Consider the following 42,013-nt stretch of genomic DNA (forward strand, 5'->3'; position numbering starts at 1 on the left):
AACGTGTTCTTCTTTGCAAAGTTAGTTGAGGCCGTGCCCGCGGAAAGCGAAGTAATTAGTCGGAGCATTGCCAATATTCATCAAACATTTCAAAATAACTACTTCGCTTAACGCAGTCATTGCACCGATTTTATACTTTCTTAACTTAGAACAAAAGCGCAAGCGCCCAAATAGAAAAGTAGGAGCGAGTCAATGGAAGTAAAAGAATCACAATGAGCCTGTGAGCCGATGATGACTTAGAGTAGGGTGATTTGAGAAGTCGCCTCATTTCTGGGCGTTGGAGCTGGACGCAGCTCAACACGCGCCTATTTATCCACATGGTCTAATTTAATCATTTCCTATAATTTCACAGACTACTAGGAAAGGTTGATATAACCAGCCTTTTATACTGACTACTGGTTTTTTAATGTATAAAGTGAAACCTCAATCAGCGGGGTTTTGTTTATCCTCGCTGATTGTTCGTACCACAAGGGGATGATCTAAAGGTCTTTGAAGCAATCGGACATTTACTGGCAGTTGATCCCACATTATCCATATTGATTTCACTTTATTCCTTGAAATGGGGGCTTACTGCCAGTTATATCAATTATATGGGGAATAAATTGTCTAATTTAAGAGCGTATATATCACACACTGAAAGCAAGCTAATACCCTAGCTTTATGTTATTTTATTATTCCTTCTTCTTTTAACTGTTGGATTCGTTTCTTCCCCCAATCATACATCGATTCTACAATTGGTAATAAGGTATAGCCTAGTTCTGTCATAGAGTATTCCACTTTTGGTGGAGTTTCTGGATAGACTTTACGACTAACGATACCATCCTCTATGAGTTCTTTCAGCTGATTGGATAACGTTTTATGAGATATATTTTCAAACAATCGCTGCAAATCACTAAATCGATGTGGACCTTCCACACCTAAATGCCATAGAATCACTACCTTCCATTTCCCACTTAAAATGGAAAGTGTCAGTTCCTTTTCACAATGATATTCGCCATTTTGTAATTTTAATTGTATTTCTTCACGCAATGAATTACACATCTAACAGCGTCTCCTTCTATTTCAACGACGTATTGATAATAAGATAAGGGGAAACCAATGGAATTTCAACTTTTATGATTAAAATGAAAACCATAAATCTACGTGAAAACATGCTCAGGCTTTGGTAATGTTATACGTAATAGGATAAAGTAAAACTTCAAACAGTGGGAGCTTTGTTTATTCCACCACTGATTGTTAGCACCAAAAGGGGATACCTAAAGGTGTTTGAATCAATCGGACATTTACTGGCAGTCAATCACCACATATCCATATTGGCTTCACTTTATTGCTTGAAATGGGGGAGTTTACTGCCAATAGGGAGAAAAATACTTCACATTAATTATTTCATAACCGAGAAACTATTACACGATGATAAACGTATTTTTATAAGAAGGGAGAATACAAGTCAGATAGTAATAATCTTTACTTTAAGAAGGGGAAATGTATGATGTATGAAGGCAAAATTATTAAGTTCTACCGCGAAAGGGCTGGATTAACACAGGAGGAACTGGGAAGAGATATCTGCTCTGCTACCCATATCAGTAAAATTGAGCTTGGACAAACGCATTTCTCAAAAGATATAACGGAATTATTAGCGAAACGACTTAACATATCTATGCATGAGGAAATTCGCACATTTAAAGCCATCCAACAAAAATTAGAGAAATGGCATGAGTCTATTATCATGCAGCAAGAGGAAGAGGCAGATAGCTTAGCAGCAGAGCTAGAAGAAAGTGAATTAATTTATATCTCCGATTACAATAATTTATATAAACTTCTGAAAGCTCGTTTCTTACTTAGCAAAGAAAATGATCCAGGTACATTGAAAATAATCAAAAAATTACAAAATCAGAAACTTTCACCATATGAATCAGGACTGCTTTACCACATTTGGGGCATTTATTATATCCGAAAACAAGAATACCTGAAAGCAATTAATGCATTAAAATCTATTAACAGTCATACATATCAAAACACAGATTATTATTATCATTTAGCAATCTCTTATTACTTTAATAATACAGACCTATTGGCCTATTCCTATGCCGAGAAAGCATTACATTATTTCAAGAGCTCCAATAATTTTCTACGAGTTATAGATACAGAGACATTGCTACTTGTTATCCAAAATAAACATGTACAATCAAATTTCACAGCTCGCTTAAAAAAATACGAGTCGCTTATTAAGAGTTGTGAACTTTGTCATACCGTAACAAGAAAAGCAATTGTCTTACACAATTTGGCTAATGATTATTTTAGAATGGAGGATTATCAGTTAGCTGCCACCTTGTTTAAGGATGCAATGAAAATAAAAAAAGTAAAATCAAAAAAATATTTAAACTCGCTAGAGGGATATATTCAAGCATGTATAAAGGGAAATCTATTAACGAAAGATGAACTGGTGAAATTATCGAAAGAAGGTTTAGCTGTATCTGAGGAACTTAAAGAATTACTCTATAGCTATCTTTTTACTCTTTTACTATACAAATTACAAGAAAAGCAAGAGCAATATTATTCCTATCTTGAAGAACAAGCCTTACCATTTTTCAGAAATTATGGACACGTCTATTCTGTAAACGTCTATGAAAAAGAGCTATTTTTTTATTACGATAAAACAAATCAATTAGATAAAGCAGTCCAATTAGCACATCATATGTTAAGTAATCAGCATTAAAAATCTGCAACAAAAGCGCAAGCGCCCGACTAGAAACGTAGCGACTAGAGCGAGTCAACAGAGAAAAAGGAATCACGGTCAGCCTGCGAGCCGATAATGACTTAGATTAGGACAATTCGTGAAGTCGCCTCGTTTCTGGGCGCTGGAGCTGGACGCGGCTCAACACGCCTATTTATCAAATGGGCAAATTTTATAATTTCCTAGACTGTAAAAAAGCACTACACTCTCATTTTAGAGATGCAGTGCTTTCTAGTGTATTTATTCTTTTATTCTACTCCAACCGCATCATAAGCCCGATTCACTGCTTCGACTGCTGATGAGTTTTCTCCATATAGATCAGATGCTGCCTGAATTGCCGCTTGACGCATCATACTGAAGTCAGAAGTAGAAGTTAAATATTTCGTTAGTGCTCGGTAGTAGATTTGTTCTGTTTTTTCTCTACCAATTCCTTCTACTGTTACATCGTAATGGTTTCCGCCTTCGGCTACTAAATAAGCTGCCTTATTATTTATACTTGAATTAATATGCACGCCCCCATTGTCTTCTTCTCCAGTATAACGGTCATTATAATGATCTGGATAAGGGCCAGTAATCGCATTTTGTACAGAGGTAGGATCACTCATCGAACGCAGTGCATCCCCTTCAATATCTGGTGTGTAAATTTCCTCACCAATCTGCCAATCATCTCGATCAACCATTGCACCCATTATATCGGATAAAGATTCATTTAATGCACCGGATTCGTTTTCATACACTAAGCCAGCAGTTCTATCTGTAACTGCATGTGTTAGCTCATGGGCAATCACATCAAGTCCACCGGATAGAGGCAAGAAATTACGACCATCACCATCGCCATACATCATTAGCTTTCCATTCCAGGCTGCATTATTCCAAGCTTCTCCGACGTGAACAGAGGAAATAATTTTGGCACCCTCTCCATCAAAAGAGTCACGGTTAAACGTTTCTAAGTAGTAATCATATACCTTTCCAGCATTCACATGAGCATCGACTGCAGCTGGATCATTAAAGTACTTATGACCACTAGTTATTTCTTCACCCGTATACCCTAATAATATGGATAGGAGATGGAAGAGATAGAAGTCCATATTTTGTGCATCAAATGTATGCACACCATCCCCTCGTGTTTCATCAAAAAGAAGGTATTGGTCGTCATCTCCTAAAGCAATCTCAAACTTCTTCTTATCACCAAACACGCCTTTACCAAATCCAGTTACATGATCAATTGCATTTGCTTTATTTATAATCTCACCATTCGTTGCATCTATAAAGTAGTGCCAGTATCCAGGAGCTGGTTTCGACGTTGAAGCCTTTACGAGATACGAAAGATAAAATTTCCCATCATGTTCATAAATGAACTGTTCATTTGTCACCTCTCCATCATAATGTTCTACTTTGCCAATCTCCTGCTCAATGTCCTGCTTGGTAATTTCGACTGCATCCTCACCTGAAATCGAAGCCTTTGAAGGAATGTCCTTCTCTGCTAAATCAGGTACTACTTGACCAAAGTAAGCTTTTACATTGTCATTTTCATCTAAGGTAATGGTATGGTCAGATCCATATATTGGAACCCCGTTATGCTGTTCAATAAGCTTAATGTGATGTGTACCATTTTCATTATCTTTCTCTTCCTCAACCACTTTAAAGTGATCTTTCATATTCCCTTCTAATTTCAATTGCTTGCTACGATACTTAAGGTAGGCAAAAGCAACTTCCTTTTCAGATAGTTTTTTTGCTTTAGCTAAAGTATTCGGCGCTTTCCAGTTTTCAATGATATAAGAAGGCGTATTATATTGTTCATTATATTCTATCTTACTTTTTACATTTTCTTGTGCGAAGACATTAGTTCCCGCTGTCGTAAATCCTCCAAAAGCAACTGTCAGAGCCAACGTTGAAGAAATCAGTTTTCTTTTCAAGACGAATCCTCTCCTCTTTTAATAGATTAATAGAATGAAAAGATAATTACTTTTCTTCACCATCTGTTTGTGTAGCATTAAATGTCCATTCAAGGTTTAATTGATCACCTTGGAAGATGTTTTGGTCCTGTCCATTATCAACAAACTCAAATTCTACCCAAAGCTCATTCGTGTCTCCCACATCTAGACCACCATGCTGTTCCCATAATGGATCCCATATATCCTTTTTCACTACATCTGGATCCATGTTTTTCAACTCATACAAGGTAGTTTCAAAAATTGGCTCGCTCTCTTTATCCCAATTCCACATAAAGTTAACTTTAATATGCTGACCGAAATCGTCGCCTCCATTATCTCCAGAAGCGTCTACCACTTCATAATTAGTTAATAGATTCACAGTTTTGATATCGAGTGATCCTTCATTACCAAGTACAAATTCCTTTACCATCGTGTCTCCTGGCTTTAAATTAGTAATATCAATAATCGTAGTTGGATCAACAGATAAATCCAGTGTACCTGCTGCAAACGTATTATCTGTTACCTCTGTGTCACTAAAATATGCGTAAGTACCTCCAGCAATTAATGATAGCCCCAATGATGCAGTCACCACGCTCATGCCTAACTTTTTCTTCAGACTCATTAAACTTCCTCCCCTTTTATTATTTATTAATCCCCCATGCTTGTAAAACACAAGAGTATTAACCGAATATTGAGAAACATTTACGTAGATTGCTCCTTCTTTGGATCTTCTATTCCTCTAATTGCTTGGAACATGGAAAAGAGTCCGTAGAGTAGCAGGATTACACCTGGTACAATTAATAATACCGCTGTACCTACTTTCGATTTTGCAAAGTTTAAAAGATATCCTACATAAGGAACAGTAAACCCTGTATACTCTCCGATGATATTTTGTGTTAATACAGGCTCCACATCTACACCGTCATTATTGTCACCCTTTGTCGTATATACCTGCTGTTCTTCTGCTTGTTTGACCTCGACAATACGGTGAGTAATCATTTTTTCTTCCTTTGTTCTAAACGTGATAACATCACCTTTTTTGTACATTGATTGCTCTGTTCCTGGTTTGATTGCGATAATTGATCCTGTTTGAAAGGTTGGCTCCATCGACCCAGATAATACGGATTTTATTTGATAACCAAAAATGGTCGATTCTTCTCCTTTCACTTTTGAAGTTATAACCGCAAATGCAAAGATAATGATCATAGCAATTAGCAAACATGACATGAATTTACGTAACAGATGTATCAACTTCTTCACAGTATTTCACCACCTTGATTTACTAATTATTTGGATATTGACACGAGATCTTTGGAGAGATGCAGCCTTTTCTTCGTTTTTTGTTGATTTATTACTTTTTTAGCTAATTCAATGAGTCGATCAGCTTCCTAGAGTCTACCACCTGATTCACATTGGTTTGAGACTTCTGTATAGCTTGTACTCCTTGCTCGATGTAGGTATATCCCAGTTAATTGGCAAGACTATCGTAAATATTCTTGTACCGTTTGTAGTACTTCTGCCATTCGTTGTTTATTTTGTTCTATTTCTCATTTGATTCTATCTTGCTTATGCCCCACTGATTGGTAGTACCACAAGGGGATCACCTAAAGGCCCTTGAACCAACTGGCAATTGATCCCTCACTATCCATATTGGTTTCTCTTTATTACTGGAAGTGGGAGGCTTACTGCCAGTATATCTGGGATAAACAAGTTACTACTTGTAAAGCAGGGATACCTTTAACATATTTCCAGCCTATTGTGATACTTCCGTACACTAACCCGACTTTTCTATAACTGAAACACCTTGTTGCTCTTCTTATTACTTAGAGTACACCTGCAAATCTAGCATGTAAATCGGGGGATTACTATGAAATAGACTGTCGGTTTTACCGATAAAAGAGGGAAAAATGTAGTGGAACATTAGCAAAAAACTGTATATTTTAATTATTCTAATAATAACACCGATAAAAAAGACCTATATTTTTCCCCCATTCAGGAAATTACTCCTTCTATTCATCTATATCTTTTGAATTATAAATAATCATTGAGCATTTGCAGCAAGAATAAAGGAGCTGTCCAGATTTACAACGTTAAGGAAATTATAATATAAGGTACCACCAACATTTCGCAGAAAATATACGTTAAGAAACGGGAATTTATTTCATCCATCAATTTGCATAAATATCACATTATTTGTTAAATGTTGTTTTTGTGCTAATTTTATAAAAGAACAATCACTAACTAAACTAAAGGAGAGGTTTTATTTGAAAAATACATTTAGTATTATGTCATGGGCTCTAGTTTTGAGTTTTACCTTTTTTTATTACCCACCTCTGGAAGTGCAGAAGTTAGTTCTACAAAGAGCATAGAAAAGTTTAGTGAAATTAAAAATGCTGAAAAAATAACGGAAAGAGCATCTATAGGGGAAACTGATTTAGATGTTGAAGGGATTGGTGTAAACAAATACACCAAAGAGGTTACAACATCAAAAGGTAATATTATTGAATATGATGTTACCGAAATATAAGACTGCGCAATTAATAGAAAAAAGAACTATGTCTAATGGTGACAACTCTGAAACTTATGCAGTTAATTTAATCGCCAGTTACGATGGCTCTCGTGGAGATAGTAAATGGGATGACTCATATGGCGTTCGTTCATCCTCAACAATATATATTGAGAAATCTACCTATTCCGGTACCGACTATTGGAGATTGATTCGGTCTGAAGGTGGTTGGGATAGACAAGATTCAAGTCTTACCTTAACAAATCCTTATACAATCCAAGGTACCGTAGAGCAGAGTAGGGATGAGCTATACGAAAATCAAACAATAAATCGTGACATTAGTTATGCAGGTAGTTATGGTTTTGATGCTCCTTCGTATTGGGAACCTGTTAACTCGAAAGGTGTTCCAGCATGGGCTCCTCACGTCAGAGAAACCAGTCATGTAGATATATATAGAACTGACCCAAGCAATTCCTGGCATTTTTATCTCTAAATAATGAATATAAATAAAACATAAAATGACTAATATGGAATTGGTAGGGGTTATTTATGAAAAAGTTCTGTTTCATAATTATTTTAATCAGCTTTTTATTTACTGCCTGTAATGAGTCAGAAGAGAACAAGGAATATGCTAGTTTTTTATCTGACGAAGAAGGGAAATATGCTTTATATGTGGTTTCTGATGACGCAATTACATTTGAGGAGCTACAAGAAAATGATATAAATAACGTAAAGACTTTTACTCAAGAAAAAACAATGGAAGATGCAAGATTGGAAGAAATAGAGGAAGCTCCTACGTTTATAGTATTTGATACAAAAGACAAGGTTTATAAAACTAACAATAGAGATGATTTATTTAAATTTCTGCAAGAACATTAAATCATTTAAGGTATTCGGATTATAGTATTGACAACCCTATTAAATAAATTAATGTTCATAGCATCGTAAATCGGATAATTGTGTGTAAAATCATAAATTATGTAATATCATTTATTTTTTCTGTATCCATGAAACTGATTAACTTTTAATGTAGTTTTCGTTATGAAACCTTTTACTATCGAATCATAATTGTATTAAAATATCTGCAAATTTAAAGAATCACGTCCAAGTTTTCACTTGGGCGTTTTTACGCTGGACATGACCAGTACTAATGAGAATAAGGTATGATCATTTCTTCAGCTTGGTTAAATTCATTCCAATTCGACTTTTATAAAGGAATACTTGATGGTTGACTCTCCCCTAAGAGGATAGCTTATAGTTCCTTTTATAAGAAATAAGGAGGGAAGAATATGTATGAACTAACTGTAAACAATGTTAGCAAATCATTTGCCAAAAAGGTAGCCTTAAATAATGTATCTCTTAAAGTGAGAAAAGGTTCTATCTTCGGACTGATTGGTCCAAATGGTGCAGGGAAATCTACTTTGACCAGTATATTAGCTACTTTGACCTTGCCAAATGAGGGTACTGTCGAAATTTCGAATTTAGATGTTGTTTCCAAGGTGAATAAGGTTCGAAAAAAAGTTGGCGTCACTTTCCAACAAACAACTGTATTTTCGACAGGAACAGCTTGGGAAAACTTATGGATTGCCGGAAAAATGTATGGCATGAGTACTACAAAAATAATGGAACGTGGAGAACACCTGTTAAAGGAATTTGATTTGTTTCAGGCATCCAACGATTTGGTTGATACTTACTCAGGTGGTATGAAAAGAAAATTGGATATAGCGATAAGTCTACTTCATACCCCTGATATCCTTTTACTAGATGAACCCACAGCCGGATTAGATCCAGAGTCGAGAACTACTCTGTGGCAAATAGTTACAAAAATTTCCCAAGATGAAGGAACGACAATTTTTGTAACGACACACTATTTAGAGGAACTTAATCACCTAGCAACTGAAATTGCATTAATCAACAATGGAAAGATACTTGATATTGGGACGCCAAAAGAGCTGATCAATAAACTTGCTGCTGATCAAATAGAAATCCACTATCGCAAATTGGATTTGGCCAACATTCATAAAATAGAAGCATATATTTCTAACCTAAAAGAGATAGTTCGTCATGAAATAAAACCAACAGTATTAACAATTATGACGAGTCATGGACAACAAATTTTATCTGAATTACTGAAATACTTAATTCAAAGTAATGTCGAAATTAAATTTAGTGAATTGAAGCAGGCAACGTTAAATGACGTTTATTTAGCAAACTTTAATGAGAAGGAGGCAGAACTATGAATAACATGGCATTCGCTTTATTATTAGCAAAAAAGAGGCTAACACCGCTAATTAAAAATCCAATAGCAATTATCATTTCAATGTTCCAGCCATTGATTTTCCTAGTGCTGTTTGGCACGATATTTTCAAGCATATCTTCCGTAAGTGGGTTTGAAGAATCCAATTATGTATCGTATATTTTACCAGGAATTTTGATCATGAATGCTCTATTTGGCGGAATATATCTAGGAATGAGTACATTAGATGATATGAGAGAAGGAATATTTAACCGATATTTAATCGCCCCAAAGAATAACTTGATTTTCATCATTGGTGATTTAGTCTACATTTTCACTTTTCAATTGATTCAATCCACTTTGCTAATAATTATTAGCTATTTTATGGGATTTAGACTCCCAATGGGAATAGTTCCACCAATTCTTTTTCTTGTTACACCAGCATTATTCTCATGTTTAATTGGAGCTATTTCAATTGGAATAGCCGCTCTGACAAAAAAGCACACAACAATGATTACAGTCATGCAGTTTTTCTCTTTTCCATTGATTTTCTTGTCTTCTGCCTTTATGCCGACCAATTTATTGCCAAAGTGGATAAGTATTCTATCAAAAATAAATCCAGTTGACTGGGTAGTTAGAGCATCACAATCCACTTTCAACCATTCGCCCGCAATCAGCTACTATTTATTAATTATTCTATGTGTCGTTATAGCTACTTCCTTTTGTAAATTCACATATGATGTTCAAAGAAAAAAGTGAAATAAATGTGTTGACTCTTACCTTAGAGGATACTTTAGTATAAAGAGCATTGAAAGGAGAAGAAAAAATGTTTACCGTTCATGAAGTTGCAAAACTAGCTCATACAACAGTAAAGACTTTACACCATTATCACAAAATAGGTCTTTTGATTCCGGAGCAAACGACAGAAGCCGGCTATCGCCTATATGGAAAAAAAGATTTAGAACGATTACAGCAAATACTTTTTTACAAAGAATTGCATTTTCCTCTCAAGGAAATTAAACAATTATTAGATGGCGAAATCAACAGGAAAAATACGTTGATTCAGCAAAAATATTTACTAGAACAAAAAATTGATCGTTTTAAAGGTCTAATCAAAACAATCAATTCCTCTCTTAAAAATGCTAAAGAAGGAGTCGATATAGATATGGAAACTATGTTTAAAGGTTTTGAAACTGAAGAAGAATGGCAAGAAGTCTTAAAAGACCAAAATGAACACTTGAAAAAAGAATATGACTTTGACTTGTCGAATAAAACAATTGATGTGGAATCAATGAATGACTCTGCCATGGAAGCACAGTCATTTAATGAAGATATGATTCAGTTCTTACAAGATGGTTTCTCTCCGAATAATTCAAAAGTTTTGGATCGTGTAAAGAAACATTTAGCCTTTTTAGAAAAACAAGATCATCCATCAACACCGCAAGACTTTCTAAATCAAACAGAGCATTTCATCGTTGACGACTTTCATAGAGATATGCTTGAGAAATGGCAAGTGGGTTACACTTATTTTCTAAACAAAGTAGCAGCTAGTTATTTGTCAAGTATTAAATAGAACCAATACCAAATAACACAAATGGATGGTATTCATTTGTAAATTTTGATTCCCTTACATCTGATTCGACCAAAGATATGATATTTACGAAATCCAAGGGCTGTTTCGACAGCTCTTTTTGAATTTCTTTCTATAATATAGGTAAAAATGAAGTATTCTAAAAGGAGAAAATATAATTAACCTACCAAACTTAAAAATTCTTGATATGAAAGAGAGTAAATATGATTATAGATTCCTAGTAATTCGTTCCGTTACTAATAGACTAATAAATTGGATTCAAGAAACCAGTTTTGAAAAGACATTCACCAATGTTGCAGACGATATAGGCGTTGACGAAAAAGCTGTACGAAACAACTTTGTAGTTGAGCTTGAAGCTCAAACAGATATTAGAACTCCTAAATGGATTGATATTGATGAAGTGCATTTACTCAAAAACTATCGTTGTGTTATCACAGACGTTGAAAACAAATATCAACTCGCCTGTATCCGTATCTAAATTCCCTGTTGGTTCATCGGCTAGTAACCAACTTGGTTCATGTACTAATGCACGGGCAATTGCTACACGCTGCTGCTGACCTCCTGATAGCTGTGAAGGTAAAGCATGGAGCTTATCAGCTAAACCCACTTGTGATAATAAAGACTCTGCTCTTCCTTTTTTGTTGCAGGAAACTTTTCGTGAAAACAATGGAGACATTACATTTTCTAGGGCTGTTAATGCAGGTAATAGGTGAAATTGTTGAAAGATAAAACCAATATGCTCAAACCGAAAATCGGCTAACCTGTTTTGACTATATTTATGAATAGATTCGTTTCTATAGATTATCTCTCCTTCTGAAGGCACATCCAGTGCTCCAATCAAGCTAAGTAATGTCGATTTCCCAGAGCCTGACGGTCCAACAATGGCAACAAGCTCTCCTTCAACAAAACAGGTATTAATTTTCTCCAGAGCAAATGTTTCCACACCATCTCCTTTAAAAACCTTACTTACATTTACACATCCTAACTTCTGCACTTCATCCCCTCTCTTTTTATAATTTTCAATATATTTAAACTATAGCACAATTGCCTTAGGAATATATACATAGGGCGAAAATTTATATATAAAACGATTCATCATTACAAGTTATTAATTGATATTACAATTAATAACTCGTAATGAATTATCCGGTTTTACAATACTAGGATTCTTTACTTAGTAGTTTCCCCTATTTCATTTGTTAATGACAAAATATTAATTCAATTATCATAGTTAAAACTTAACTTAGGTCTATTGAATCAAAATTTAGATATTTCTGTTAATTAACTTGAAAATATTTGTTATAACAAATATGATAGATATACACCAAAACATGCATGTTGGATTTTACAAAACTATGAAAGCGCTTCTCATTATGTATTTTAAAAAGAGAGGGAGATTATCGTAGTGAATCTATTAAAACAAGCAAACAAGTTTTTCATTTTTTTCATCTTTGGTTTACTCGTCTTTACAAGCATGCCCACACAGAATAGTTTCATTCAAGCAGCAGAGACAAACGATTACAAAATTATTGGCTACTATCCATCATGGGCAGCATATGGTAGAGACTATCAAGTATGGGATATGGATGCTTCGAAGGTAAGTCATATCAACTATGCATTTGCAGATATTTGCTGGGATGGTCGACACGGAAACCCTGATCCTGCTGGACCAAATCCACAAACATGGGCATGTCAGGATGAGAATGGCAATATGGACGCCCCTAATGGAACTATTGTAATGGGAGATCCTTGGATTGATGCCCAAAAAACAAATCCAGGTGATAATTGGGATGACCCATTAAAAGGAAATTTCAAGCAACTTATTAAACTAAAAGAACAAAATCCCCATTTAAAAACTCTAATTTCTATTGGAGGATGGACTTGGTCGAACCGTTTTTCAGATGTAGCTGCTGACCCTGTAACAAGAGAGCAATTTGCCAATTCAGCAGTTGACTTTATTCGAAATTATGGTTTTGATGGCGTTGATATAGACTGGGAATATCCTGTTAGTGGTGGGCTACCTGGAAATAGTACACGTCCAGAAGATAAACAAAACTATGTATTACTTCTCCAAGAGGTTCGTGAGAAATTAGATGCTGCTGAAGCAGAAGATGGAACAGAGTATTTACTTACTATTGCTTCGGGTGCAAGTAATGAATATGTTGAAAACAATGAACTAGGTCAAATTGCAGACATTGTGGACTGGATTAATATTATGACGTATGACTTTAACGGTGGATGGCAAACACAAAGCGGTCATAATGCACCTCTTTATTTTGATCCAGCCGCAGAAGCTGCAGGTCTTCCTAAAGCAGATACCTTTAACGTACAAAGCGCTGTGACACGACATATAAATGATGGAGTTCCAGCTAATAAGTTAGTTTTAGGAACACCGTTTTATGGTAGAGGTTGGAGCGATTGTGATGCGGCTAATAATGGAGAATATCAGAATTGTTCACCGGCAACAGAAGGAACTTGGGAAAATGGCACTTTTGACTTTAGCGATTTAGAAGATAACTATATAAATAAGAATGGTTACCAACGATATTGGAATGACAAAGCAAAGGTACCTTATTTATATAATGCTTCAAACGGAAATTTTATAACGTATGATGATGAAGAATCCTTTGGATATAAAACAGATTTCATTAAGTCTGAAGGACTTGCAGGCGCTATGTTTTGGGACTATAGTGGAGATGTAAATCAAACGCTAGTGACTACATTGGCAAACAACTTAAATTTCACAGGTGATGGAGGAGATCCAAATCCACCTGCATTAGCTCCGCAGAATGTTAATGCTAGTAATGTAACAGCGTCTAGCATCGATCTATCATGGGAGGCTCCTACAGAATCTTCTTCTATTGTGGAATATGTCATTCAATTTAATAATCAAGAAATATCAACAGCATCATTATCTACAAAATTAGAAAACCTACAGTCAGGTACTTCTTATACGATTACCGTTTCTTCAAAGGATGCGGATGGAAAGCTTTATTCAGCCGCCCCATTGACTGTCTCTACAAGTGATCAAGGAGGAACATGTGATTATCCTGCTTGGAATGGAGGAGACACGTACGTTGGCGGAGATCGTGTACAACATAATGGCAATATATATGAAGCCAAATGGTGGACAAAAGGCGATGAACCAGGAACAACTGGTGACTGGGGACCATGGAAGGTAGTTGAGAGCTGTAAGTAACCCTCAGTAATCCCAATCCATCCCACGGAGCAATTCTCCGTGGGATATTTTTTATTCCGCATATAACTGGCAGTAAGACCCCCACTTCAAACAATAAAGAGAAACCAATATGGGGAAGTGAGGATAAACAAAATCTCCACTGATTGAAGTTACACATCACAGACCTTTACAAGAGAAGACCTGCTTGATGCAATTTGGCCAATGGTGCCACCAACAGATAGGACAGTCGATGATCAATCAATCGTATTAGAAAAAAGTTAAATCACCTATCTAGATGGGTGTGTATCGAAACTGCTTAAACTGCAAAGACCAATACATCAGAGTCCTCTACTAAACGGTGCAGAAGTATCCTCCAATGTGAACATGCTTTTTTACAAATATCATTTGTGATGCCTTTAAGTTACTTGAGGATCATCAGGCAGTATTCGGGTTTGAGCTTGATTTGTCGAGTCCTTTACCTTCATTTCATGAATGGCTATTTTAAATGGCTTTTAAATGCGGAAGAAATCTCCTTTTGGAAAAATACACTACGTGTTATTCCTTTCTTTACTAAAGACAAAAATTTCTATTGTCTATACTTTGCACCGAATCATTATAAAATCGGGCATTTTAACAATAAAATCGCTTCCCCTATATAGCTTATGAAAGATATTTCTAATTAACATTTATGCATAGAGATCCGATATAGTAAGTGACATCGAGGGAGGATTTTAAATGGTAAAAACAATGAAGATATCAGAATTACTTATAGGTTATAAGAATAAGGAATTCTCACCTACTGAAATAACAAAGCTATTTTTAGAGAGAATCGAACATGTGAATAAGAAATTAAATGCCTTTATTACTGTTTCTGATGAACATGCTTTAAAACAGGCTAAACTTGCGGAAGAAAACTGGATGAAGGGTTATCAATCATCTGTTTTGCAGGGGGTTCCAATTTCTTATAAAGATTTAATTAATACACAAGGAATTAGAACAACAAACGGTTCACATATAGATAAAGCATACTTTCCCCAAGAGGATGCTTATGTTGTACAGAAATTAGAAACCGCAGGAGCTATTAATTTGGGTAAAAATAACTTACACGAATATGCTTTTGGTATCACTTCTTCCAATCCATTCTACGGCAGTGTAAAGAACCCTTGGAAAACAGATCATATCCCTGGCGGTTCAAGTGGTGGATCAGGAGTAGCTGTAGCTGCTAACTTAGGTCTTGCTTCGATTGGAACAGATACTGGTGGGTCCATTCGTATCCCTGCATCTGCATGTGGTGTAGTCGGCTTAAAACCTACCGTTAATAACATAAGCACAAAAGGAATCAAGGGTATTTCTTGGTCATTGGATCACGTTGGTCCATTAACACAAGATGTAACTGACTTAGCCATTATCATGGAAGGATTAACCGACCGTCGATATAGCGAACATTGTAAAAGTGATATTCGTGGTATGCGCATTGGTGTACCTACTAATTTCTTCACTGACCACGTGGAACCCGAAATTACAAAAGCCTATCAAAACAGTTTACTTGAGCTAGAAAAACTTGGTGCTATTTTAATTGATATTGAACTTCCATTTGCTGAGGCTGCAAGCAACAGCGTTTTTACCATTGCTTTAGCAGAAGGTGCATCGATTCACGAGACTACGCTACACACACAACAGGATGACTACGGAAATGATGTAAAAGCTCACCTACTAAATGGCACAGCAATTGGAGCTACTGACTATATCAAGGCTTTAAATATACAAAAGGAAGCTGTTAATCAGCTTGATCATGTATTAATGGATATTGATTTGATAGCTACGCCAACATTACCTGTAAGCCCTAAACCAATCGGAATTGAACATGTTGAAACAGATGGATTGGAGGAAGATATTTTCACATGTATGACTCGATTTACACGATTATTTAGTTTGACAGGACATCCAGCCTTATCCATTCCTGTGGGTACAACAACTGATAACCTACCAATCGGTCTGCAATTGGTTAGTGAATATCATCAAGAACCATTATTAATCCGTGCAGGCTTCGCTTTTGAAGAAGCTTGTCTTTCTGATTTTTATAAGCAGCGATCCTTTATCGCAGAAAACATATAGAATGGAGTGAAATCATGCAAACATCAATTCAAATTGATTCAGAAATCCTTAAAAAGGTAGTAGAGCTTGGACCATTAATCAAAGAGCTTTTGCAAAACGAAAACATCCTAATCGGCATCGTCGATTTAGAAAAGTATTTATACTACGCTCCAGGCACAACCTTGGATGCCAAAGTAGCTATTGGTGATCCTTTTTTTGAACATGACTTGTTTGGTCAAGTAATTAAAAATCGTAAACGAACCGTTATCAAAACACCACCCGAATATGGGGCACCATTTAAAGGCGTAGGTATCCCCATTTTTGATAACAATGAAATCGTTGGCTGTATTGGTATTGGCATTAGCTTAGATCAAGAATATGAATTTCTTGAGATTATTCAATCATTGGAAGAGCTAGCAGATAATGTACAAGGAAAAGCCCATACGATGCTTTCACAAACAGAAGAATTATCCGCAACCGTCCAACAAATAGCCGCCCACTCGGAAAATGTGGAAAAAAATTCGGGTGAAATTCATGATGTTACTGGATTTATTAATAAAATCTCCGAGCAATCAAATTTACTCGGGCTTAACGCTGCGATTGAAGCAGCAAGAGCTGGAGAACATGGCAAAACCTTTTCTGTCGTTGCTAAAGAAATACGGAAAATGGCTCAGGATTCCTCGGAAGCTACCGATAAAATCAGCAATGTATTAGCAGAGATCATGTCAAATATTGAACAGACTACTGAGCAATTATCTGATATAGCTCAAGCAGTTCAAAGTCAGGAAGGAGAAGCGGAAACCTTCTCACAAATGACGGAGGAATTAAACGAAATGACGAATAAGCTGAAGAAGCATATTGAAGTATTAACAAATAACTGACAATGAAAAAAGCGTCCCTACAGAATAGTATGTAAGGACGCTTTTTTCTTATTTTCTTTACAGCAAAGATTATTTTCCTACTAACACAAAGACATTCTCGTCTGGTGCTTGCATAACCGTAACATGACCACGTAACGTGAAACTTCAATCAGTGGGGGTTTTGTTTCCCCACTGATTGTTCGTACCACAAGGGTATGACCTAAAGGCTTTTGAACAATCGGACACTTAACTGACAGTCGATCGCTCACTTATCCATATTGGTTTCACTTTTTTGCTTGAAATGGGGCCTTACTGCCAGTTATGTATGGGATAAAACCTTTTTACTTCAGCTTCTTAATTTGCTTATCTATGTTTTCGGTTTTACTCTTCTTCTCATCTTTATCTAAAGCGTCATTAGCTTTAATCAGCTCTTTTTCTTTTTGTAGACTTTTTATTTGCAGGTCTTTATTTTTTAATGCCTTGGCAATTTTAAGTGCCTCTTTCGGTTTATTTATTTGAATATAACTATGAGCGGCTAAAGATTTTGCCCGGTTATTATCAGCGATTTCCTTATAAATTTCCAATACCTGCTTATAGTCTTTATTTAACCACGCTTGCTCTATCTTAACTTGTGGTTGATCCGATTTAATAGAAAGAATTTTTTGATTTGCTTCCTCACTATTAAGGGCTAATAATTTTACCACTACTTCACCCTCATAAGACTTGTTCAAATCTAAAGCCTTGGACAAGCTTTCTAATGTATTCAATTGGATATATTGTCCTGCCAGTACCTTATTAGCATTCTCATCAAGTGATTGGACACTTTCCAATGCAGCTATGGCTTCTTCCGTCTCACCAGAAATAACGAACTGATATCCTTTGATTATTGCTTCTTTCTGTTCTAGTTCTTTTTGTAATGTTTTATTCTCATCCTGTTGCTCATCAAGTTCACTGGTCGTAGCGGAAGCAGCCTTCGTGCTTGGTACTACCTTGCCAACATAAACAAATAGCATTCCTAATAAAATACCAACAGTTACACCGATAATTAACGATTTTCTTTCTACCTTCAGTTTAGAACGATTTAAGGATGGTAATTTTTTTGAAGCCATTTTTTCTTTATCTTCAAATTTATTCGTAATAGGTTGTTGATTCACCTGAGAAGGTTCCAGTGCCTTTCTTAATTGCTCTATTGAGGCCGCTGCTTGAATACGCTGGACTATATCTTGATCAATTGCATGTGTGGCCGTATTACCAGTAGTGAATAAATACAAAAATACATTTTTTAAATCTTGAAGTAATTGGAATGATGTATATTCCTCAGGTGGTAATACAGAACGTATACCTCGATGGGCAAATTTTATGTTTCCCTCATTATTAGCATAAATATTATCTGGATGAACTAAGGTCGTGTATTGTGTTCCAAATAAATTGTCCACCGTTAATATACTACGTGCTAATTTACATTTAAATTCCCTATTTGATGATACATAACTAGTTAAAGACTTGAATCCATGATCAATTTGATAATGGATTTGAACCATCGATTCTTCAATATTATATTGTCTGCAGGTTAAAAATAATTCACTGTCTCTTTTTAACTCTTCTAATTGTTCATCTGCTAAAATATTCGTCTTTTCCTTCGCTATTTCGAAGGTTACAGTATCCATAGTCTTCCTTAAGATTCCATCTTTTATTTCAAATCGGTCAGTCACCATATCACCCCTTATTTCTTATTAGCCAAACTTTTTCGTCCGCTCTCTCCAAGATAATTTTACTTTTTTTAGTGCAGCTATTACATGTTCAATGGAATTAAATCGTTTCTCAGCATCCGTCTCTGTCAACTTCAAAATAACCTTTACAAAGGATTTTGGAGCGCGCTCATTTAATATACTTTTATTCGTTATGGTATATATATTTTCTCCATCAGAAATGAGATAAAATAATGTAGCACCTAAAGAAAATAAATCAGAGCGTTTATCAATAACACCTTTCTCAAATTGTTCTGGTGCAGCAAATCCTATTGTACCCAAAGCAGATGACCGTTGTGATTCATTTTCAAAAACGGAAGTTCCAAAGTCTATTAAATGAATGGTATTATCCTTCGTTAATAAAATATTAGAAGGCTTTATATCTCGTATAACAATAGAAGGATGCTTCCTGTGGAAAACCTGGATGATATCAGCTATCTTCTTGCCAATTTCGAGTACTTCATCCCATTGAAATCTTCTATTCCTTTGTTCTATGAAATCAGCTAAATTCGTACCATTGAATTTTTCCATGATAATTGCTTTATAATGATCCTGAATCGTTACAATATCAAATAATGTCGGAACATTCGTATGATCGATAGCTGCTAATATTTTCGCTTCATTGGTAATTTGATTGGTAAACAATGTCGTAGGTTGTTTAACTACTTTTAATACTGCTATTTGTTTTTTCGGACCTACAACTTCATAAAGCTGCGATGTTCCGCCTTCACGAAAAAAGCTTTTTACTCTGTATTTGCCATTAATACGATGATTCTTGATAACCTTCATGACTCATCTATCTTCCTTTACGTCCCAAAATAAGAACAGATACATCATCATGGTAGTTCGCATCTCTTGCCAGATTACAAAAATGCTCCGCTATTTTTTGTAAGGAATGTTCTCTTTCTAAACCCTCTTGAAATTGCTTATGGAGATCCTCCTTTGTAAACAAAGAGTATAGACCATCCGTACATAAGATAAAATGTTCTTCTTCTGAACATGTGTCCATAGAGACAAATGGATCTATTTCTCCTTTAACTCCCATACACTGTGTTAATAAGTGAGACTTATCATCCTTCTCTGCTTCTCTTTCCGACAAGACCCCATTCTCCACCTGCATTCTTGCCCAAGTATGGTCTTTTGTAAGCTGTACAAAACGCTTGGACTGCTCCAAATCAATAGTGTCGTCACTTTCCTCTAAACGAATAGCTATTGGTTTTCGCACTCGATAAATTCTCGTATCACCTACATGACAAATAAGATATTGATCACCCACAATAATTAGCACACTTAATGTCGTTCCTAAATGATGATCTTCTCGTTTACCTATATCGATTAGCTTTTGATTAATTACATGAAAGATACCAGCTATTGTGTCTTGGCAATCTTCTAAAAAACGTTCTGAATTATCATGTTTAATCAGCTTCGTTCTCCACCATTTTAAGATATAATTGGCGGCATAGAAGCTTGCTATATCTCCAAACGTATGCCCACCCATCCCGTCAGCAGCAATTAAAATATGCGCTTCTTCATTCTGGTTAAGATAGCTCGAAGTATATTCAATATAATCTTCATTTATTTTTTTGTCTGGACCTTTCATCGTAAATAATCCAAAATCAATACCCTTCGTTGCATTCATTATTTAGACACCCTATACGAATAAATTATCTTACCAATTTGGATTTTATCTTCATTTTTTAATTCATGTATTTTATATGGAATAATCTTTTCTTCATTAATATACGTACCATTTTTTGATCCTAAATCTTTAATACCATACGTGTCTGAAAGTTTAACAAGCTCAATATGTAAACGAGAGACACCTACACTTTTTTCCACATAATCTGTACCTTTTTCAGCTCTACCAATAATATAGTTATCCTTTTCTAATTCAATACTTTCTTCAGCTTCTTCTCTTTTAACAAGAAGATAATTCTTTACTTTCGGTAACTTTTTACCATGTAGCTCCTCTTCATCCAATAGCATGGTTTGATCTCGTTGATTAGAGGATATGGATGACGTATCCGTAGTTAACGCTTCACTATTTGTATGTAGCGTAGAGGCAGTTTCACTCTGTTGCGCAAAGACTTGATTAACTACTTCCTGATTGTACGAAATAGCGCTATCTTGTTGTGCTGGTAAATCATTCGTATGTTCTGACGTAGCTTCACTCGTCTTCTTCGCTATAGTCGGCTTATTCTTACGCTGTTTATTTTTGACTCTTACTTCCTTCTCGATAATGGTAGGCTCTACACCTGGACGCCAAACTTTCCAATATACGTACACACCCGCAATTACTCCTACACTTAAAACGGATGAAACTCCGAACATAATTGAATTTGGACTGCTTTCATATAGCTTCCATATAACTGCCAAGGCTAAGATCCCTATTAAAATGGAATATGTTTTCATCTTACTAGTAAGCGGTGGTAATTTTTTCACTTTTTTCATGATCGTTGTCTGCTGATCTTGCTCGGCATTCGCATCTTCATTCTCATTATTTATTGATTGCTGCTGCTGTGTCCCTTGTAATTGACTTAATAATTGCTTAAGTCCTTGCAAGCTAAAGCCAGGGTCTTTAATGTAGCTGAGAATCATCTTAAATTGAACACCTTTTAACCCCTGTACTTCACTAGCCATATTCAAGATTAATTTTTTCAATTCCTCATACATCGATGGCTTATTCGCTATTTCATTCACTGGTAGATATGTTAAGTACACTTGATGATATCCATTGCCAATATAAATAAAATCTTCATGCAAAACATACTGCTGATCATTCAGCATATAATTGCTTGAATCTTGTAAAGCCTGAATAATATTTATAAACAAGGCATAGTACTCTTGCATTGTTAATGGCTTTTCTTTCACAATTGGCCGTAACTTTCTCAAGCCTTCAATTCGATAGTATACCGTACTACGACCATTGATGTCTTCAAAGCTCATCGGAATCAATCTTGGAATATGATTAGCTTGAATCATTTTTAATTGCAGGCTATCAAAATCTCGTTGTTCAAACCCTGTTTCTTTCGTTTTTCGTAGTTTCATATACATTCCATTTGCTTGTTCATAAGTTATATGAAACTGATAAAGTTCACTCATATGAAATTCTCCCCCTTAAGCCAAATACATATAATAAAATGAAGTTACAACACCTGGTATTACAGCATAAATAAATGGAAAACGATTAGAAATGTTATTCTTAAAGTCGTCCAGTGGTGTTAACGATTTATCTCGAATCGATTCAAAAATATGATAGAAAGCTAACGTCATATTAACTAAAAATGTTTTAGTAAATAATAAGATAATAATTGCAATGAATCCAGCAAAAATGATGGAATACATAATGGAATATAGCGTAAATAAAACTCCAGAAATCGCTCCAATTGCTGCAAATAATTTCACATCACCAGCACCTATAGCTTTAAAAATATACAAGACTAGCATAATACCTCCACCAGCCAATAACCCAAATACAGAATTTAACAACCCGTCCAATTGATTGAAAAATAAATGAAATAACAAACCTACCATTGCACCACTAACGTTCAACCAATTTGGTAATCTGGAATATTTGATATCATAAAATGCTGCAACCCCTAAAAACACAATTAATAGATAGAAATGTGTTGGCATTCTTCTCCCTCCTTCCTAAATTAATTCCCTACCCAGCCGCGCTCTGCTGCTTTTTTCTTTATTTATACATTTCACTATTCAAGCATGCGGTTCTTTTCAAATACATGAAAGGTGTGTTATTACAACCTGATACAATTATTATGATAAACAATAATACTAATAGTTTTTTCATCAGTAATAACCCCTCCGTATATCAGATTTTCTTATCTCCCTTAGAATGAAGATATTTAAATTTAATATCTTCATTCTAAGAGTAGTAAGCTACCCCATATTGACAACGCTTATGATGAAACAGGTAGTTCGAATTTAGTTTCCTCATTGGATGCCATATATTCATAAACCAGATAAAGAACATTATCTTTGTTAAAATCACTACTTATATATACTAAATCACCTGTAATTTCTTCTCCTGGATTTAATTCTTCGTTTCTTTCTAGAAAGAAATCTTCATCTTCAGAGTTTAAACCAATAGATTCTGATACAAGTTGGGCAGAAATCATTTCATTTGGTACAAATGGTTGATCGCTAATATTTTTAATAGTTGCATTAATTACAGCAAATTGTCCACCTTCTTCAGAAGTATAGCCGAATTGTTCTAGATCAATTCCATTAATTGGTTTTGAAGTTAATTCAAAATCATTAACCGTAACTTCGTATGGGAAGTCATATAAATCACTCGTAATTGTCGCCGTTTCCCCTATCTGATAAACTTTTTTATCCTCAGCATCTTTACGTTTATTATTATCATCGTTTGTTTCTGTCGCTTGTTCCTTGTTATCATCTTTCTCCTCTTTGTTATCACCTTCATCGTTATCGCTACAACCTGCTACTACAATTACTGCTAGTAGTACTAATAATACTAATAATTTTTTCATTGGTATCCCCCTATTTCGTTTAACAAACAATCTACCAAGATATTTCCCCACTACCTCATTGCTATACTTAGGAATAAAATATATCAAAATATCTCATTCCTAAGGGCAGCAATGCTACCCTAAGTATTATGCAAGATTATTATTCAACGTTCTTTAATGTAAATCATACTTCTTCATCCATCATAAATTCAAAAACTAAAAAGCTATTATTTTCTTTAAAATTTGTGATTGATATCAAGTTAGTTGTTATTTATTCACCAGAATTTAAACTATCTCCTAATTCCGGAGTTAATTCATTAAAGAAACCTAAGGGAGCTGAGTTTAAGAAAATGGGTTCAATTTTATCAAAAGGTATAAAAAGCTCAGTACTCGTATTTTTAATTGTAAGATTTACTACAGCAAATTTAACTCCAGTAAAGTCTCCACCATCTGCATTAAAATCAGCAACGGATTTCCCTTCATATTCATCCTTCTCTTTATAACTATTCAAGGTAACTTCATAAGTGAAATCATATTTATTACTTTTCACCTGTACTGTTTCACCAACATTGTGTAGTTCAATATCTTCTCGATTATTATTTGCTGTTTCTGCAAGCTCAGGATTTTTATTTTTTTCTCTTGTATTATCACTATCACTACAACCTGCTACAAGCATAATAATAGCAAGAAAAATTAGACAGATCTTTTTCATAATAATCTCTAAATAACTTACTTTTTAGGGTTAGGTAATACAAAGTGTATTTCTTCATCAGATGATATTTCATATTTTAATGTGTATTTTCTTGAATCATCTAGTGGTATATCGTAAACTAGATGACCTTTCAATTCATCTCCGGGAGCCAACTCTTTATCACCAACTTCAAAAAATTCGTCATTTGAAATATCTCCCGCAGTGTCACCCTCTTTTGCTAAATTCGCTGAAAACATTTCATTTGGAACGTACGACTCGTCACTTCTATTTTTAATCGTTACATCTACTACAGCAAATCCATAACCTTCATCTGCACCAGTAATATAATCTTGTATTTTCACACTGTCTACTTCATTTTGGATATTAAAATCATTCACCGTTACCTCATAATCAAAATCATATAAATCACTGGTAACTGTTGCTGTTTCTCTCATCTGATAAACTTTTTTCTGTTCTTCCGTTTCTGTAGTATTGGTTTTCGATTCATCCTACTGAATCGCCGTTTTATTATTTTCTTCTCCAGTATCTTTGGTAGTATCACCTTTATCACTACATGCTACTAATAACAAAATTGCTAATAACAAAGTTAATGATTTTTTCAAGAAAATCTCCTTCCTACACCGCCCCTAGTCTTATACGATATATAACTTCCAAGAAATAAAGCATATGTACGGGTTTAATACATTATTTTTTAACTGGTGTTAATGACCTTTTTGTATACTTTCTTTAATATGTAAAAAAACTAACGTCAACTTAATAAAAACGGTTTTCGTAAATATAAAACTATAACTCCAATAACCCTACGAATATAATAGATATATAAAAGCACAAAGCGTAAATAATACGCCTATTATCACTCAATAACTGCAAATAATTGCTCATCACAAGCACCTATAGCTTTTTAAAAATATAAAAGACTAGACATAATACTTCCAAACACGATTTGAATTTAGGGATTCTCTGCTTGCGAATATTAAAATAAGCTAGCGCAATTAAAAATAATTAATAAATTAATGTCCTTACAATGTTTTACCCCTATTAATTTCCAACCCATCCACGCTCAACTACAATCTTTTTAATTTTGATCTCTTTTTCAAAAAAAGGGAGCACAATTTGCATGGTATTTTCAGCTTCAATCTTTACATTTGCCGCATCTTCGCTAGTTCCATGTGGAAAGGAGGAATCTATTACTCGAACACTTTCTGGACTAAAAAAAGTTGAGCTAAATACATTTTCTTCGTATTTTTTTTGAACTATTCCTTGATAAATTTCATTGGAGAAGTAATTAAGTCCTTGCCCTGATGTTGGAATAACATCCTTACCTACTGCTCCTAATTTATCAAGTATATAATTAGCCACCTCATGATTTCCTAACTTACCTGCAGCACCCTCTGTCAAAGAATCAACAAACCCATCTGTTTGTTCTTGGATCAGACCTTGCCCTACCATTGCTAAATATGAATAATGAGCTACAGACTGAGCTGTTTCATTTACCGCTTCCTGTAATGCCATCTCAGCTATCGAAATTTTCACTAATGAGGTGAGAAACAAAATAAAAGTTAACAAAAGAGGGATGATTAATGCTGCTTCCAACGTTATACTTCCACTATTTTTTTTTAGAAAATTCAACATAACACACCCCTTTTCCTTATGATTTAATACGGTTTAATCAATGTTCACACAACGATCAGGAATCTTGTCGTAATTAGCTATTTTTTCTACTTCATAATTATCATTTATTAAGAAATGGTTCCTTTGTTCACCATCACTTGTTTCCCAAAATGTAATAAATTTACCGGTAAATCCATCACTTTTATGGTCTATATGTAGTGATTCACAAACTTCAATATTGATAATATCAGCTTCTTGATAATCTCTGCCTGGAAAGTTCATGTCTAGTGCTCCTTCTACAATCGCACTTTTTGCTTTTGCTTGATCTAAATCTTCAATACGTATACTTGGGGCACTTTCAGTATCCGTTTCATTATTCCCACATCCGGCAAGTAATAGAAATGAGGCCCCTAACGCCATTAATAATTTCTTCATTTCTAGCAACTCCTAATTTTTATCTAAAATCACAACTTAATATTCTTGTACTTTCTCACTAAAAGGACCTTCCTATTAATCAATATAGATGCAGCGGTCTTCAATTTTTCTATAGCCAGAAATTATTTCTATCTCATAATCAGTAGTTAGCGAGAAATCGTACGCAAATTTACCATCACTTGTCTCCCACTCCACTTTATACATATCGATAAATCCAGCTTCTTCATTGTCAATATGGTATGATTCACAAACCTCGATATTTACAATATCGGATGGGCTATAGCCTTTATCATGTAGGATATGGCTCTCTAAAGCCCCTTCAGCTATGGCTTCTCTTGCTTTATCTTTATCTAATTCTTCTAAAGTGCCACCATCACCACCTGAAGAATTTGAACAGCCAGCTACTAAGAAAGTGATAAAAATAAGTAGGAATGATAGTTTTTTCATTACGCACAACAACTCCTTAGCCATTAATAAATACTTTATACTTCTCGAAAGTTTCGGGTGAGGAGTAGTATAACCTCTCCTCACCTTTTAGATTCACTGCTTATTGTTCTGGGTTCGGTAACTCAAAGTGTGTTTCTTCGTCAGACATAAATTCATACTTTAATACAAATGTATCTGCATAATCAACTCTAGTGGTATATACTAAATGACCTTGTATTTCTTCTCCAGGTGCTAATTCCTCATCTCCTATCGTAAAGAATTGGTCATAAGATGTTTCACCGCCTTTTGCGTCCATTCTCGCAAAATTCGCTGAAAACATTTCGTTTGGTACATAGGATCGATCACTAATATTTTTAATGGTAACCTCGACGACGGCAAATCTACCATCTTCTTCTGCACCTGAAATAATGTCATCTAAAGGGGTTCCATCTACTTCTCTAGTTAGCTTAAAATCGTCTACGGTTACCTCATAGTCGAACTCATATAAATCACTGGTGATCACAGCTGTTTCTCCGATTTGATACACTTTTTTCTGTTCTTCCTTTTTCGAAGTATCGGTATCAGTTGCCTTTTCATTATTTTCTTCTCCAGTATCTTTCGTAGTATCACCTTCGTCACTACATGCTACTAATAGCAAACTTGCAAATAACATAATCAATAGTTTTTTCATCAATTATTCCCTCCTGATTAATATGAGTATACTTTCCGTTTTTCAAAAATATAATAGTTCCCCTCTACATTTCCAGGTAATACTTCTGCTAATTGTGGAATAAACCATAGCTTTAATTTACCTTGTACATTTCCTTCGATATACGATGGTTTGTCATTTAAATTAACACCCGTCTCCTTCGTTACAACTGCCTGTACTCTTCTCATCTTTTCATTATTATACGGTTCACTGGTAGATTTCATTGCCATTATAATTCTAAGAAACATCGGCATGTTCATCGGCACACCTGTTCCTCCAAACATTTTAAAAGGATTCCAATCCATTTTATAAGGTTTTTCCGTAAGATCTTCCAACTGATCAGCTGTAGTTATTATCGCTCCTGCCAGTGCCTTAAAAAAGCCTAATGGTCCTGCAAATCCCCCCTGTATACCTTGGGAAATTAAGTTACCTACAAATAAAATTAAAGCTATGTCTTTTAAAAACATAAAGTAATTCATTCCAGCAACATTATATCCATAAGTAATATATTGTGCTTTTTTTGTAGCAAAAGCATAGGATTCTGAAGCTCCAATTTCATATGGTTCTTTTGATCCGTAATTCGCCATAATGTACTCATTAATATATAGTTCATTCCGAACAGAAGTTGGAAAACCTTGCATAAATACCACAAATTCTTTAAATCTATCGAATGCATCTTTGATAAATTGTAGACGACTCGGTTCTTCTGTATCGCCTACAGTTCCTGTTACTCCATCATATTCTGCGATAATATTATCAAGCTCAGCATAAAGCTGATTATCACTTGATATTTGATTTTTGATATCATTATATTTATTCAATTCTGCCCATAAACTGCCAAAACTTTCATCTGCTTTTTCTTCTTCTGCTTGCGTATCCACATTTTCCAATGCTTTTTTCAGATCATCATATTTTTGCATTTGATCTTCTATTTTTTTCACTTGATTTTCTTTTAAGTTATTTAACTTAGTCTCGATAGATTGAATAATAATTTCTGCTGCTGTTTTATTATTGCTATCAATAGCTATATAAAACAGTGCAAATAACTGACCTATACTATACTGTCCTGGATCACTTAGGTTTGGATTATCACCTAAGGATTTGTCAATTCGAACTTTTTCATAAATTGCATCCGTACCATCTAAAATATCTTTAAAAAAATCATCCGTTAGTGTAAATTTCTCTAATTCTGATAATAAATCACTACCATCCATCAATTCATTAATCTGGTCATTATAATCCTTTGCTGATCCACTTTTGGGATTAGTGAATTCACCACCAGAACCAACTAAATGGGTAGGTATATCATTATGGTATATCTCGATATCGATAACACTTTTATATATTTCAGCGTTAATTCCTGCTATGTAATTATCGATTTCCTTTTCTTCACTGGAACTCAATTCTTCCTCTCCATCTGCTTCTTTTTCTTTTAACTCTTGATACCTATCAAGATAAAAGACTAACTGATTGAAAGTTTTTATTCCTTTAGGGATTTTCTCATTATCAGATGAAACTGGATTACCAATGACACGATTCTTAATATCTTCGTTAATCAGTTTGTTATAAGGATTTAATTGTTTAATAGATTCATCAATTTCAGCATTCCTCTTTTTCATTAAGTCAAGAATTTCTTCATAGTTTTCAACTAGATCCTCTGCTTCTTCTACATCTTCTACTGATATATCATTTCCTGTCAGTAATTCAAATAAATCTTTCCCCATTTGTACCGGTGCTTGATATTTCATACTTTCTATAACTTGATGTCGAAAAACATCATAGTCAACTAAGTTACGTGAATTATCAAAGCTTGCCGTTGCACTTGTAATCGATGGTCTCGCAAGGTTTTGTGTACCACTCAATTCAGAGCCAGAATAGAACTGATCATTCATATATGTAGTAAAATCCCCACCTGCATCATTTCCATCATATGCAAATAAGCCTACACCTGCCAAATCTGAACTAAACTGCGACATGGTAGAACGTAATGCAGTCTCCATTGCACTATCTATTTGGCGTTCTGCACTTAGAATACGCAACGTATCGATCAATAATGCATTTAATAAGAAGATTGGCAGGATAATCATAATAGCATAGATCGAGACAGAACCATTATCCTTTAAAAAAAATCGTTTTACTTTTCTTTTCAAGTTATTCACCACCAAAAAACTTCCTTATGGAGCTAACTGCATCACTTAATGCTCCATTCATGCCAAATTCACTCCATAAATATTTACCGAAGTTGGCAGTTCTAATTAATTCAGGAGTTTCAGTAACCACATGGCTAGATGTTCCTTTCACCTTGCTTCCAATCATATTTTTCAAAAAGGTGGGGATATACAAGCCAGATTCAGCCTCCACCTCAACTTCGCTATATATCAGCGTATTATTATAGTCCACTTTTAATGTAATTGCACCATTGTAAATATATGCCTTGTCTAGTTTATTTTCTACCAAACTCCTTCCAGAAAATCCACTTAAATTAAAAAAACCTAAAACATCATTATCTGCGACCCGCCAATATAATCCATCTCCACCAGCTAGACCTGTATATTCTGTTTTTTCAAAATCACCCGTTTTTATGTCTTTATGTGTACTATTCCATGTATAGGCGAGCTCACTTGATACTTTATGCGCCATATAGCTTGCCGTTCCCATTTGAAAAATAATAATACAAAAGAAAACACCAATTAGAGTAAACATTAGAAGAGCAGGGAAGACAAGGGTAGCTTCAATTGTAAAGCTTCCCCGCTCTTCCTTCATAAAGGGCTTCATATTGATTACTCCCTTCATTTCAACTGTTAATTATTAATTAACATTCTTTCTCTTATTTTACTTCCCCTTCGCTGAATTCCCATTCAGCTCGGGTCGTAATTTGATCAGATTCAATACCAAAAGCAAAGTTATAATTATCTGCTTTCTCTATACGAAACACATAATTGCCAGTTTTAGTATCGCTTGGTGTTAATTCTCCCTCTATCATCTGTATATCTGAAATACCTTGAATCATTTCAGATCCTATAGGTACCTTATACTCATCAGATGCGACTGCTCTTAAACTAGGTTCAAAAATATCAGTAGCATCAAACGTCCTATCATCGACATTCTTTACAGTTACATCAACTACTACAAATGTATTTCCATGTGATGGTACATTTTCAAGTTCATCACGATAGCTTACTTCATTTAATGTCACTTCGTATTTCAATTTATCAGGTGAGCTTACAACGGTTCCTGTCTCTCCTATTTTCAAGCCAAGTTGATGCTCTACATACTCATCATTACTAGTTTCTTCGTCTTTTTCTTCTGTAGCTGTTCCATCTTCCGATTCTTGCTGTGTATTCTCATTAGAAGTATCAGTATTATTGCTATCTGTTTCTGTTTGCTCTTCCCCCGTCTGTTCCGTTTCCTCATTTGGTTTATCATCAGAACAGGCAGCTAAGATTAGACAAATTATTAATACTAAGAACATGGATAATAAACTGTTTTTTTTCATGATAGATTGTTAATCCTCCTCAAAAAACGTATAGTCATGATCACTCACCTGGAAGCTGTTCATCTATATTGTCAAATAGATTATTTGCCCATTTTGTAATCCTTTCCTTGAATAAGAGGGCAATTGCTACTAAAACAGCTAATATTAAAAGCACTTCAATTGTTTCTAATCCCTCTTCATCATTCCAAAAATCCTTCCAAAAATTTGTGATTTTTTCCATGTAAACTCTCTCCTCTATGCATATAAATTTAATAATTAAAATATAGCTATTGCTGGGTAAATAACAATTAATAACACGGCACCAAATATAAAGATTATCGGGAATACCAATTTTGATGATGCTTCTTCCCCTTTAATTCTGGTAATCGTTTTTCGCTTATCCCATAATGATACCGATAATTCTTTCAGTGATTGAACTAAGAGAGCTCCACCTTTGCGATAATTCATCATAACGGTTGTCGTAAATATGGAAACCTCCTGAATCCCACATCTGTAATTTAGGTCCTTCATCACCTCCTGAAAGGGTGTGTTTGCTGACATTTTATTTACCGCTTCGTTTAGTTCAAAATATAATGGGGAATCAAAAACCTTTTGTTTATTCTGATCCACACATTTTTTTATGGCACCTTGAACCGTATCTCCTGCATTTACTAATAGAATGACTTTATTAACGAATTCGGGCAATTCAATAACAATAGAATCCTTTCGTTGCCTCACTTTTTTATCCAAATCCTTCACTAAATAAAAGCCTAAAATGCCCGTCAATATTAATCCATATATTAAATTTGTATAACCTCCACCGTCCAATTCCACATATACCATTGTAAAGAATACTGCTAATGTTATGGTTGTGATGATTTTTGCCAAATATATTTTGGTATGATCGGCTGATAGTTTACTTCCTTTTAAAATGATCATTTTCTGATGAATAGAATTAATCAATTTCGGCATTCGTTTATACAAGTTTAATTTATCAATGATAGCTAATGCGTAAGGAGCAATGATAGGTAATGTAATGTCTTCTTTATAACTAGAAATAAATGATTCATATACCTTCTTATATTTCAAGTTCATGCCAATGATAATTAATAGAATCACCATCAATATACTTTTTAGTATCATAGATTAACCCTTCCTATACCTCTATGTCCATAATCTTTTGACTAATTAAAAGTCCACAAATGATACACGCGAGCGCAACTGTCATAACAATTGGCCCCAATGTGCCAAACTCATATAATGGTGCTACAAAATCAGGGGAAGTCACTTTCAGCATGACCGTAATTCCCACCGGAGCCACCGCCATAATCTTAGACTCAAATTTCTTTTGGGAAACTAGTACCCTAATATCCTGTTGTATTTCGATTTTATCTGTAATAATATCAGCTGTACGTTTGATTACTTCTACTAAGTCTCCACCAGTTCGTTTACATGTAATAAATACATCTGAAAAATTACGGATATCATCTACATCGGAACGCTTGGCAAAGTCATCTATAGCACGTTCAATTATTTCACCATTTTCAACTCTCCGGTTAATCAAGTTTAATTCCTTCAAAATGCACGTGTCATTATCGGGATAAAGCAATTTTAAGTCCTTTTGAGTTTCACGAAATGCATTCTCAATTGACTGCCCTGCTGCAAGAGATGATGCAAGTGAGCTAATTGCTTCCTTAAATTGTAAAGCCAATTCATCTTTTCGCATTTTTATTAAATCTTTACGCTTAAATTTAGGATAAATAATTCCAAGACATGCAGCGATACTTGATACAATGATACTGTCATAAAATATTATTCCTACACAAAATATAATACTAGCTGCTAATAATGTATACTTCACTCGTTCTGTTTTCGACAATTTATAGGTTCCATAGTCAATAAGATTTTCTCCACCTATGGTCCTTCTTTTAATTGCTTCTATACTTCTTCTTCTAACCTCAGCACCATGCTTTTCTGCCAGTTTTTTTTCTATGTTTGCCAACTTTTTCTTTCGGACTCTACGGAAAATAAATATTCCTACACAAACAATAATAGCGGTAAGTGAAAGGATTTCTCTTGTGTCCATTTATCATCCTCCTCTTCAGGCACACCTACTATTAGGCAAACTGCTCCAATACATCGTTCTTTCCTGTAAGTTTTAGCTTTGATGTATTTTCCAGCTTATGATCCGTCTTTTGAAGCTTACCGATAATTTTTCCTCTGTAGTCCTCTCCGGTTTCTTCAAAAACATATAATGGTTTAATAATAATTTCACCATTCTCTACTCCACACACCTCAGAAATCTCCATTACTCGACGCGAATGGTCTCTAAGCCTCGATAAATGGACCATGATATCAATTGCCGATCCTATTTGTTTACGGATAACTTCAATTGGTAATTCAGCACCACTTAAAACCATCGTTTCTAAACGGCTTAGCATATCATAAACGGAGTTCGCGTGCCCTGTAGAAAGAGACCCATCATGACCAGTGTTCATCGCCTGCAGCATATCTAATGCCTCTTGCCCACGTACCTCACCAACAATAATCCTGTTCGGTCGCATACGTAAGGAAGCCTTGATTAAATCTCTGATTGTAATTTCGCCTTTACCCTCTGTATTGGCATTTCTTGTTTCGAGACTAACTAGATTTGGAACTTTGCGTATTTGTAACTCTGCCGAATCCTCGATAGTAAGAATTCTTTCCTCGGTTGGTATAAAATTGGACAATACATTTAAGAATGTCGTCTTACCAGAACCCGTTCCACCACTAATGAAAATATTATACTTCGCTTCTACTAACTGTTCGAGAAAATAAGCAACGTCCTCATCCAATGCACCAAACTGGATCAAGTCTTCAATCATTAAAGGCTTTTCTGGAAATTTACGAATTGTCATAGCTGGACCTTTTAAGGCTACTGGTGGTAATACAACATTTACCCTAGAGCCATCTTCTAATCTAGCATCTACAATAGGACTGGATTCATTAACAACTCGGTTAACCTTAGAAACAATTGCTTGAATCGTATCTTCAAGCTTTTGTTGATTCTCAAATTTCACATTTGCATTCGATACTTGACCATCTCGTTCGATATAAATTTCATCATAATTATTTATCATAATCTCCGTTATAGATGGATCATCCAATATTGGCTGTAATACGCCAAGTCCTCTAAATGCATGATACATTCGATCAACGATTCGTTTAATCATAACTGAGGAAATCTTTGACTCTCTTGCATACTCAATCACTGTCTCTTCAACGAGTTCCAGTAGCTCGTCATTTGTAGTTGAATGCATGAAGTCTAGTGTTTCCCTTAATTTATCGATTAACAGCTTCGTAATTTCATCCTCCGTTTTTGGTACCTTGCTCGTGGGCTGTTGATGAGCTGATTCCTTATCCTTAGTTTCACTTATTGCCACTGCGGAGACACCTCCGATGATTGAATCGTATTTTCTTTTAGTAATTTGAAAAGCTGTTCACCGACAACGATATCTTCCTGTAACTTTGTTTCTTCACTTTTGTTAAGCCAATGGACATGAAATGGGATATGCGCTTCGATACTAAAATTAAATGCATCAAAACCGTCAAACAATTCCTCACCCACATTGTTTAAAATAAAGTGGATATTGGACCGATCATTCCCAATTCCAACTAAATCATGTTCCATGACATTATTAGCACTTGAAAAGCTAGTCTCGTTCGAAGACAAAACCCAGAATACTTCATCACTATTCTTAAGAGCAGTACGATTTCGTACATGAATGGAGCTATCAAGATCAACAATAATATAATCATAATTTTGTGTATCTCTAATTGCCTGTATAAGCGTTTCAATATCTTCTTCTGTTGCTAATTGCATTTCTTCTGGAAGTACTGGAAATGAGAAGTAGTCTATGTTTGTTAAAGCATCTCTTGACTTTAACGATTCGATATTAGCAATAAGCTGATCTTTATCTTTTTTTAAATAATAAAACACCTCGGCGGAGGATGGTTTATCCTGTTTGAAGTATAAATATGTACTATGTAATTCTTCTAGGCTAAGATAGAAGACGCGCTTCTCTTTAAAACTTAAATGCTTTGCTAAACAAAGGGATAAGATCGTCTTACCAACTCCACCATTTCCACTATAGAAGCTAATAACGCTATCCGTTTCTTTCCCATTCATTACCGAACCAAGCTTTCCGTTCATTTCATAATACATGGCTAACACCTGTGACATAAGCTCATGAAAAGGCTGATACTTATATATAGATGCAATGGAATCATGTGTTTTACTTATCTGTTCTTCAGAAAGTGTGATTATTTTATCAAAAGTAACCGAGCTTTCATGATCAATAATCATATCTGTTAGTAATATGTGCTGCTTCTTGTTACGTGTACTCTCTTTAAACGTATCTATTTCCGTGAAAATTTTGGAGGAAAATTTCTCTTTAAGATTTGAACTAATAAGAAAGTTCGAGAAATAATTAGCATAATCACTATCCTTTGTTAATAAAACCAGACTAATCTTATTCATTGGAATCACCTTTACTTAATGATTTAATACCATTTTATTTATCCTCCCTAAATATTACTAAAAACCGATTATAAAAATAAGATGTAAACCATAAAATGGTTATTTTTACCTATTGTTATTCAGGAATTACTTTAAATTCGAAGTATTTTTTGTCGAAAGCTTTAATTCAAGATATTTTTCCGTACGTTACATAGATAAATTCTTAATAAAATACGCCTAATTAAAAAATTATGGCTATTTTTCAAACATAATCTGAAAAAACTATCGTAATTTAAATATTCTTTATTATCCATATATTATAACTATGGAATTTTTTTCCATATATAAGTTTCTTTTTAACTAGGTAATATTACTTAATAACTAATGATGACGAAGCAGAATTTCCGGATTGTAATCAAATTGTAATATTAAAACAGCCACTTTTCTTCATTTATAGACGGAACTATTCATCCATTTTTCTATCGTTTATAGTTCATATTTCATTCCTCTATCAAAAAGTCCTATCAATTTCGTGGTAAAAACAGGGAAAAAGTGGCATTATCAATTTTATTCATTATGGTACGATTAGTATACTGTGGTAATCGTCCACGCAATAAGTTTAGAAAGGTAGGGAAAGCATTCATGAAATGTAAAAATTGTGGCTATAAAACGAATCAGAATAAAAATTTTTGTCCAGAATGTGGCAATCCATTGTCAGAACCAACGAAGAAAGTTGGGAAGAATAAAACTAATAGCAAAAAATTACTTGCCATCATATGCTCCACCATCATCCTGATTGCTGCTATTATTTCATTTTTCTTAGTTGGAAACAGTAAATTCACACCAGAGAAAGAGATTCAAGCTTTTGAAACAGCAGTCAACGAGAAAGATGTCGACGCTTTAAAAGGCATTCTTCATCCCGTAAATGACTCATTCAATGTAACAGAGGAGAATGCTTCACAGTTTTTGGAATATCTAGCAAACCACCCTAAAAAACACGAAACGCTGATTAATCGTTTAAACGAGCAAGTTGAAACGGTATCATCAGGCACCATGGCCAAAGCTTCTTTAAATAATACATATGCTACTGTTAATATAGTAAAAGATGGTAAAAAGTGGATGTTCTTCGATGATTATAAAATCGTGGTTTCTCCGATGCATCTCGACCTATATATGGATACGGAAGGTATTGACCTGTATGTTGACGATGAGAAAGTAGGGACATCTTCTGGAGAAGGCTATCATAAAGAATTTGGACCATACATGCCTGGTATGCATAAGGTAACTGCTACCTTCGAGAATTCTTATATATCATCAAGTATTGATGAGGAAGTGGAATTGTTTAACTCCAATGATTCGACACTCATTCATACATTAGAGCTTGATGCAACTGAAGTGGAAGTTTCCTCCATCTATGATGATTCTACCCTCTATATTAATGGAGAAAAAACAGATATTACCGTCGGTTCAGACAAGACGTCAATTGGTATGTTCCCAACAAATGAATCAGTTTCCTTATACGCTGAAAAAGAATTTCCATGGGGAACTGCAAAAAGTGAAGAGCATTATATCAATGGAGATTATGTTCAGTTCGACACTATCTATCCATTATCAGAACAGAATGAAGAAGCATTATTCAAACAGTTAAATGATATATTGATTCAATATCGACAAGCGTTATCTAAAAAAGATGCATCCCTATTAAAAACTGGAGCTACGAAGAAGCTTAAAGAGCAATTAGCCGATAGAATAAAAGAAATAAAGGCCAAGGAACCAAAGTATACAGGCGAATTATTAAAAGCAGTATACAATAAAAAGTCACTGCTACACACCGAATATGATAAACAACTAAACCAATATATATTTCAAATAAACGCTGTGCTCACCTATCACGAACCTAATGGTGATTTAGGCTGGTTATCCAGAGATGAAGATAAGAAAAACTATACTAGAACGAGAAAGCTAACTGTCATTTATGATGAAAAAGAAAAAAAATGGCTACTTGATAAGGATGAATTATTTTACCACTCCATCATGGATGATGAAGCAATTGAGTTCCAATTCAATTAATTCATTCGCTTGACCTAATGAGAAAATCTTAGTGTATGCTAAGGACACAACAAAACTCCTAAGGAGTCAATGGCCTTCTGTAGCAATTAGAAAAAAATGTCTTTCACCTAGCTTTCCTAGTTAGGTGAAGGATATTGTTCTGTTCTTACAAGCCAAGGTTGTGATGTGCACTGTACTCTATTTTTACTTTTTTCATTAATTCCATTGCCTACTTCCTCAACATTCTAAAGCGACCTCGCTTACTTTTCTCACGATAGCTTAAATATCTAGAATAGGTTTTATCTAGCAGCAACATATTAATGTTGCTATTTACTTACTTTTTTAAACCTTGTATAATCGAATTAATTTCAACGCAAGAAGGGACTGAATGATGCGCAGCTATCAATATTTATAGCCCATAGTATAAATAAATTGGAGGGGTAAGTATTGATTACCAACTTAATCACGGATAGACTATGTTTACGAAAAATGGAAACAAATGATGCAGCTAGTTTATTCAACATTTGGTCCGATCCTGAAGTGACTAAATTCATGAATATAACTAGTTTTACTGATGAAAGCCAAGCACAAGATATGATTCATTTTCTAAATAAGCTGTATGAGGATAATAAAGCTATTCGCTATACAATTATTGAATTAGCAACAAATCAAATTATTGGCTCATGTGGTTTTAATTCGTTAGATCAGGAAAATGAAAAGGCGGAGATTGGCTACGAATTAGCAAAGGAATCTTGGGGGAAGGGCTACGCCACAGAGGCAATCTCTAAATTGCTTACGGTTGGATTTGATTCGTTTAATCTTAATCGTATCGAAGCTAAGATTGAACCTGATAATCATAATTCTATTAAACTAGTTGAAAAGCTTCGCTTTACGTTAGAGGGCACCCTTAGACAATATGAAAAGTATGATGAAAGGTACATCGACCTTCATTTATACTCTAAACTAAAATCAGATTCCATGTAAAACCAATAGGGCTGTCCTAGAAGGTCATCTAGCTACTGAAACTGAACTATACACTCCTTGCTTGCTGGAGAAAAGGTAGATCCTGCTTTGAGCGTTTTTCTTAGGAGGAAGCTTCACCTCTACCCGCGGAATCGTAATACAGCATAAAGTAAAACTTCAGGCAGTGGGGGTTTTGTTTATCCCCCACCGCTTGTTAGTACCACAAGAGTATGACCTAAAGGCTTTGAACCAATCGGACATTACTGGCAGGCGATCCCCCACTTATCCATATTGGTTTCACTTTATTGCTTGAAGTGAGGGCTTACTGCCAGTTATATGCGGGATAAAGATATTTCTTAGACAAGCACTGTCATCTCTCCTGCAAACCTGCTACATAAAAGCTTACCTTCTATTATATTAAAAGAATTCTAAATGAGGGAATCGAATGAAAATAAGAAACAACTTGCCAAAAAGCAACCCACATTTACACATAGATTTAATAAAAAAGGGATGGGTTCCAATGAGAGAACCTAAACATTTATGCCATGCTATTTTGTTATCTATTCCGTTGATGATGGTAGCTGCAATTCTCTCTATTGGGGTCATACATATCTTTTCCACTATATCCTTTCATGAGTTTGGACTGACAGCAGACAAAATCTCACTAACTATTAACGTTCCTATTATTTTTATGCTAATCCTACTTTTAATACTTCACGAAATCTTTCATTTGATATTCATACCACATTTTATTACATCAGATAAAACATATCTAGGTTTAACGTTATTCGGGGGGTTTGTAATAACAGAGGAAGAGATCGTAAAATCAAGATATATCCTAATCACCATTGCTCCGTTCATCACTATTTCCATAATTGCGCCACTGCTATTAGGTATGCTAGGACTCCTAACACCAGCATTAAAATTTCTGATAATCCTAAATGCAATGGCATCGTCCGTCGACATTCTTAATCTTTTACTCATACTTAAACAAGTACCGAAAAATGCAATTTTAACAAGTAATGGACCATACACATATTGGAGAGATATAGAGGTGAACGAAGAAATAAAGTAAAACTTCAATCCGTGGGGGTTTTGTTTATAACCCACTGATTGTTCGTGCCACAAGGGTATGACCTAAAGGCCTTTGAACCAATCGGACATTTACTGGCAGTTGATCCCCTCTTATCCATATTGGTTTCACTTTTTTGCTGGAAGTGGGGTCTTACTGCCAGATATATATGAGACAAAGCAGAAGCCTCCATGCTAAGGTGAATTTCAACCATCCATTCTTTTTTGCAAAAAATGATTAATATATCCCAAACACAATCTCAGCTTTTTACGTAGACTAATGTACAAGATTATTTATTCCACATTTTATTATTTCCTTCCCTTTCATCCTCCTTTTTATGGAGGGTTTTTTATTTATGAGCGTTACCAGCTGGTGATCTTAGGAAGATGTTGACCTCAATATCAGTGTTACCATCACGATGAAAAAAGTATTCCAAAATGAAAAAAGACACCCCCTCCAACCAAGGAAAGGGCACTATATTCAATGCACATCAATCATATAAATCCGCAACCAACTTTCATTTGTTTTATCTATCCAAGTACCTTCTATCTAACATCAAAGCTTATGGTACCACTAGATGTTACCACACCAGTAACTACATCTCCATAATAGGTTCCGGGTAACATATCAGTAAAAGTTCTAGTTAGTAGTGGCTGCCTTAATGGACCAAAACCAGTACAGTTTCCCGATGAAGCATTACATAAACGCACCAATGGTTCTCCATAAAAATTCAAATTCCTTACAGTTACCGTAACGTCTGCACCACCAGAGGGTACTACTACTTTTCCGTCCCACTTACCATCTTTTGTTTTAAACTTGTATGGTCCGAATGTTTTCAAGAGAGTTACATCGTCCTTAGTAATAGCTTCAGAGGCATGTGACGTGTTTCCAAAAGCCACAACGGATATAACAGTTACTAACAGCAGGGAAAATAAAATTTTATACATCTTGTTACCTCCTTTTTCAATATACATACTACTTTTATACATATCCTTATTTCCCTGCAATTTTTTGTTAATTTTACAGCAATTTAACTTTTTTAAAAAAGCATCCTATTACAAGAAAAAACAGCTACATAGCGTTGATTTCTTCCATCCCCCTCCTACTCTTAGAGCATATTGTAAACTGATCGATATTTAGTAATACAGATTATATTAAGTGTATATTTCAGAATAAAAATCTACTCTACAAATAGGTTATTCGTTGAAGAACGTTAAATCACACTTACTTACTATACGAAGCAAACATAATTAGAATGAGTTAATACCAAACCAATAGAATATTTGCGATATAACAAGATTAGGTATCTAGGTATCCGTACAGCTTCAAACACTACACCATTTTAATTTTCTACCATCAAATGATAAAGTATAAATCTATTTTATTTAGAGGGTGTACATTTATTTAATTTTGTTATATATTGCAATAATAAATGACATTATATAAGGGTGAGTGAGTAATGAAGCGAACCGTGAAGATTGCCTCTTAAATTTATTCAAAAAAATTTAGGAGGCATATAAACTATGACATTTAATTTAATTGATATAAATACTTGGGAAAGAAAACCTTATTTTGAACATTTTTTAAATCATACTAGATGTACGTTCAGCATGACTGCAAATATAGATATTACAAGGTTATTAGCAAAAACTCGTGAAATGAATATTAAGTTTTATCCTGTTTTTATCTATATGGTTACTAAGGTCGTTAATTGTCAAGTTGAATTTAGAACGTGTTTGGATGAAGAAGGAAGACTGGGATTTTGGGATCAGATGATACCAAGCTATACTATTTTTCATAACGAGAATAAGACGTTTTCTACTATATGGACAGCATACGAAGTAAACTTCTATTCCTTTTATAAAAACTATCAACAGGATATGAAGCTTTATGGCAATGTAAAAGAGATAAGCGCAAAAAAACAAACGCCTAAAAACGCAATTCCTATTTCATGCATCCCCTGGACTAGTTTTACAGGTTTTAACTTAAATATCTTTAATGATGGTACATTCTTACTACCAATCATTACAGGAGGTAAGTATTTTAATCAGGGAGATAAATTATTTTTACCTATTTCAATACAAGTCCATCATGCTGTTTGCGATGGATATCACGCTAGTCAATTCTTTAACGAATTACAGCGATTAGCTGACGAGTGTAAAGAGTGGCTATAACCCACTATATTTTTCATAAATGACATAATGGGCTGGTAATTAGCAGCCCTTTTCTTATACAGACTTAGATTATTTCTAAAAAGAAGCAAAGTTTCAAAACATACGCACAGATTATAGAAATGATGAATTTGCGTATTGATTATCACAGCTTCCTATTTTAAAAAGGAAATCTTGTAAGAGCATAATAATACTTATAGAATTAACCTATGCATGACTAGCTATATGGAGAGAAAGAATATGATAAAGTAAAACTTCAATCCGTGGAGGTTTGGTTCATCCCCCAGGGTTGGTTAGTACCACAAGGGTATGACCTAAAGTCCCTAGAACTAATCGAACATTTACTGGCAGTCGATCCCACCCCTATCCCTATTGGTTACTTGAAGTGGGAGTATTACCGCCAGTTATATATGGGATAAAAAGGGTATTATTTAGAAAAACTGAGCAAAATTCGCTCAGTCCTTATCACTAAATGCTCAGATTTACGCTTCCTCTAGTAGCTATTATGGAATAATAGCTAC

43 protein-coding genes are annotated in these 42,013 nt (G+C 34.7%); 16 read left to right on the plus strand and 27 right to left on the minus strand.

The genetic code is table 11. From position 1 onward, the window contains the following. The first annotated feature begins 455 nt into the window (after nucleotides 1-455). Nucleotides 456-656 carry a hypothetical protein gene (locus Q1A47_RS07885; protein ID WP_205389588.1) on the plus strand — a complete coding sequence of 67 codons (201 nt, stop codon included), beginning with the start codon at nucleotides 456-458 and terminating at the stop codon, nucleotides 654-656. A 7-nt stretch (nucleotides 657-663) separates the two neighbouring features. Here the strand turns inward: Q1A47_RS07885 and Q1A47_RS07890 are convergent, their stop codons facing one another. Continuing rightward, nucleotides 664-1,041: a helix-turn-helix domain-containing protein gene (locus Q1A47_RS07890; RefSeq protein WP_121604583.1), complete on the minus strand. Its 378-nt coding sequence runs from the start codon at nucleotides 1,039-1,041 to the stop codon at nucleotides 664-666. 448 nt (nucleotides 1,042-1,489) lie between these two features. Between Q1A47_RS07890 and Q1A47_RS07895 the strand changes: the two genes are divergently transcribed. Next, nucleotides 1,490-2,716, plus strand: a complete 1,227-nt coding sequence (locus Q1A47_RS07895) for a helix-turn-helix transcriptional regulator (RefSeq protein WP_166530369.1) — start codon at nucleotides 1,490-1,492, stop codon at nucleotides 2,714-2,716. Between the two features lie 266 nt (nucleotides 2,717-2,982). On the opposite strand, the gene Q1A47_RS07900 is transcribed toward Q1A47_RS07895, so the two are convergent. The 3 genes from Q1A47_RS07900 to sipW all read right to left on the minus strand — a co-directional run bounded on the left by Q1A47_RS07900 (nucleotide 2,983) and on the right by sipW (nucleotide 5,895). Beyond that, complete coding sequence (locus tag Q1A47_RS07900; RefSeq protein ID WP_166530370.1) at nucleotides 2,983-4,650, minus strand: M4 family metallopeptidase; 1,668 nt, start codon at nucleotides 4,648-4,650, stop codon at nucleotides 2,983-2,985. A gap of 46 nt (nucleotides 4,651-4,696) precedes the next feature. Continuing rightward, complete coding sequence (locus tag Q1A47_RS07905; RefSeq protein WP_026683215.1) at nucleotides 4,697-5,290, minus strand: CalY family protein; 594 nt, start codon at nucleotides 5,288-5,290, stop codon at nucleotides 4,697-4,699. An 80-nt stretch (nucleotides 5,291-5,370) separates the two neighbouring features. Continuing rightward, nucleotides 5,371-5,895: a signal peptidase I SipW gene (gene sipW / locus Q1A47_RS07910; RefSeq protein WP_121605858.1), complete on the minus strand. Its 525-nt coding sequence runs from the start codon at nucleotides 5,893-5,895 to the stop codon at nucleotides 5,371-5,373. A gap of 1,063 nt (nucleotides 5,896-6,958) precedes the next feature. Between sipW and Q1A47_RS07915 the strand changes: the two genes are divergently transcribed. The 6 genes from Q1A47_RS07915 (at nucleotide 6,959) to Q1A47_RS07940 (ending at nucleotide 10,983) form a co-directional block, all read left to right on the plus strand. Then, the gene (locus Q1A47_RS07915; RefSeq protein ID WP_166530371.1) at nucleotides 6,959-7,195 is read left to right on the plus strand and encodes a hypothetical protein; all 237 of its coding nucleotides are present in this window, start codon (nucleotides 6,959-6,961) and stop codon (nucleotides 7,193-7,195) included. Continuing rightward, nucleotides 7,176-7,667, plus strand: coding sequence for a hypothetical protein (locus Q1A47_RS07920; protein ID WP_299631479.1), 492 nt, complete (start codon nucleotides 7,176-7,178; stop codon nucleotides 7,665-7,667). The genes Q1A47_RS07915 and Q1A47_RS07920 overlap by 20 nt, the downstream gene beginning before the upstream one ends. Nucleotides 7,668-7,723: 56 nt before the next feature. After that, entirely contained in the window at nucleotides 7,724-8,053 is a 330-nt protein-coding gene (locus Q1A47_RS07925) for a hypothetical protein (RefSeq protein WP_166530373.1), read from the plus strand. Nucleotides 8,054-8,463: 410 nt separating this feature from the next. Beyond that, nucleotides 8,464-9,414 carry an ABC transporter ATP-binding protein gene (locus Q1A47_RS07930; protein ID WP_166530374.1) on the plus strand — a complete coding sequence of 317 codons (951 nt, stop codon included), beginning with the start codon at nucleotides 8,464-8,466 and terminating at the stop codon, nucleotides 9,412-9,414. Beyond that, the gene (locus tag Q1A47_RS07935; RefSeq protein ID WP_026683210.1) at nucleotides 9,411-10,169 is read left to right on the plus strand and encodes an ABC transporter permease; all 759 of its coding nucleotides are present in this window, start codon (nucleotides 9,411-9,413) and stop codon (nucleotides 10,167-10,169) included. Before Q1A47_RS07930 ends, Q1A47_RS07935 begins: the two co-directional genes overlap by 4 nt. Before the next feature lie 49 nt (nucleotides 10,170-10,218). Further along, complete coding sequence (locus Q1A47_RS07940; RefSeq protein ID WP_299631487.1) at nucleotides 10,219-10,983, plus strand: MerR family transcriptional regulator; 765 nt, start codon at nucleotides 10,219-10,221, stop codon at nucleotides 10,981-10,983. A 424-nt stretch (nucleotides 10,984-11,407) separates the two neighbouring features. Here the strand turns inward: Q1A47_RS07940 and Q1A47_RS07945 are convergent, their stop codons facing one another. Beyond that, nucleotides 11,408-11,995, minus strand: coding sequence for an ABC transporter ATP-binding protein (locus Q1A47_RS07945; protein ID WP_121604575.1), 588 nt, complete (start codon nucleotides 11,993-11,995; stop codon nucleotides 11,408-11,410). 480 nt (nucleotides 11,996-12,475) lie between these two features. Between Q1A47_RS07945 and Q1A47_RS07950 the strand changes: the two genes are divergently transcribed. From Q1A47_RS07950 to Q1A47_RS07960, 3 genes are all read left to right on the plus strand, one after another. Next, nucleotides 12,476-14,200, plus strand: a complete 1,725-nt coding sequence (locus tag Q1A47_RS07950; protein WP_166530391.1) for a glycosyl hydrolase family 18 protein — start codon at nucleotides 12,476-12,478, stop codon at nucleotides 14,198-14,200. 714 nt (nucleotides 14,201-14,914) lie between these two features. Beyond that, nucleotides 14,915-16,294 (plus strand): amidase, encoded by a 1,380-nt coding sequence (locus tag Q1A47_RS07955; RefSeq protein ID WP_246484709.1) that lies wholly within the window; start codon nucleotides 14,915-14,917, stop codon nucleotides 16,292-16,294. Nucleotides 16,295-16,308: 14 nt separating this feature from the next. Next, the gene (locus Q1A47_RS07960) at nucleotides 16,309-17,154 is read left to right on the plus strand and encodes a methyl-accepting chemotaxis protein (RefSeq protein ID WP_026683206.1); all 846 of its coding nucleotides are present in this window, start codon (nucleotides 16,309-16,311) and stop codon (nucleotides 17,152-17,154) included. Nucleotides 17,155-17,474: 320 nt separating this feature from the next. Here Q1A47_RS07960 and Q1A47_RS07965 read toward each other — a convergent pair whose 3' ends face one another. The 21 genes from Q1A47_RS07965 to Q1A47_RS08060 all read right to left on the minus strand — a co-directional run bounded on the left by Q1A47_RS07965 (nucleotide 17,475) and on the right by Q1A47_RS08060 (nucleotide 35,258). Continuing rightward, nucleotides 17,475-18,845: a type VII secretion protein EssB/YukC gene (locus tag Q1A47_RS07965; RefSeq protein WP_166530376.1), complete on the minus strand. Its 1,371-nt coding sequence runs from the start codon at nucleotides 18,843-18,845 to the stop codon at nucleotides 17,475-17,477. A gap of 21 nt (nucleotides 18,846-18,866) precedes the next feature. Beyond that, nucleotides 18,867-19,670, minus strand: a complete 804-nt coding sequence (locus tag Q1A47_RS07970; protein WP_166530377.1) for a serine/threonine-protein kinase — start codon at nucleotides 19,668-19,670, stop codon at nucleotides 18,867-18,869. A 7-nt stretch (nucleotides 19,671-19,677) separates the two neighbouring features. Beyond that, nucleotides 19,678-20,520 (minus strand): PP2C family serine/threonine-protein phosphatase, encoded by an 843-nt coding sequence (locus Q1A47_RS07975; protein ID WP_166530378.1) that lies wholly within the window; start codon nucleotides 20,518-20,520, stop codon nucleotides 19,678-19,680. Further along, on the minus strand, nucleotides 20,520-21,983 hold the full coding sequence (locus Q1A47_RS07980; RefSeq protein ID WP_166530379.1) for a DUF6382 domain-containing protein: 1,464 nt from the start codon (nucleotides 21,981-21,983) through the stop codon (nucleotides 20,520-20,522). The genes Q1A47_RS07975 and Q1A47_RS07980 overlap by 1 nt, the downstream gene beginning before the upstream one ends. Nucleotides 21,984-21,998: 15 nt before the next feature. Then, complete coding sequence (locus Q1A47_RS07985; protein ID WP_026683201.1) at nucleotides 21,999-22,517, minus strand: prepilin peptidase; 519 nt, start codon at nucleotides 22,515-22,517, stop codon at nucleotides 21,999-22,001. 58 nt (nucleotides 22,518-22,575) lie between these two features. Then, nucleotides 22,576-22,689 carry a lipoprotein gene (locus Q1A47_RS20870; RefSeq protein WP_166530380.1) on the minus strand — a complete coding sequence of 38 codons (114 nt, stop codon included), beginning with the start codon at nucleotides 22,687-22,689 and terminating at the stop codon, nucleotides 22,576-22,578. 109 nt (nucleotides 22,690-22,798) lie between these two features. Beyond that, nucleotides 22,799-23,392 (minus strand): DUF4352 domain-containing protein, encoded by a 594-nt coding sequence (locus Q1A47_RS07990; protein WP_166530381.1) that lies wholly within the window; start codon nucleotides 23,390-23,392, stop codon nucleotides 22,799-22,801. Nucleotides 23,393-23,642: 250 nt separating this feature from the next. Beyond that, nucleotides 23,643-24,083 carry a hypothetical protein gene (locus Q1A47_RS07995; protein WP_026683200.1) on the minus strand — a complete coding sequence of 147 codons (441 nt, stop codon included), beginning with the start codon at nucleotides 24,081-24,083 and terminating at the stop codon, nucleotides 23,643-23,645. 17 nt (nucleotides 24,084-24,100) lie between these two features. Then, nucleotides 24,101-24,517: a DUF4352 domain-containing protein gene (locus tag Q1A47_RS08000; RefSeq protein WP_166530382.1), complete on the minus strand. Its 417-nt coding sequence runs from the start codon at nucleotides 24,515-24,517 to the stop codon at nucleotides 24,101-24,103. Between the two features lie 604 nt (nucleotides 24,518-25,121). Beyond that, nucleotides 25,122-25,712, minus strand: a complete 591-nt coding sequence (locus Q1A47_RS08005) for a TadE/TadG family type IV pilus assembly protein (RefSeq protein ID WP_166530383.1) — start codon at nucleotides 25,710-25,712, stop codon at nucleotides 25,122-25,124. A gap of 36 nt (nucleotides 25,713-25,748) precedes the next feature. Further along, nucleotides 25,749-26,129 carry a hypothetical protein gene (locus Q1A47_RS08010; RefSeq protein ID WP_026683197.1) on the minus strand — a complete coding sequence of 127 codons (381 nt, stop codon included), beginning with the start codon at nucleotides 26,127-26,129 and terminating at the stop codon, nucleotides 25,749-25,751. A gap of 75 nt (nucleotides 26,130-26,204) precedes the next feature. Then, entirely contained in the window at nucleotides 26,205-26,576 is a 372-nt protein-coding gene (locus Q1A47_RS08015) for a hypothetical protein (protein WP_026683196.1), read from the minus strand. A 100-nt stretch (nucleotides 26,577-26,676) separates the two neighbouring features. Then, complete coding sequence (locus Q1A47_RS08020; RefSeq protein WP_026683195.1) at nucleotides 26,677-27,246, minus strand: DUF4352 domain-containing protein; 570 nt, start codon at nucleotides 27,244-27,246, stop codon at nucleotides 26,677-26,679. Between the two features lie 17 nt (nucleotides 27,247-27,263). Next, nucleotides 27,264-29,414: a TadE/TadG family type IV pilus assembly protein gene (locus tag Q1A47_RS08025; protein ID WP_152525467.1), complete on the minus strand. Its 2,151-nt coding sequence runs from the start codon at nucleotides 29,412-29,414 to the stop codon at nucleotides 27,264-27,266. A gap of 1 nt (nucleotide 29,415) precedes the next feature. Further along, nucleotides 29,416-30,057, minus strand: a complete 642-nt coding sequence (locus tag Q1A47_RS08030; RefSeq protein ID WP_299631521.1) for a TadE family protein — start codon at nucleotides 30,055-30,057, stop codon at nucleotides 29,416-29,418. 34 nt (nucleotides 30,058-30,091) lie between these two features. Next, nucleotides 30,092-30,760: a DUF4352 domain-containing protein gene (locus Q1A47_RS08035; RefSeq protein WP_166530385.1), complete on the minus strand. Its 669-nt coding sequence runs from the start codon at nucleotides 30,758-30,760 to the stop codon at nucleotides 30,092-30,094. A 40-nt stretch (nucleotides 30,761-30,800) separates the two neighbouring features. After that, nucleotides 30,801-30,980, minus strand: a complete 180-nt coding sequence (locus Q1A47_RS08040; RefSeq protein ID WP_026683192.1) for a Flp1 family type IVb pilin — start codon at nucleotides 30,978-30,980, stop codon at nucleotides 30,801-30,803. 35 nt (nucleotides 30,981-31,015) lie between these two features. Beyond that, a complete protein-coding gene (locus tag Q1A47_RS08045; protein ID WP_051388480.1) occupies nucleotides 31,016-31,882 on the minus strand; it encodes a type II secretion system F family protein in 867 nt (288 codons plus the stop codon). Between the two features lie 13 nt (nucleotides 31,883-31,895). After that, nucleotides 31,896-32,825 (minus strand): type II secretion system F family protein, encoded by a 930-nt coding sequence (locus tag Q1A47_RS08050; RefSeq protein WP_166530386.1) that lies wholly within the window; start codon nucleotides 32,823-32,825, stop codon nucleotides 31,896-31,898. A 31-nt stretch (nucleotides 32,826-32,856) separates the two neighbouring features. Then, nucleotides 32,857-34,038 (minus strand): CpaF family protein, encoded by a 1,182-nt coding sequence (locus Q1A47_RS08055; protein ID WP_051388483.1) that lies wholly within the window; start codon nucleotides 34,036-34,038, stop codon nucleotides 32,857-32,859. 113 nt (nucleotides 34,039-34,151) lie between these two features. Next, nucleotides 34,152-35,258, minus strand: coding sequence for an AAA family ATPase (locus Q1A47_RS08060; protein ID WP_121604564.1), 1,107 nt, complete (start codon nucleotides 35,256-35,258; stop codon nucleotides 34,152-34,154). 621 nt (nucleotides 35,259-35,879) lie between these two features. On the opposite strand from Q1A47_RS08060, the gene Q1A47_RS08065 reads away from it, so the two are divergent. From Q1A47_RS08065 to Q1A47_RS08080, 4 genes are all read left to right on the plus strand, one after another. Beyond that, nucleotides 35,880-37,307, plus strand: coding sequence for a zinc ribbon domain-containing protein (locus Q1A47_RS08065; RefSeq protein WP_166530387.1), 1,428 nt, complete (start codon nucleotides 35,880-35,882; stop codon nucleotides 37,305-37,307). A 426-nt stretch (nucleotides 37,308-37,733) separates the two neighbouring features. Then, nucleotides 37,734-38,270, plus strand: a complete 537-nt coding sequence (locus Q1A47_RS08070) for a GNAT family N-acetyltransferase (protein ID WP_166530388.1) — start codon at nucleotides 37,734-37,736, stop codon at nucleotides 38,268-38,270. A 499-nt stretch (nucleotides 38,271-38,769) separates the two neighbouring features. Then, the gene (locus tag Q1A47_RS08075) at nucleotides 38,770-39,324 is read left to right on the plus strand and encodes a DUF3267 domain-containing protein (RefSeq protein WP_309299830.1); all 555 of its coding nucleotides are present in this window, start codon (nucleotides 38,770-38,772) and stop codon (nucleotides 39,322-39,324) included. Nucleotides 39,325-39,362: 38 nt separating this feature from the next. Next, a complete protein-coding gene (locus Q1A47_RS08080) occupies nucleotides 39,363-39,494 on the plus strand; it encodes a hypothetical protein (RefSeq protein WP_299631551.1) in 132 nt (43 codons plus the stop codon). Nucleotides 39,495-39,866: 372 nt separating this feature from the next. On the opposite strand, the gene Q1A47_RS08085 is transcribed toward Q1A47_RS08080, so the two are convergent. Beyond that, on the minus strand, nucleotides 39,867-40,268 hold the full coding sequence (locus tag Q1A47_RS08085; RefSeq protein WP_166530389.1) for a hypothetical protein: 402 nt from the start codon (nucleotides 40,266-40,268) through the stop codon (nucleotides 39,867-39,869). A gap of 576 nt (nucleotides 40,269-40,844) precedes the next feature. On the opposite strand from Q1A47_RS08085, the gene catA reads away from it, so the two are divergent. Continuing rightward, nucleotides 40,845-41,495, plus strand: coding sequence for a type A chloramphenicol O-acetyltransferase (gene catA, locus Q1A47_RS08090; protein ID WP_166530390.1), 651 nt, complete (start codon nucleotides 40,845-40,847; stop codon nucleotides 41,493-41,495). The last annotated feature ends 518 nt before the right edge of the window (nucleotides 41,496-42,013 follow it).

The sequence above is a fragment of the uncultured Virgibacillus sp. genome (assembly GCF_947495635.1).
GTDB lineage: Bacteria > Bacillota > Bacilli > Bacillales > Amphibacillaceae > Virgibacillus > Virgibacillus salarius.

Bases quoted from the DNA above. Each gene is read 5' to 3' on its own strand.
- Q1A47_RS08030 (WP_299631521.1), bottom strand. From the start codon at position 30,057: ATGAAGGGAGTAATCAATATGAAGCCCTTTATGAAGGAAGAGCGGGGA.
- Q1A47_RS07995 (WP_026683200.1), bottom strand. From the start codon at position 24,083: ATGAAAAAGATCTGTCTAATTTTTCTTGCTATTATTATGCTTGTAGCA.
- Q1A47_RS08060 (WP_121604564.1), bottom strand. From the start codon at position 35,258: ATGAATAAGATTAGTCTGGTTTTATTAACAAAGGATAGTGATTATGCT.
- Q1A47_RS08040 (WP_026683192.1), bottom strand. From the start codon at position 30,980: ATGGAAAAAATCACAAATTTTTGGAAGGATTTTTGGAATGATGAAGAG.
- Q1A47_RS07955 (WP_246484709.1), top strand. From the start codon at position 14,915: ATGGTAAAAACAATGAAGATATCAGAATTACTTATAGGTTATAAGAAT.
- Q1A47_RS07960 (WP_026683206.1), top strand. From the start codon at position 16,309: ATGCAAACATCAATTCAAATTGATTCAGAAATCCTTAAAAAGGTAGTA.
- Q1A47_RS07920 (WP_299631479.1), top strand. From the start codon at position 7,176: ATGATGTTACCGAAATATAAGACTGCGCAATTAATAGAAAAAAGAACT.
- Q1A47_RS07895 (WP_166530369.1), top strand. From the start codon at position 1,490: ATGTATGAAGGCAAAATTATTAAGTTCTACCGCGAAAGGGCTGGATTA.
- Q1A47_RS07950 (WP_166530391.1), top strand. From the start codon at position 12,476: ATGCCCACACAGAATAGTTTCATTCAAGCAGCAGAGACAAACGATTAC.
- Q1A47_RS08075 (WP_309299830.1), top strand. From the start codon at position 38,770: ATGAGAGAACCTAAACATTTATGCCATGCTATTTTGTTATCTATTCCG.
- sipW (WP_121605858.1), bottom strand. From the start codon at position 5,895: ATGTCATGTTTGCTAATTGCTATGATCATTATCTTTGCATTTGCGGTT.
- Q1A47_RS07985 (WP_026683201.1), bottom strand. From the start codon at position 22,517: ATGCCAACACATTTCTATCTATTAATTGTGTTTTTAGGGGTTGCAGCA.
- Q1A47_RS07905 (WP_026683215.1), bottom strand. From the start codon at position 5,290: ATGAGTCTGAAGAAAAAGTTAGGCATGAGCGTGGTGACTGCATCATTG.
- Q1A47_RS07925 (WP_166530373.1), top strand. From the start codon at position 7,724: ATGAAAAAGTTCTGTTTCATAATTATTTTAATCAGCTTTTTATTTACT.
- Q1A47_RS20870 (WP_166530380.1), bottom strand. From the start codon at position 22,689: ATGAAAAAACTATTAGTATTATTGTTTATCATAATAATTGTATCAGGT.
- Q1A47_RS08045 (WP_051388480.1), bottom strand. From the start codon at position 31,882: ATGATACTAAAAAGTATATTGATGGTGATTCTATTAATTATCATTGGC.
- Q1A47_RS07980 (WP_166530379.1), bottom strand. From the start codon at position 21,983: ATGAGTGAACTTTATCAGTTTCATATAACTTATGAACAAGCAAATGGA.
- Q1A47_RS08010 (WP_026683197.1), bottom strand. From the start codon at position 26,129: ATGAAGAAATTATTAATGGCGTTAGGGGCCTCATTTCTATTACTTGCC.
- Q1A47_RS08050 (WP_166530386.1), bottom strand. From the start codon at position 32,825: ATGGACACAAGAGAAATCCTTTCACTTACCGCTATTATTGTTTGTGTA.
- Q1A47_RS07975 (WP_166530378.1), bottom strand. From the start codon at position 20,520: ATGAATGCAACGAAGGGTATTGATTTTGGATTATTTACGATGAAAGGT.
- Q1A47_RS08065 (WP_166530387.1), top strand. From the start codon at position 35,880: ATGAAATGTAAAAATTGTGGCTATAAAACGAATCAGAATAAAAATTTT.
- Q1A47_RS07890 (WP_121604583.1), bottom strand. From the start codon at position 1,041: ATGTGTAATTCATTGCGTGAAGAAATACAATTAAAATTACAAAATGGC.
- Q1A47_RS08055 (WP_051388483.1), bottom strand. From the start codon at position 34,038: ATGCATTCAACTACAAATGACGAGCTACTGGAACTCGTTGAAGAGACA.
- Q1A47_RS07930 (WP_166530374.1), top strand. From the start codon at position 8,464: ATGTATGAACTAACTGTAAACAATGTTAGCAAATCATTTGCCAAAAAG.
- catA (WP_166530390.1), top strand. From the start codon at position 40,845: ATGACATTTAATTTAATTGATATAAATACTTGGGAAAGAAAACCTTAT.
- Q1A47_RS08015 (WP_026683196.1), bottom strand. From the start codon at position 26,576: ATGAAAAAACTATCATTCCTACTTATTTTTATCACTTTCTTAGTAGCT.
- Q1A47_RS08020 (WP_026683195.1), bottom strand. From the start codon at position 27,246: ATGAAAAAACTATTGATTATGTTATTTGCAAGTTTGCTATTAGTAGCA.
- Q1A47_RS07970 (WP_166530377.1), bottom strand. From the start codon at position 19,670: ATGAAGGTTATCAAGAATCATCGTATTAATGGCAAATACAGAGTAAAA.
- Q1A47_RS07935 (WP_026683210.1), top strand. From the start codon at position 9,411: ATGAATAACATGGCATTCGCTTTATTATTAGCAAAAAAGAGGCTAACA.
- Q1A47_RS07990 (WP_166530381.1), bottom strand. From the start codon at position 23,392: ATGAAAAAATTATTAGTATTATTAGTACTACTAGCAGTAATTGTAGTA.
- Q1A47_RS08000 (WP_166530382.1), bottom strand. From the start codon at position 24,517: ATGAGAGAAACAGCAACAGTTACCAGTGATTTATATGATTTTGATTAT.
- Q1A47_RS07915 (WP_166530371.1), top strand. From the start codon at position 6,959: ATGGGCTCTAGTTTTGAGTTTTACCTTTTTTTATTACCCACCTCTGGA.
- Q1A47_RS08035 (WP_166530385.1), bottom strand. From the start codon at position 30,760: ATGAAAAAAAACAGTTTATTATCCATGTTCTTAGTATTAATAATTTGT.
- Q1A47_RS08085 (WP_166530389.1), bottom strand. From the start codon at position 40,268: ATGTATAAAATTTTATTTTCCCTGCTGTTAGTAACTGTTATATCCGTT.